44 protein-coding genes and 1 tRNA gene (2 of these 45 cut by a window edge) are annotated in these 57671 nt (G+C 33.2%); 6 read left to right on the forward strand and 39 right to left on the reverse strand.

Translation table 11 applies throughout. The features are described 5' to 3' along the window. On the forward strand, positions 1 to 653 hold the 3' portion of the coding sequence (locus tag HNP99_RS01555) for a mechanosensitive ion channel family protein (protein ID WP_254596806.1). The gene continues 163 nt to the left of window position 1, outside the view; 653 of the gene's 816 nt are visible here — the last part of the coding sequence; its start codon lies off the left edge, out of view; the stop codon is at positions 651 to 653. Positions 654 to 656: 3 nt separating this feature from the next. Here HNP99_RS01555 and tsaB read toward each other — a convergent pair whose 3' ends face one another. From tsaB to HNP99_RS01590, 7 genes are all read right to left on the reverse strand, one after another. After that, positions 657 to 1325, reverse strand: coding sequence for a tRNA (adenosine(37)-N6)-threonylcarbamoyltransferase complex dimerization subunit type 1 TsaB (gene tsaB, locus HNP99_RS01560; RefSeq protein WP_173850572.1), 669 nt, complete (start codon positions 1323 to 1325; stop codon positions 657 to 659). Between the two features lie 144 nt (positions 1326 to 1469). Next, positions 1470 to 2765 (reverse strand): efflux RND transporter periplasmic adaptor subunit, encoded by a 1296-nt coding sequence (locus tag HNP99_RS01565; protein ID WP_173850574.1) that lies wholly within the window; start codon positions 2763 to 2765, stop codon positions 1470 to 1472. A 6-nt stretch (positions 2766 to 2771) separates the two neighbouring features. Then, positions 2772 to 4208: a TolC family protein gene (locus tag HNP99_RS01570; protein ID WP_173850576.1), complete on the reverse strand. Its 1437-nt coding sequence runs from the start codon at positions 4206 to 4208 to the stop codon at positions 2772 to 2774. A gap of 79 nt (positions 4209 to 4287) precedes the next feature. After that, complete coding sequence (locus tag HNP99_RS01575; protein WP_173850578.1) at positions 4288 to 5403, reverse strand: efflux RND transporter periplasmic adaptor subunit; 1116 nt, start codon at positions 5401 to 5403, stop codon at positions 4288 to 4290. A 38-nt stretch (positions 5404 to 5441) separates the two neighbouring features. Continuing rightward, positions 5442 to 6710: an ABC transporter permease gene (locus HNP99_RS01580; protein WP_173850580.1), complete on the reverse strand. Its 1269-nt coding sequence runs from the start codon at positions 6708 to 6710 to the stop codon at positions 5442 to 5444. 2 nt (positions 6711 to 6712) lie between these two features. Further along, positions 6713 to 7957, reverse strand: a complete 1245-nt coding sequence (locus HNP99_RS01585; RefSeq protein WP_173850582.1) for an ABC transporter permease — start codon at positions 7955 to 7957, stop codon at positions 6713 to 6715. Next, positions 7950 to 8651 carry an ABC transporter ATP-binding protein gene (locus HNP99_RS01590; protein WP_173850584.1) on the reverse strand — a complete coding sequence of 234 codons (702 nt, stop codon included), beginning with the start codon at positions 8649 to 8651 and terminating at the stop codon, positions 7950 to 7952. The genes HNP99_RS01585 and HNP99_RS01590 overlap by 8 nt, the downstream gene beginning before the upstream one ends. A gap of 173 nt (positions 8652 to 8824) precedes the next feature. Here HNP99_RS01590 and HNP99_RS01595 point away from each other — a divergent pair, with 173 nt between their 5' ends. After that, on the forward strand, positions 8825 to 10228 hold the full coding sequence (locus HNP99_RS01595; protein WP_173850586.1) for a DUF4403 family protein: 1404 nt from the start codon (positions 8825 to 8827) through the stop codon (positions 10226 to 10228). A gap of 9 nt (positions 10229 to 10237) precedes the next feature. Here HNP99_RS01595 and HNP99_RS01600 read toward each other — a convergent pair whose 3' ends face one another. The 8 genes from HNP99_RS01600 to cyoE form a co-directional block, all read right to left on the reverse strand. Further along, positions 10238 to 10471 (reverse strand): hypothetical protein, encoded by a 234-nt coding sequence (locus tag HNP99_RS01600; protein ID WP_173850588.1) that lies wholly within the window; start codon positions 10469 to 10471, stop codon positions 10238 to 10240. Continuing rightward, entirely contained in the window at positions 10464 to 11003 is a 540-nt protein-coding gene (locus tag HNP99_RS01605) for a DUF420 domain-containing protein (protein WP_173850590.1), read from the reverse strand. The genes HNP99_RS01600 and HNP99_RS01605 overlap by 8 nt, the downstream gene beginning before the upstream one ends. A gap of 5 nt (positions 11004 to 11008) precedes the next feature. Further along, positions 11009 to 11695 carry an SCO family protein gene (locus HNP99_RS01610; RefSeq protein WP_173850592.1) on the reverse strand — a complete coding sequence of 229 codons (687 nt, stop codon included), beginning with the start codon at positions 11693 to 11695 and terminating at the stop codon, positions 11009 to 11011. A 1-nt stretch (position 11696) separates the two neighbouring features. Then, positions 11697 to 12347 (reverse strand): hypothetical protein, encoded by a 651-nt coding sequence (locus tag HNP99_RS01615; RefSeq protein ID WP_173850594.1) that lies wholly within the window; start codon positions 12345 to 12347, stop codon positions 11697 to 11699. Positions 12348 to 12422: 75 nt separating this feature from the next. Then, positions 12423 to 12773: a cytochrome C oxidase subunit IV family protein gene (locus HNP99_RS01620; protein ID WP_173850596.1), complete on the reverse strand. Its 351-nt coding sequence runs from the start codon at positions 12771 to 12773 to the stop codon at positions 12423 to 12425. Between the two features lie 18 nt (positions 12774 to 12791). Then, complete coding sequence (locus tag HNP99_RS01625; protein ID WP_173850598.1) at positions 12792 to 13820, reverse strand: cytochrome c oxidase subunit 3; 1029 nt, start codon at positions 13818 to 13820, stop codon at positions 12792 to 12794. A gap of 42 nt (positions 13821 to 13862) precedes the next feature. Further along, complete coding sequence (locus tag HNP99_RS01630) at positions 13863 to 14450, reverse strand: cytochrome c oxidase subunit 3 (protein ID WP_173850600.1); 588 nt, start codon at positions 14448 to 14450, stop codon at positions 13863 to 13865. A gap of 2 nt (positions 14451 to 14452) precedes the next feature. Further along, positions 14453 to 15355, reverse strand: coding sequence for a heme o synthase (cyoE, locus tag HNP99_RS01635; RefSeq protein ID WP_173850603.1), 903 nt, complete (start codon positions 15353 to 15355; stop codon positions 14453 to 14455). A 246-nt stretch (positions 15356 to 15601) separates the two neighbouring features. Between cyoE and HNP99_RS01640 the strand changes: the two genes are divergently transcribed. Next, complete coding sequence (locus HNP99_RS01640) at positions 15602 to 16900, forward strand: glycoside hydrolase family 99 protein (protein ID WP_173850605.1); 1299 nt, start codon at positions 15602 to 15604, stop codon at positions 16898 to 16900. A gap of 11 nt (positions 16901 to 16911) precedes the next feature. Here the strand turns inward: HNP99_RS01640 and HNP99_RS01645 are convergent, their stop codons facing one another. The 18 genes from HNP99_RS01645 to HNP99_RS01730 form a co-directional block, all read right to left on the reverse strand. Further along, positions 16912 to 19029, reverse strand: coding sequence for a gliding motility protein RemB (locus tag HNP99_RS01645; protein WP_173851016.1), 2118 nt, complete (start codon positions 19027 to 19029; stop codon positions 16912 to 16914). Positions 19030 to 19048: 19 nt separating this feature from the next. After that, positions 19049 to 19792, reverse strand: a complete 744-nt coding sequence (gene deoC / locus HNP99_RS01650) for a deoxyribose-phosphate aldolase (protein WP_173850607.1) — start codon at positions 19790 to 19792, stop codon at positions 19049 to 19051. A 153-nt stretch (positions 19793 to 19945) separates the two neighbouring features. Further along, positions 19946 to 20335 carry a VanZ family protein gene (locus tag HNP99_RS17665; RefSeq protein WP_371810392.1) on the reverse strand — a complete coding sequence of 130 codons (390 nt, stop codon included), beginning with the start codon at positions 20333 to 20335 and terminating at the stop codon, positions 19946 to 19948. Continuing rightward, complete coding sequence (gene gcvH / locus HNP99_RS01660) at positions 20328 to 20708, reverse strand: glycine cleavage system protein GcvH (RefSeq protein WP_173850612.1); 381 nt, start codon at positions 20706 to 20708, stop codon at positions 20328 to 20330. The genes HNP99_RS17665 and gcvH overlap by 8 nt, the downstream gene beginning before the upstream one ends. Before the next feature lie 84 nt (positions 20709 to 20792). After that, a complete protein-coding gene (sov, locus tag HNP99_RS01665; RefSeq protein WP_173850614.1) occupies positions 20793 to 27956 on the reverse strand; it encodes a T9SS outer membrane translocon Sov/SprA in 7164 nt (2387 codons plus the stop codon). 24 nt (positions 27957 to 27980) lie between these two features. Beyond that, positions 27981 to 28562 carry a Holliday junction branch migration protein RuvA gene (gene ruvA, locus HNP99_RS01670; protein WP_173850616.1) on the reverse strand — a complete coding sequence of 194 codons (582 nt, stop codon included), beginning with the start codon at positions 28560 to 28562 and terminating at the stop codon, positions 27981 to 27983. Positions 28563 to 28638: 76 nt separating this feature from the next. Continuing rightward, on the reverse strand, positions 28639 to 30924 hold the full coding sequence (locus HNP99_RS01675; RefSeq protein ID WP_173850619.1) for an NADP-dependent malic enzyme: 2286 nt from the start codon (positions 30922 to 30924) through the stop codon (positions 28639 to 28641). Positions 30925 to 31074: 150 nt separating this feature from the next. Next, positions 31075 to 31509 carry a CBS domain-containing protein gene (locus HNP99_RS01680; protein ID WP_173850621.1) on the reverse strand — a complete coding sequence of 145 codons (435 nt, stop codon included), beginning with the start codon at positions 31507 to 31509 and terminating at the stop codon, positions 31075 to 31077. 113 nt (positions 31510 to 31622) lie between these two features. Beyond that, on the reverse strand, positions 31623 to 32549 hold the full coding sequence (gene queG / locus HNP99_RS01685; protein WP_173851018.1) for a tRNA epoxyqueuosine(34) reductase QueG: 927 nt from the start codon (positions 32547 to 32549) through the stop codon (positions 31623 to 31625). Positions 32550 to 32655: 106 nt separating this feature from the next. Next, a complete protein-coding gene (ruvB, locus tag HNP99_RS01690) occupies positions 32656 to 33678 on the reverse strand; it encodes a Holliday junction branch migration DNA helicase RuvB (RefSeq protein WP_173850623.1) in 1023 nt (340 codons plus the stop codon). 80 nt (positions 33679 to 33758) lie between these two features. Continuing rightward, positions 33759 to 35555, reverse strand: coding sequence for a cytochrome c oxidase subunit I (locus HNP99_RS01695; RefSeq protein ID WP_173850625.1), 1797 nt, complete (start codon positions 35553 to 35555; stop codon positions 33759 to 33761). A gap of 28 nt (positions 35556 to 35583) precedes the next feature. Beyond that, positions 35584 to 36744 (reverse strand): cytochrome c oxidase subunit II, encoded by a 1161-nt coding sequence (locus HNP99_RS01700; protein ID WP_173850627.1) that lies wholly within the window; start codon positions 36742 to 36744, stop codon positions 35584 to 35586. Positions 36745 to 36763: 19 nt separating this feature from the next. Then, on the reverse strand, positions 36764 to 38134 hold the full coding sequence (locus HNP99_RS01705; RefSeq protein WP_173850629.1) for a quinol:cytochrome C oxidoreductase: 1371 nt from the start codon (positions 38132 to 38134) through the stop codon (positions 36764 to 36766). Between the two features lie 27 nt (positions 38135 to 38161). Next, positions 38162 to 38707, reverse strand: coding sequence for a c-type cytochrome (locus HNP99_RS01710; protein ID WP_173850631.1), 546 nt, complete (start codon positions 38705 to 38707; stop codon positions 38162 to 38164). A 7-nt stretch (positions 38708 to 38714) separates the two neighbouring features. Further along, the gene (locus tag HNP99_RS01715; protein ID WP_173850633.1) at positions 38715 to 39239 is read right to left on the reverse strand and encodes a DUF3341 domain-containing protein; all 525 of its coding nucleotides are present in this window, start codon (positions 39237 to 39239) and stop codon (positions 38715 to 38717) included. Beyond that, a complete protein-coding gene (nrfD, locus tag HNP99_RS01720) occupies positions 39232 to 40635 on the reverse strand; it encodes an NrfD/PsrC family molybdoenzyme membrane anchor subunit (protein ID WP_173850635.1) in 1404 nt (467 codons plus the stop codon). The genes HNP99_RS01715 and nrfD overlap by 8 nt, the downstream gene beginning before the upstream one ends. Before the next feature lie 37 nt (positions 40636 to 40672). Next, the gene (locus HNP99_RS01725) at positions 40673 to 43726 is read right to left on the reverse strand and encodes a TAT-variant-translocated molybdopterin oxidoreductase (RefSeq protein WP_173850637.1); all 3054 of its coding nucleotides are present in this window, start codon (positions 43724 to 43726) and stop codon (positions 40673 to 40675) included. A gap of 32 nt (positions 43727 to 43758) precedes the next feature. Continuing rightward, complete coding sequence (locus HNP99_RS01730; RefSeq protein WP_173850639.1) at positions 43759 to 45078, reverse strand: cytochrome c3 family protein; 1320 nt, start codon at positions 45076 to 45078, stop codon at positions 43759 to 43761. A 217-nt stretch (positions 45079 to 45295) separates the two neighbouring features. On the opposite strand from HNP99_RS01730, the gene HNP99_RS01735 reads away from it, so the two are divergent. Then, positions 45296 to 45685 (forward strand): SPOR domain-containing protein, encoded by a 390-nt coding sequence (locus HNP99_RS01735; protein ID WP_173850641.1) that lies wholly within the window; start codon positions 45296 to 45298, stop codon positions 45683 to 45685. A gap of 1872 nt (positions 45686 to 47557) precedes the next feature. Here HNP99_RS01735 and infB read toward each other — a convergent pair. From infB to HNP99_RS01755, 4 genes are all read right to left on the reverse strand, one after another. Continuing rightward, positions 47558 to 50494, reverse strand: a complete 2937-nt coding sequence (gene infB, locus HNP99_RS01740; RefSeq protein ID WP_173850643.1) for a translation initiation factor IF-2 — start codon at positions 50492 to 50494, stop codon at positions 47558 to 47560. Between the two features lie 48 nt (positions 50495 to 50542). Further along, complete coding sequence (gene nusA / locus HNP99_RS01745; protein WP_173850645.1) at positions 50543 to 51796, reverse strand: transcription termination factor NusA; 1254 nt, start codon at positions 51794 to 51796, stop codon at positions 50543 to 50545. A 13-nt stretch (positions 51797 to 51809) separates the two neighbouring features. After that, positions 51810 to 52274, reverse strand: coding sequence for a ribosome assembly cofactor RimP (gene rimP, locus HNP99_RS01750; RefSeq protein ID WP_173851020.1), 465 nt, complete (start codon positions 52272 to 52274; stop codon positions 51810 to 51812). Positions 52275 to 52600: 326 nt separating this feature from the next. Continuing rightward, positions 52601 to 52671, reverse strand: a tRNA-Gln gene (locus HNP99_RS01755). A gap of 261 nt (positions 52672 to 52932) precedes the next feature. Here HNP99_RS01755 and HNP99_RS01760 point away from each other — a divergent pair. Further along, the gene (locus HNP99_RS01760) at positions 52933 to 56214 is read left to right on the forward strand and encodes a glycosyltransferase family 117 protein (protein ID WP_173850647.1); all 3282 of its coding nucleotides are present in this window, start codon (positions 52933 to 52935) and stop codon (positions 56212 to 56214) included. 93 nt (positions 56215 to 56307) lie between these two features. Next, entirely contained in the window at positions 56308 to 56985 is a 678-nt protein-coding gene (locus HNP99_RS01765; protein WP_173850649.1) for a polysaccharide deacetylase family protein, read from the forward strand. On the opposite strand, the gene HNP99_RS01770 is transcribed toward HNP99_RS01765, so the two are convergent. Both HNP99_RS01770 and HNP99_RS01775 read right to left on the reverse strand, forming a co-directional pair. Continuing rightward, positions 56980 to 57276, reverse strand: a complete 297-nt coding sequence (locus HNP99_RS01770; RefSeq protein ID WP_173850651.1) for a thioredoxin family protein — start codon at positions 57274 to 57276, stop codon at positions 56980 to 56982. The two genes, HNP99_RS01765 and HNP99_RS01770, sit on opposite strands and share 6 nt — an antisense overlap. A gap of 73 nt (positions 57277 to 57349) precedes the next feature. Next, on the reverse strand, positions 57350 to 57671 hold the 3' portion of the coding sequence (locus HNP99_RS01775) for a metallophosphoesterase (RefSeq protein WP_173850653.1). Its footprint extends 911 nt past the window's final position; the window shows 322 of its 1233 coding nt (coding positions 912-1233); its start codon lies beyond the right edge, outside the window — the gene reads right to left on this strand; it ends in the stop codon at positions 57350 to 57352.

A 57671-nucleotide genomic window follows, 5' to 3' on the forward strand; every position in this document is an offset into this window, starting at 1 on the left:
CTAAGTTTCTAGCCGATATTTTATTATGGGGACTTAGAATATTACTATTCGTGACTTTTATAGCAAAGTTAGGTATTGAGACCTCTTCATTTGTAGCGATATTAGGAGCAATGGGACTTGCAATAGGCTTATCACTACAAGGATCATTGTCTAATTTTGCTGGAGGAATGCTTATAATACTATTTAAACCTTTTAAAGTAGGTCATACTATAGAAGCACAAGGAGTGATTGCAACGGTTAGCGAAATACAAATTTTTGTAACTAAATTAATTACGGCAAACAATCAAACCGTTTTTATTCCTAATGGGATTTTGTCTAATGGTACAATTACAAATTATTCACTACAAAAAAGCAGAAGAGCTGATTTGACCTTTTCAATATCTTATGATTCTGACATTAAAAAGGCAAAAGATCTCATTATGGAAATATTAAATAACAACCCAAAAGTATTGCAAACACCCAAACCAGATGTTTTTGTCAAAAACCTAACAGATAGCGCTATTCAGTTAGCGGTACGACCATGGGCAAACAACGAAGATTTTGGTGCTGTATTTACGGAGACGTTAGAAAATTGCAAAAATGCTTTTGACGCAGCCGGAATAATCATCCAACCTTTTGTTAAAGAAGTGTCGCAAAGTAATTCAGCAACATAGCAACTACTTTTTAGGTGCAGTAATCATAAAATCTTTTAAATAAAAAGGTTCAAAATAAGCGACATCTACAGTGTCGCTTTTTTTATACTTAGCATAACTAAGCGCGCACATTTCTCTTGCTGATGGGTATTTTAGCCCTTCTAAGAAATTAAAATTAGCTTTATTTAGTACCGTTTTAGCTTTATCGGCACAATCGCCCACAAAATAAATAGGCTGTTGTAAATCATTAAAAGAATCTTCAGTTAAAACCTCCGCCAGAGTTGTACGTTGAGACACTAAATCTTTAGTAAAAATTGCACTATAGACTTCCATTCTACGCGCATCAATCATAGGTACAATTAAACCCTCAGTAATTTTTACTTGCGCTGCTAATGCTTGCAAAGTATCTACAGCTATCAACGGAACCGATAACGCATAACAAAGCCCTTTTGCTGCAGAAACCCCTATTCGAAGCCCTGTATATGATCCTGGGCCTTGACTCACCGCTACAGCAGTTAAATCTTTATAAGTGATTCCTGCTTCTGCCAAGCTTTCTTCAATAAAAACATGCAAACGTTCTGCGTGTGAATATCCCTCTTCTGCAATTTCATTACAAATTAGCATTTCGCCATCTTTTGCAATAGCAACAGAACAGTTTTTTGTAGCCGTTTCAATATTTAAAATGTAAGCCATTATGGTTTAGTATATCTTTTATTTAGTGCAATTTATTATTGTACAAAGGACGTTAAAACGTAGTAAAAAAACAATCCTAATCTTAAAACAAAAAGTCGCTTAGTTTTACACTAAGCGACTTTGAGAACTATTTAATGTATTCTTTTACTTTTTAGCATCAACACCTTCTTTTTTGATGCTAATTTTATCTCCTGAATTTAATTCTTTTGTTACGGTAGTATAAGGTCCTGTAACCACTACATCTCCTTTTTTAAGTCCTGATAAAATTTCAATATTAGTATCATCTTGAATTCCTGTTTTGATAATACGAATTTTAGCTTTATCTCCTACTTTTACAAATACACATTCAAATTTTTTATCGCTTTTCACAACTGCTTCCTTGTCTTCTGCAGTTTCCACTAATTGGATTCCTTTAGTAGATGTTGTATCTGATTTGATTACGATTGAACTAATAGGCACATTCACCACATTAGCTTTTGTCTTAGTAATAATATCTACTGTAGCCGTCATTCCCGGTCTAAAAGGAGAGTAAGCTGCAGGTTTACCTTCTAATAAATCTTGGTATGATTCTTTTACAATTCTAACTTTTACTTTAAAATTAGTAACCTGATCAGATGTTAACGTACTACTCGCTGAGTTAGAAATACTCGTTACTACACCTTTAAATTTCTTTTTTAGATAAGCATCTACTTCAACATTTGCCTCATCGCCAACTTTGATTTTCACGATATCATTTTCATTAACATCAACCTCTACTTCCATGTTATTCAAGTTAGCTACTCTTAAGATTTCAGTTCCTGTCATTTGTTGCGTACCTAGCACACGTTCTCCAAGCTCAACATTTAACATAGATATTGTTCCATCTGCTGGTGCGTAAATAACTGTACGTCCTAAATTATCTTTAGCTTCACTCACAGATGCCGAAGCACTTTGCACATTAAAATAAGCCGTTTGTTTTGTTGCTTGAGCTACCTCAAATGACGCCACTGCTTTATCCCAATCAGATTTAGATATAATTCCTTTTTGAAAAAGCGTTTTGTTTCTATCATAGCTTGATTTCGCTTCTTTAAATTGCGCATCTGCTTGTGTTAAACCTGCTTTTGATCCTGATAATCCTGCAATAGTTCTATTTAAACTTGAAGTATATAAATCAGGGTTTATTTTTACCAATAAATCTCCTTTTTTAACGACTTGTCCTTCTTTAACAGGCAATGAAATAATTTCTCCAGAAACCATAGAAGCTATTTTTACCTCAATTTCTGGTTGAATTTTTCCTGTTGCCGAAACTGTTTCTACAATAGTAGCAGTATTTACCGTAGCAATTTCTACTTCGGTTCCGTTATCTTTATTTCCAATAACTCCTGCTTTAGAAAGTGCGATTAATACAACAATAAGAAGAACTGCTCCTCCAACAATATAATAAATTGTTTTCTTTGACATAATGAATTAGTTTTTAATGATAGGAATTCCAAAATAGAATTCTAATATTTTAATTTTGAATATATAATCGTATTTTGTTCTTAACACTTCTGATTCAGCATTAGCAAGCAAAGTTTGTGACTGGTTCAAGTCAAATGAATTCATCAAACCTACATCAAATTTTTCTTTAGCATAATCATACGATCCTTTTCTTGCTTCTAAAGCGCTTAGTGCTGAGTCATACGATTTCAAAGCACCTTTAGCATCTGCGAAAGCGGTATAAACATTTCTTTGTAAATCAAGACTTTCTTGTTCTAATGCTATTTTAGATTTCTCCAAAGTTACTTTAGATCGCTCAATATTATTTCTTGCAGAGAAACCATTAAAAATAGGAATACTTAATTGCACTCCAAAAGACTGTCCTTTATTATTACTAAACTGATCAAAAAACGGTAGTGGTCCTCCTAATGTTCTTGTAAAATTAGGTGTCAATACATTTTGATTTGTTCCTTCTACAAACCCAACACTTGTTGTAGGATTTAATGCATCAGGCACAACTCCAGTAACTCTATCGCTATAAGCTACCCTAGAACTAAAACTGTAGAAACCCTGTAAAGTAGGCATCAATCCTCCTTTAGCAATAGCAAGACTTTTTTGAGCAATTTCTAAGTTTGTTTGTGCTATTTTTAACCCGGTTCTTTCTTGTTTAGCCTTATCATAAATAACATTCACATCTTGTGCTAAGACATTATTATCATCCCCTAAAATAGTATTATCAACAACATCAAACTTTGTAAAATCATCTAATTGCAATAATTGCGCTAAACTTAATTTAGAAATCAACAAAGCATTTTCGGCAGCAATTACATTTTGATTATTAGTGGCAAGCGTTGCTTTAACATCTAATAAATCTCCACGAGGAATTGTTCCTGCGTTAACGAGTTCTTGCGAACGGGCCAACTGCTTTTCATTAATTCCCATTTGTTCGTGTTGTACTTTTAAGAATTCTTTATTAAAAAGCACTTGCAAAAAAGCATTAGCAACATTCAATGCAACATCTTCTTGCATTTTTGTCAATTTATATTGTGCTGCTATAATCGATAATTTTGCTCTTCTATAGGTGTTTTGGTTTTGTAAACCTTTATAAATATCAATACCCACATTAGCACCTGCAGAGGTAAATTGAGTGGTTTGATTTTGTAACAAACCCGTAGTAATGTCTTGGTTCAAACCAATGTTCCAAGAATGCGATGCCGAAGCATTTAATGAGGGTAAGAAACTACCAAGCGCTCCTTTTTTATCGATCTGAGCTGATTGCGTATCTAGAGCAGTTTGTTTTATCGAAATATTATGCTCTACAGCATATTTAACACATTCCTCAAGTGTCCATTTTTTATCTTGCGCGTTTGACGCTAAGCTAAAAGCAAAGAGTAAAACTAAGGGGATCCAACGATTCTTTTTCATATTTTTTGTATGGAAGTGTAACAAAGGTATTACACAAATTTAACATTTATCTCTAAACTAAAATTCTTTTAATAGGTTTTTATTCTTCTGAATCTGGTTCTTTAACTCCTTGATTCCAAATTTTTATTTTATCCGATGCTTTTATTCCGCTTTTTACTTCAACATAAATTCCGTCGCTAACGCCTAGAACAAGATCTTTTCTAGCAAACTTTTGCGATCCCGTTTCTATTTCTACATACGGTAATTGTGTTTTTTTATCAAATTGTACTAAACCTTCTTTTATAGCCAAAACTTTATCGGCTTTTTCTAATATAATAGAAGCATTGGCACTTAGACCAGCTCGAATAAAAGTATCCGCTTTATTTTCTAAAGAAGCTTTAATTTCGAATTGAATAGCCCCATTTTCTGCAACACCTTTAGGTGCGATATATTGTAAAACAGCATCAAATTTCTTGTTTTCGATAGCTCCAACAGTTATTTCGATAGGCAATTTCTCTTTTATCTTACCTACTTCCGACTCATCAATTTTACCCACAAAAATCATTCTGCCTACATCAGCAACACTCGCAATAGTTGTTCCTTCATTAAAATTATTACTTTCAATCACCTGATTCCCTACTTTCACAGGAACATCGAGCACCATTCCGTTTACAGTAGAACGTATTAATGTGTTTGCATAATTTCCTAAACCAGATGTTGTTCCTGTTTTAACAATATCTAAACCACGTCTAGCCGCATTATAATTTTGTTTAGCTGAATTGTAAGCTAACTGAGCAGCATCATAATCATTTGCTGAAATTACACCTTTATCAAACAATGTTTTTTGTCTTTTATGCAAAATCTCCTGATTATCAAGTTCAATTTTAGCTGATTGCAATTGGTTTTGAGAACTACTTAAATTAGATACATTTGCAACTACTTTAATCTTAGCAATTAAATCTCCAGCTTTAATATTTTGTCCTGCTTTGATGTAAACCGCTTCAATAATACCTGAAATATTTGGCTTGATCAACACCTCTTCGTCTGGAACGATATTTCCTGTGGCAATTGTGTTTTTTACAATTGTTTTAGTCTCCGCTTTATCCGTAGCGTAAACTATAGGCGACTCCTGATTTTTAGCGTATAAATAATACAAGGCGCCAAAGAAAGCGAAAGCTATAAAAATTAAAATAGTAATGGTTACTCCTTTTTTCATCGTGTTATGATTTAATCGATTATTTTTTGATTGATTATTTATTCGGCTCTTAAAGCGTCTACGGGTTTAACATTAATTGCTGTTTGCGCTGGGATATATCCTGCCAATAGACCAGAACCTACTAATATTAATAACGCTACAAAAACAACAGTAAGATCTACGCTTGGATTGGCAAACATCATTCCTTCGCTAGGCATGCTATCGAGGATTACATTAATAATAGCAACTACTCCCGTGGCCATTGCAATACCAAACATACCGGCGACAATGGTCAAAAAAATGGACTCTAACAATATTTGAGAACGTATTGCTCCTGGGGTTGCTCCTAAAGCCCTTCTTATTCCAATTTCTTTGGTTCGTTCTTTTACGACAATTAGCATAATATTAGAAATACCTATTACTCCAGAAAGTAAAACTAGCGTCCCTACAAAATAAGCGATGAATTTCAATATTAAAAACAGCCCTTGAATTTTACTGAACTCGGCATATAAATCAAAATTCCCAATCGCCCTATCATCCGTAGGGTTTATAGAATGTCGCGATTTCATAAATTCTAAAATCTGAGGTTTTAGCGTAGTGATTGATGCATTATCATTTGCTGTTAAAGCCATCCATCCTACTACATCTCCATAATTATAAGCTTGCTGAAATGTGGTAAAAGGAATAAATATCTTTTTCTGTTCTCTTTCAGCATTACCACCACCTCTAGATTTAGATTTGTAAATCCCTACGACTAAAAAATTAATCCCGCTTACTTTTACATAAGTTCCAATAACATCTTCTGTTCTACCGTATAAATCTGTAATTACACCGCTACCAATTATGGCTACTTTTCTTTTTAATTTGATATCTTGATAGTTAATAAAACGTCCATTAACAATTTCCATTTGTTCTTGTTTTACCAACTCAGGATAATCGCCAAAAATAGTGTACGACCCTGTTTTTGTCCCTCTAACCACATTACTAGATTCACTATCATTACCTCCTAGTTGATTACGAGGAGAAACATACAATAGATCCGGAAACTTTTCTTTTAAAGCCGTTATGTCTCCATTTTTAAAATCATACCTTCTTACTTTAGGAAGCCCTTTAAATGGCTTTGAAGTAGTTTGACTCCACATAAACATAGTATTTGTAGCTATCCCGTCAAATCCTTTCTTCACTCCGTTTTCCAGCCCTTTTCCAGCTGCTAGCAAAATCACCAGAATAAATATTCCCCAGAAAACCCCAAAAGCCGTCAAGATAGTTCGGAACGTATTTGCCGTTAGCGCCTCTAAAACTTCAATCCATTTATCTCTATCAAACATAATTATTCGTCTCTTAGTGCTACAATAGGTTTAATGCTGGCTGCTCTATATGCTGGAAAAAATCCAGCTATTGCCCCTGCTAATACTAGTAAAATTAATGTGCTCATAGCGACACTAAAATCTACTTCTGGATTTAAAAAATAATCACTTTTGACCATAGGCCCTACAATCTCTAGCAATAAAAGACTAGATAAAAGCCCTACAAAACCAGAAATTGTGGTTATAAAAATAGATTCATGCAATATCATTACTACAATAGAAAAAGGCGAAGCACCTAGAGCTTTTCTAATTCCAATTTCTTTAGTCCTTTCTTTCACAATAATCAGCATGATGTTACTCACACCAACTACTCCTGCAATTATAGTACAAATTCCAACCCACCAAAAAAACAATCGAATGTAAAGGTTTAAGTCATAAAATTGCTTGGCATCTTCAACCGTGTTACCTACCCCAATCGCTCCTTCATCATCAGGTGCAATACTATTTTTACTTCGCAATAGCTGCCCTAAGCCTTCTGTAAATTTCTCAGATTCTGCTAAAGCTTCCTCATAAGTTTCTTTTTTGGGTAAGGTAAAATCAAGATTACTTATTTTATCACCTACTCCATAAGCTTGCTGAGTGGTTGTAATGGGAATATATACACGTGTTTCCTCTCTTTCCCCTGCAGGATCAGTAAAAACACCTACTATTTTAAAATTAATACCGTTAATAACTAGCAATTCTCCTATCGGACTTTTGTCCTTGAACATGTCTAGTTTTACTTTTTGTCCAATAACAGTAACTTTCTCGCTATTGTTCAGGTCATTTTGATTGATGAACCTTCCTTCAACAATAGAGGCATTTTCAACTGCTAAATAGTCTGGATTTACTCCAATGAAACGATAGTTACCCGATTCTTTTCCGTGAGACATAATACCACTCCAAAAAATATAGTTCGCTGATTTTATCACTAATTGATCTCCATATTTTTGAAGAGCAACATCATAATCGCTGTTTCTAAATTGAATTTGCCTTCCTGGATTCAATCCTTTATATTCTTTAGTTGTTGTTCCGGACCAAAAGGAAATCAATCCCGAAGCATCATTCTCAAATTTCTTTTCTATTCCGTTTTGAAGTCCTTTCCCAACTCCTAACAATATCACTAAAATAAAAATACCCGAAGCCACAGAGATTCCGGTAAGAAACGTTCTCAGTTTGTTTTTGGCAATAGCCTCAAATATTTCCTGCCAACGTTCCGTATTAAACATATGCAGAAGCTCTTACTTGTTCTACCATTTTATCGTCTATGATTAGTCCATCTTTCAGCACTACGTTTCTCTTGCACATTGCCGCAATATCTGGCTCGTGCGTTACAATAAGTATTGTTTTTCCCTCATCATTAATTCCTTGTATCAGTTCCATTACTTCATATGAGGTCTTAGTATCTAATGCTCCCGTAGGCTCATCGGCTAATAAAACTTTAGGATTTGATGCCAATGCTCTTGCAATAGCTACACGTTGTTTTTGTCCTCCAGAAAGTTCTGATGGTAAATGATGAGAATGCGTTCCTAAACCTACTTTTTTCAAATAAGTCATCGCAATTTCATAACGCTCTTTTCTTTTCACACCTTGATAATATAAAGGCATAGCTACATTGTCTAAAGCACTTTTATAATTGATTAAATTAAATGATTGAAAAACAAAACCTAAAAATTTATTGCGATAACGTGAAGCAATCGTTTCATTTAATTTTTTAATAGGCACATTATCTAAAGTATAACTTCCTGTATCTGCCTCATCTAAAATTCCCAAAATATTTAGCAATGTAGATTTACCAGAACCTGAAGAACCCATTATAGCAACCAGCTCCCCTTCTTTGATACTAAAATTAATGCCTTTTAAGACATGTAATTCTGAGTTTCCCATTTTATAGGATTTATGTAAATCTTTAATTTCTATCATAAGTATCGTTTTGTAAACAATAGTTTTTATCTAATAAAAGAATTCCTAATGCTTATTATCTAAAAAGCGCTAATCAACATCTTAATTCATAAGACTTAATTATGATATAAATGTTACAGTTTTATCTTAAAATATATTTCTTTTAGTAATTTTACGACTTAAAAATTAAAATAATGCCGAAACATATCTTCGCTTTAAGTCTATTATGTCTATTAGCAATTAGTTGCTCAACAACTCAAAAAATAGACACATTAAAACCTGAACCAGATGACGCAACTCCGCTGGTATATGAAAACAAGACTTCCTTTATAAACATACCAATTAGCGTAAAACTCAAGGATATCGAGAATCAAACCAACGCATTGTTAAATGGATTGATTTATGAAGATAATGACATTACAGATGATGATATTGAAATGAAAATATGGAAACTTGCTCCAATTACGATACAAAATGAAAACGCATCCTCAGGAGAAAGAATTAAAACTATTTTACCCTTAAAAGCGACTGTAAAATATCGAATAGGTACAAAGACATTGGGCGTGTCCTTATACAACACTCAGGAATTTAATTTAAATGGTGTCATTACACTGAGTAGCGATGTAGCATTGAATAACTGGAAACTAATTACAAAAACACAATTGAAATCCTTAGAATGGAACGAAAGCCCAACGATGGTTGTTTTTGGGAAAAATGTCCCTGTAACCTATTTAATGAATCCTGCCGTACAAATTTTTAAATCAAAACTTGAAAAATCTATTGACTCAGCTATAGAAAAATCAATGGATTTTAAACCAAATGTTCTAGCAGCTTTAGAGAAAGTATGTACACCTTTTCAAATGAACGAAGCCTATGAGAGTTGGCTTCGCATAGTACCTGTCGAAATTTATAGTACAGCCGCTAAATTAAAAAATGATTCATTTCTCCTTCAAATGGGAATGAAATGTACTATGGAAACACTCATTGGCCAAAAGCCAGAAAGTAAATTTGATGCTAATAAAATAGTATTGAAACCCGTTATTAAAATCCCAAATCAAATCACCGCAAATATTGTTGCAGTATCTACATATCAAGATGCTTCTAAAATAATACGAAAGAATTTTTCAGGTCAAGAATTTGAATCTGGTTCAAAAAAAGTAAAAGTTCAAGATGTAGCTATCTGGCATAAAGATGGCAAAATGGTTATTGCCTTAGAAATGACAGGCTCTGTAAACGGAAAAATTTATCTTGCAGGTTATCCTCAATATGATAACAAAACAAGAGAGATTTATTTTGATCACTTGGACTATGTTTTGGATACTAAAAGTAAATTGATGCGTACCGCAAACTGGCTAGCACAAGGAATTGTATTAAGAAAAATTCAGCAAAGCTGCCGTTACTCTATTCAAGCAAATCTAGATGAAGGTAAAGAAACTATGATGACTTACTTAAAAAACTACTCGCCTATTCCGGGTGTTTATGTAAATGGTAAAATGGATGACATTGAGTTTGACAAAGTACAGTTAACTAAAAACGCAATTATTGCATTCATAAAAGTCAACGGACAAATAAACATAGCGGTAGACGGATTGAAATAATCGCTACTGCTAAGTTGTTTTTTTCTTTTTATATAACCTATAAACCGCATAACCTATACCTCCTACTAAAACATACGGTATAGCCATTAAATAAACGATTCCGTCATTGACGGCTTGTGCTTGAGCAACATTAGACTCACCTCCTAAAGCGGCTCTACACATTGCACATTGTGCTTGTACTGCTGCTGAAGAAAGGATTAAAAACGATAGAGCTATAAATTGAAATTTGATTTTTTTAAACATAATAAGGAGAAATCATTAAATAAACTACAACACCAGTTACCGCAACGTACAACCAAATAGGAAATGTGATTTTTGCAATTTTTTTATGTTTATCAAATACTTGAGCCAATGCTCTAACGTAAGTAATTAACACAAGCGGAATAATTATAACCGATAAAACGATGTGCGTAAATAAGATAAAATAATAAACATATTTAATGATTCCTTCTCCACCAAATTTAGTCGAATCAGAGGTCATGTGGTACGCAACGTACATTCCTAAAAAAGCAATTGAACAGCCAATTGCCCCTTTCATTAAATTTTCATGCAATTTTTTATTACCATTTTTAATGGCAACAACTGCAGAAACTAATAAAACTGCTGTAATTGCATTTATTGTAGCATAAATAGGTGGTAAAAACGTGAGCGGAGCCACATCAAAACCTAATTTCCTTAAATTCACACTAAAAAGCAACACAACAACTAACGGAATTGCCACTGATAAAAGGACAATCCACTTTTTATATTTTTGTTCTAAATTTTGCTCACTCATAATTTCTATTCTTCTAATAACATGCTAATGTCTTGTTGAATATCTCTAACTCCTTTTTTCTCTAAACCGTCGTAATAAAGAATCGGATTACCAAAATTGTCTTTTCTACAACGGATATTTCCTTCCTTATCAATCAAAGCAAACAATCCAGAATGCTCAAATCCACCAGCAACTTTATCATTGGCAGCAGCATAAAGATTAAATCCCTTATTCGCTAATCCAAATATATAATCACGATCACCCGTTAAAAAATTCCAATTAGCAGACTTTACACCTAATAGTTCAGCATGTTCTTTCAAAACTTTTGAAGTATCATGATTAGGATCTATGGTTATAGATGCGATTCCGAAATTAGGATTCCCAAAGAATTTCTTTTCGATAAGCAACATGCTTTGATTCATCTTAGGACAAATTGAAGGACATGTTGTAAAGAAAAATTCTAAAACGTAAACTTTTCCTTTATAAGACTCATTAGTAATCTTCTCGTTGTTTTGATTGACTAATTCAAATTTTGGCGCAGGCCCAATTTCGACTAGTTTCTCATCTTTTTTAGAAGCAGTAGCAACATTGTCTAAACGATCTGCTTGAACAACATCACCGTTTTGAATGCGACTAATAATTTTAGGAATTGCATAGATTCCAAATACCAAAATAATGAATGATATACCGATGTATGATTTATTCTTAAACATATTATTCTTTTAAAAGTTGTTTTGTAGCATTGTGATTTTTCTTAAGCGCAGCACGATATTCATAAAGAATAATTTTAAAATCATCAAGCATCTCATTACTCAATTCAGATGGATGAAAAGTATTGTAGCCCTCTTTATATTCTTCTTGATCTTTTCTACCTCTCAAGTTACGTTCTTTATCTACTATATAAACATTAGGCGTTCCAGTAAATTCATCTAGTTTCCCTTTTAAGTGCAATTGTTCGTAATAGGTTTTAATATTCTCTGGAGTGGTAAACACAAAATGCCATTGCGACACATCAGTAAACTCATCTAGAGCATCCATAATACTTTTAATATCATTCTCAGTTCCTAATGGACAAACCATCACAAATTGTAAATCCTTGAAGGTATGATAACGCTGGTAGATCTTTTCATTAAGATTAAAAAGGTTACCCCTGTTTTTTAAAACATCAGTTCCTGAAAAGCCTAAAATGGTAATTTTATTATCTAAAGATACTTTTTCTTTATCCAAAGACTCCCAATTTCCTAAATCAGGAATTTTAGGTGTAACGGTGGGTAATTTTGTAAAACTATTTACCCCAGATGCAAAAAAAAGATATGCAACGATTGGTAAAATAAAAAGAACGAAAAGGACAATATTTTTTTTCATTACGACACTACTATTTTAATTGCAAAAATAAAAAAAGGTACGCAATGCGTACCTCTTTTTTTGAATTAATATATGTTAAAAATTCCATTTAATGGTCGAATCTTTAAAAACCCCATAAATATAATGCCCTTCAGTTAAAAATATGAAAAGTATATATAAAATTAGAAAAACTGTAGGTATAACCACTGCCCATCTAAGACTACCTTTTTCACCACCTAAGTGCATGAATTCCCATACAATGTAATAGGCTTTAAAAACAGTCAGAATATAAAATACCCAGTTAAGCAAGTTCATTCCTAGGAAATGATTTAAGTGCAAGAAGTCTGGTTTAAGTATTCCTAAAAACACCTCTATAATAGTTACAGCAGATAATATTGCGAAAACCTTCCAGATTCCGCTGGTATTAGATACATGTTCGTGTGACATAATAATAATTTTTTAAAATTAAACTAGATAGAAAACGGTAAATACAAATACCCATACTAAATCGACAAAGTGCCAGTATAAACCAACTTTCTCTACCATTTCGTAGTTTTTTCTTTTTTCATAAGTACCTAAAAGTACATTAAAGAAAATAATGATATTAATAATAACACCTGAGAATACGTGAAATCCGTGAAATCCTGTAATGAAGAAAAAGAAATCAGCAAATAATTTATTACCGTATTCATTTCTAATCAAGTTAGCTCCTTCAACCACATAATGTGCTTGAGACAATCTTACTAAAGATTCTTCTCTAGTTAAAACTGTTTTGTGCTTAAATTTACTTAAATCATGATTTATCTTAGCATCTTTAACCGTTTCTGGTGTTGCTTCATAAATCGATTCTGTTCTTACTAAAAGATCAGGATGTGCTTCAAATCCAGCTTGTACTTCGGCAACAGAGTAAGTAGGTAAAGCGCCTTCGCTAACAAACCAACTTCCCGTATTTCCTGTATGCTGAACACGTTCTTCATGTAAATTAGCTGCAAAATCAGCTAAAGCAACACGATTCCCGTCTTTATCAACAAACTGAAGTAAACTACCTCCTTTTGTCTCAACAGCACCATACTCCCCTTTTATGAAATTTTTCCATTCCCAAGCTTGAGATCCTACGAAAATCAAACCACCAACAATGGTTAAAAACATATAAACAATGACTTTGTTTTTTTTCATTTGATGACCTGCATCAACGGCTAAAACCATTGTTACAGATGAAAAAATCAAAATAAAAGTCATTAATGCTACATAATACATAGGTGCAGATACACCATGCATAAATGGAAAGTGTGTAAACACTTCATCGGCCAATGGCCATGTCTCAATAAATTTAAATCTAGAAAAACCGTAAGCTGCTAAAAATCCAGAGAACGTTAAGGCATCAGACATGATAAAAAACCACATCATTAATTTACCATAACTTGCTCCCATTGGCTCATTGCCGCCTCCCCAAGTTTTTTCTTCACTATTTGCAGTAGTAACTGTCGCTTCCATAAAAGTTATTCGTTAAAAAGTTCCCAAATTTACGTTTTTTTCTTATTTAAAGAAATATAAAAATACAAATAAATAAATCCACAAGAAATCTAAAAAGTGCCAGTACATCGCACCTAGTTCTATTCCAAGAGTTTGACTCGAATTGTATTTTTGTTTAAAATGATTATAAATTATTATTAGTAGTGAAATCAACCCTCCCGCAAGGTGAATCAAGTGCACAACTGTCACTATATATAGAAATGTAGTCGTAATTGAACTCTCACTTCCTGTAAAATAATAACCGTTTTCTACTATTTGTCTGAATCCTGCAAACTGCAAAATAACAAATAATATTCCGAGCGCTAAAGTAGACAAAAGAAAGATAGTAGTCCTACTTTTATTGTCTTTTTGAATAGCTTTTTTTGCTAAATGGATCGTAACACTACTCGCTATTATCACAATCGTACTGTAATAAAACGCTGTAGGTAGCTCAAAGTCTTTCAACCAATCTACTCTTGCCTTACTAACTACAAAAGCACTAGTAAGTCCCGCAAACATCATAATCATACTGACCATAGCAAACAACAAAATCAACTTATAGGATCTTGCCGTTCTTAACTTATGCTCATCTTTTGTCATTGTCATTTCCATAACTATCTTAAAAATTTATCAAATATATACACTAATTGAAGTAAGGTAATGTAAGAAACACTAACTAACATTAATGTCCTAGCCGCTTTTGGAGTTCGTGTTTTATACAATTTAACCGCATAAAAAAGCATCCAAATCCCTAATAAAAACACTAAAACTGCCGCTACTGGAGTTAAATAAAGCTTTCCTGTAAAACCTAACGCAGGCAATAAAGAAGCTATAATCAACCAAACGGTATATAAAATAATCTGCAACGCAGTTCCTTTGTCTTTTTTCTTAGTAGGCAACATAAAGATCCCCGCTTTTTCATAGTCTTCATACAAAAACCAACCAATAGCCCAAAAATGAGGGAACTGCCAAAAAAACTGAATCAAAAATAAAGTACCCGCTTCTATACCAAAATTACCTGTAGCTGCTACCCATCCTAACATAAACGGAATCGCTCCTGGAAAAGCACCCACAAAAACAGACAATGAGGTCACCGTTTTTAAAGGTGTATAAACACTCGTATATAAAAATATAGAAATCGCACCAAACATGGCCGACTTAGGATTAATCATATAAAGTAATGTGATGCCGATAATAGTAAGTAAACTAGCTACAATTAAAGCGACTCTAGGCGACATTCTTCCCGCAGGAACGGGACGATTTTTAGTACGATCCATTAAAAGATCAATGTCTTTTTCAATAACCTGATTGTAAGCATTTGATGCTCCAACCATGCAGTAACCACCAAAAATAAGCATCAACAACACAGACCATTTAAAAGGATTTGCATCATCTACTCCTAAAAAATAACCAGCAATAGAAGAAAACAAGACACTAATTGCAAGACCTGCTTTAGTGATTTCTTTAAAATCTAAAAAAACCGTTTTAAGGGAAAATGTATTTTGTGTTGTACTCAATGGGATTTCATTAGGTTTTTTAAAACTTCTGCAAAGGTACAAATTAGATTGGTATTTAATAATAAGGCATCTTATTTTTTAAATCTAAAATACAAACTGGAATAAATCATTAATTTATCATTAAAAACGTATTACAACGACAAAAACAATCATTTCATCGGATAAAACTACTCAAATAGGCGAAAAAGAAAGAAAAACTAATGTTCATTGACTTAAATTTAACAGCAACTTGCAAAATCAAATAAAATGAAAATAATTACTCCTATCATTTGCTTAAGCATATTCTCACTTCTTGTAAGCTGCACAAATGAAACTACAGCTATAGAATTAGAAAAAACAGTTCATAATGACATTCTAGAACAGGCCTACCAAGAAATGTTAACTCAAAAAAACACCCCTAATCCTACCGAAGTAATAAAGAAAAATCCCAAAAAAATATATGTCCACTACATGCCTTGGTTCCATACTCTCGAACAAGATGGTTACTGGGGACAACATTGGACAATGACTAACAAAAACCCAAACAACATAAACGCTCAAGGCAAAAGAGAAATAGCATCACACTATTACCCGTTAATAGGCCCATATTCTTCTAATGATCGAAATTTACAGGAATATCATTTACTACTCATGAAATTATCAGGTATTGATGGAGTAATATTTGATTGGTACGGCAGTAGAGATGTTTACGATTACAATTCAATTAAAAAAAGCACCGAATCCTTTATAGAAAAAATTGAAGATGTGGGACTGCAGTTTTCTATTATGTATGAAGACAAAGTAGCCGAAAATTTAAAAACGCAAAGAATTCCAACCGTAAATCTTACTGCAGCAATAGCTGACTTACAATACATTGAAAACGCCTATTTTACAAGTGCAAATTACTTAAGAAAAGACAATACCGAGATGTTGTTTCTTTTTGGACCTAATTATATCAAAGATTCTTTAGACTGGGATCAAATAGACCTAAAATTACAATCGAAACCTAAACTCATAACTTTATGGAAAGCAAGCAATAGATTAGGAAGCCACTCCAGCGGAGAATTTAGCTGGATAGATAAAAATCACACCAATACTTTGTCTAATTATTATGATTATACAGTACAAAATAACATTGCGTCCATTGGCGGAATATATCCTGGCTTCAATGATTACTATTATGAAGGCGGATGGCGAACTGACACAATTTTAGACTGGAAAATCCCTCATAATAATAACCAAACATTACAAGAAACATTAGACCTAACAGATCGTTACCCCGTAGCCTTCATACAATTGATCACTTGGAACGATTTTGGCGAAGGAACAATGGTAGAACCCACATTAGAATTTGGTTTTACACCATTAGAAAAAATACAAATTTACACTGGGGTCTCTTTCACCAAAGAGGATTTAGAACTCCCCTATAAACTGTACAACTTAAGGCAAAAACATAAAAACAATCCTAGATTACAAATTATACTCAAAAGAGTTTATCAATTAATCTTTACTCTTAAATTAGAAAGAGCAAGAATAATATTAGCAATTATAGAGCAAGTATATTGAATCAACACGCACTAATAATCAAAATACCAGTTAAAAATATCAGCTCTTAATCCTAATGTAAACCAATTTGTACTTTGAGTAAAGGTAGTTGCTGTATTTTTGGAAGGATCATAACTTCTATAAATATAACTACCAAATAATTTTAGATTAGTTGCTGGATTTACCAAATATCCCATTTGTAAATCAGTTATAAAAATAGCAGTTTTATTCCCTTGACCTACTTTAACACCAGTATCATAAGGCCTATTGTCCTCATAATCTTTATAAATATTTCCACCGTAGTTAAAACTATCTTCGACAGTGTCAAAATCAAAACCTCGAGTTCCAATAGTAATTTTTGCATCAGCAAAATACCTTCCTTTATGATACCTAGCAATAGCAAGAAACTCTCTAAAGTTACCGCCCCATTGATGACCTAAACTCTGGTTATTATGCGCATAATTAGTAATAGGATTACTGTGCGAATACACATAAGGACGCGCTTGATTGTATTCTAATTGTAATAATAAATTATCTACATTAAAAGCATTATAATACTTCACACCTAGCTGGTAGGCAAATTTGTTTTTCCAACTGTTATCTGCACCACGTACATCACCAAGTGAAAACTCATCAATCAATAACTGCCCGTATAGATTAATCTGATTACTCCATTTGTATTTAAAAGTAAGTCCTAAAAGCGCATTTCCTGTTTTAGCTGAAGACTCAAATTCAACGGCACGATAAAAAATTATCGGGTTTATAAAACTAGCATCAAATCCCCTATCGTTTGTATTAGTCCAAACAACAGATTCAAAGAACCCTAAATTCAATCGGTTAGAAACATTCCAACTCAAATAATGGTTGGCAATAAATTTAGTAGCATAGGTTCTTTCAAGCGTAACCTCTGGGCGCACATCCTTGAGCCACATGTATGTATTTGTATATTTCAATTTCCAAAAAGTGGTGTTTATTTTAAAATAAGGATACGGACTCGCGCCATCACTTTCTAATAAAGAACGGTAACCATCCCCAATAAAATTCCTTCCATATCCTAATTGCAAGTCAATATGTTTGCTTGGCGCAAAAGTAATATTGGCCTCAGCCATAGGAAAATCATACGAATTTGTTTTAAATTCTTTTGCAATACCTATTCCAGGGATAATTGCAGGATCCCCTCCATCTGGTTTAATTGATTCAGCATAATTATTAAAATAACCGGCAAACCTACCTTGACTTTCAAATATTGTAGATGTAAATGTTAAGTTTTTACCTAAACCTCCTCTAACATTCACCGCACGCGTATTTACGTAAGTATAAGATGCATCAGAATCAGATGCTTTACCTAATTGCAAATCGACAATAGGATTAACCGTTAACCAATACCCTTCGCCTTGAATTTGAACCATGTTTTCATTCCAAAGTTTTCTTGCCCACCATCCTGACGCCTCTTTTTTCAATTTATTATTCGCTTCTTTAATATTATAATATTTAGAAACCTCTTGATAAGTATACGGCTTAGAAGCAGTGTGATTATTACTTCCCACTTTATTTAAAGCGCCATCAAACTGCGCATAGTAACTATGAGAAAAAGGAATACTCAAATGACTTTCTAGTTCAGGATTGGTGTATTTATAATAAACAATACTATCTAACTCCGTTAATTGTTTATTTTCTGCATCATGTAAAATAGCGGCATAAGCTATTTCCTCAGAAGCTATTTCTTTAGTACTTTTTAGCGGAATAGATAGCGTAATATTATATTTAGAATAGACTGGAATTCCGTTATGCGTAGGCGGAATAATTTTAGGAAACTTTGCAAAAACACGCTTCGATTCGGCTATTAGATTCTCATCAACCGCATTTACGTAAATCACTTTAAAAACACCATTTGCATCAACCTCAAAAAGCACTTTTATAATTCCCTTGAAATTATTTTTTACAAGATTTTCAGGTACAACAAAATTATCAAAAACAAAGTCTTGTACATTATCATAAAAACAACGCTCTAACTCCGTTCCTTCACTGTTTTTACAATTTGGAAAAACAGGAAAACGATCTACAGATAAATTAGACTCAGAAATAGTATTTTGAGAAAAAGTAAAAAAAGAAATGAATGATAGACAAAAAGTTAAGAACGCCTTTTTCATATTGGTTTTGGTTGTTTTTTTAGTATTCTTGTTGCGAATCTTCGCCATCTGCAATTGCTTTAGCACCTGAAGTTCCAATTCTTTTTACACCTAAACGAATCATATTGACCGCATCGTCGTAAGTACGCACTCCTCCTGCGGCTTTTATGGGCAATGGAGATGCGTTTTCTAACATCATAATAATAGTTTCAACGGTAGCTCCATTTGGCAAACCATCTTCTGTTTTATAGAAACCAGTTGATGATTTCACAAAGACGTTATTATACTCTTCTTCTTTAAAATTTGAAATCACGACATTTTTTATCAATGAAGACAACTGAATTATTTCTTTATCGTTTAAAGCCGCAACTTCAATAATCCATTTCACTACTTTATTATGATCTAATCCTAACTGAGTACATTGAAGCACTTCATTTTTCACCAAGTCAATATCACCTTCTTTAAAAGCTTCATAATTACACACAAAATCTAAATCATCGGCACCATCTTCAATCGCTTGTTTTGCTTCCTCAAGCTTATTTTCTACCGTTGAGCTTCCTTCTGGAAAATCAATTACCGTACCTACTAAAACAGTAGATTTAGCATCAGTAATCATCTTTTGCGCAAGCGCAACCATTTCAGGCCTAATCATTATTAACTTGAAATTTTCAGTAATAGCTTCGGCAATAAATTTGGTTACAACTTTATTATTTTCCTTTTCGTCAAGACCAGCTTGATGCGCTGTTTTCAAATAGGTTGAATCTAAGTAGTTCTTGATATTCATAATAAGAGATTTCTAAAATGGTTATTAAAGACTGCCACAAAAATACGTTTTAAATTCAAAAATAGTTAGATATACACAATTAGTTTTGACAAACGAGACACTAGATAAAATTAAAGAGAACATAAAAAAATCCCGTCGAAACGGGATTTAAATTTATTTATTATTTGTGTTTGACGACTTTACTTTATCATAAAACAACACTAAAAAAGTTGCGAGTGTAGCCCCAGCAATATTTGCTAGAACATCAAACTTATCAGCACTTCTCGTTGTAGTTAACTGCTGTTGTAAAAACTCGATTAAAACCCCAAAAAATACGGAAAGCATAAACGACACAAACAGCGGCTTGAATCTATTGGCATTGTTTATTTGGGTTCTAAAAAATAAAATCCACAATAACGTAAACACAAAATGAAAAAATGCATGAATATATTTATCTAGGTTTGCAATTGAAATTACAGGTAGATTATTTGCTTTAGTTAAACATAAAAACAAAACAATAACCGTCCATAATAGTGCAGAAAAAAGAAAAAATAGTTTACGCACCAATCAAATCTTTGTAAGCTTCGCTTGATAATAATGAGTCAAAATCTGCAGTATTTGCTACTTTAATTTTGATCATCCATCCTGCTCCGTATGGATCAGAATTTACTGTTTCTGGAGTGCTCTCTAAAGCGTCATTGAATTCGATGATTTCACCCGCAAGAGGAAGAAACAAATCCGAAACCGTTTTTACTGCTTCAACAGTACCAAAAACTTCGTCTTTTTCAAGAGTTTGATCTAAAGTTTCTACTTCAACATAAACGATGTCACCTAATTCTTTTTGAGCAAAATGTGTAATTCCTACTGTAGCTACATCGCCATCTAAACTAACCCATTCATGATCTTTAGTGTACTTTAAATTTGCTGGTATACTCATAATAATATGCTATTAATGATTGATTATTTATTTGTTACGCAAATGTAACAATCTTATGTTCAAATCTTGTTTAGATTTCCTAAATTAATTTCCAAAATTATAACGCAACGTAAATCCTGAACGAATATTAGTCAATGGGAAAGAGGTTGAAATTACAGCTTTAGAAAAAGAATGATCATAGTAAAATATTGCAGTTAAGTTCTTACTGAAAGAATAGTCAGCTGTTATTTTTAAAGACCATATATTTTGCCCACCTGCTAATTGATTGTTATCATAATCTAAATAACGCACGATTGTCTGGTTATTTCTATAAGAGAAATCAGCTTTCATGTTAATATCTCCTTTAATTATCCCAGTAGGACTATCAGCTAATTTTGATGAGAAAATCACATCTTTAAAACGGTATCCTAATCCTACAACATACTCTATCCCCTTAACCTCTGTCAATAGGTTATTATCAAAACTCATAGATAGCGCTCTGTCTTTCTTAATTTCTGTTAAAATTTTCAGAGAACTCTTCAATTCAAAATCCATGCGAATTAATGGACTAAATTGTTCTACTAAATTGATATTAGAAAGGATAGTTTTGTTATAAAAATTCCCATTATCATCAAAACCATTTGGATCATTATCATAATTAAAATTAGATCGGTATTGATTAATTGTATAAGATGCTCTATAACTATGCTGCAAAGAGAAACGTTTAAAATTACGTTTAAACATTTCATAACGCATCAATCCATTGTATTTCACAGACCAGTTAGGTATTGGAACACTTCTAAAAATTCCCGTAGAAGCCTTTGACGCATCACTTCCTGAGTAAGCAGCTAAGAAAGCGGGTAATAAAACTGCTTGATTACTTTTACCATATCCTTTTGGGTACCCATCTTCGTCTATATTAGCTGGGTTATTGATATCTATCCCTCTTTCAGTAGCTAATCTATTTGCTACAATTAACCTGTTTTCTCTAAAATCACTAAATGCTATTGAAGCATTTTCATCACTTGCAGAAAAAGCAGTTTTAATTAAAACAGTCGATATTGAAAACAAACCATAAGTGTAAGGTGAAAGCGAGTTGTAAGTTCCGTTTGCCGAAACATCGTACTGCTCAGAATAATTCTCAGAATACGATCTATCTGCATTCAAATCAATTTTTAGATCTGGGAACAAATCAACATTTGCTGTAGCTTTAAACTCTTTATTAGTTACCTGTGTATAATTTTGATTGAAATTATCATAGAATGTTAACCATCCTTTTTTTGCAGCTTCATAACGCACATCCTCTTGACTACCAAAAATAAATCCTAATGACGGTCTAGAAGAACCTAAGAAACCTACACTAGGTGTATACCCTGGTAATACCGTTCCACTGTTTTCAGTGTAATTTAACTGAATGTTTTTTACACTAGTTAGTATCCCTCTTAAACCATCAACAAATGGACTACTTGGCGCTGGCTGATTGTTAGTATTCACAATTTTCTCACCTGGCTTAGGTATTGCTACTTTAGGTTTGCTTCCTTGTTTTTTGTCACTTTTTGAAAGTCCGATATATTTATACAACATATCCATATTAAAAGTAGCATTCAAATTATTTGAACGTGCATTTTGAATCGTATTTCCCAAATCATAATCTACACCATCAATATTAATATCTGATAAAGCATTAGAAGTACGTTGCCAGCTATAATCACCTGTATAACTATAGTTTGCTTTTACAAAACTTAACAATGGAATTTTATTAATTGGAATTTCATAATTCAAAACCAACTGCTGCATGTGCTGATTAGGATCTCCAATATTCCAATAGCTATCCCAAATAGTAAAACTATCAATAGGCTCATTATCTTCGTTCAAATAATTTTTTACAATATTGCTTGAAGAAGCAGTGTAACCTAATTTAAGCGATTTAGTTAAGTTAAAATTAAATCCGTATTGGTAATTAAACGAGAAGTTTCTTCTATATAAAGGATCTAAACCGATTCCTTCAACATTTTCTACTTGTCTAAATTGTTGTTTATTAAACTGCCTATTAATATTTGAATTAAAAGTAATATTAGAAGGTAAATAGTTAAAATTAAAATCACTCAACATCTTCCAGTACGAACTTTTCTTCATGAATTTAGTATTCTTGAATGGCTCAACAGGTTTTGACTGAAAAGTATAAGCATAATCCACAGATGAATTTGTTTGTTGATCTTGATAGTTTTCAATTTCAAAATCATGGCGCTCTACTTCATTGTAAGATTGAGAGAAAGTAAAATTCTCTACATCATAAACATGAGGTTTTGCTTCAGGACTTCTTTGTTTTCTTACTCCAATAAAGTTAATACTACTTCTCTTTGTATAATCAATCGCCCTATTTTTAAAATTAGCTCTAGTATCAGCATCAGTAGTTTCATCTAATAATTGTTGCAGTTTAATATCTTGATTAAACGGATCATATTGCGGCGTAATTATCTCTTCACCTACAGCATAATTAAAAGGCAAGTTAACGCCCCATTTTACAGGTAATAGTTTACCAAGGTTAATATTTGTTACAATATTATATTGCTGAATATCCTCACGGCTTCTTTCATTAGGACCTTGCTCTAAAGCGCCAAAGCCAATAGTGCTTTTTCTTCCCGTAGCAGATACCGTTGCAAAATCAGCAAAATTGGTATCAACATTTAAAACGGCAGCCATACCACCTTGATTATCCATGTCAGCTAATCGAAGCTCATTAAACCAAACCTCTCCTTTAATTTTTTGAACATCATCAGCGTTTTTAACCCCAACCATTAATGTACGTACCATTCCAAAATTAGGATTTCCCTTAATCCCTATTCTCAATTTATTACTCTTACTAGATGCAGAACCGTCTAGTTGATCTTCATCTTGGTAGTAAATTCCGTCTAATGGCAAAGTACTTAAATCGATACTCATTGCCTGTATTTTTAACTGAGTCAATAAGGCTAATGATAAATCAATTTGATTGGCTTCTGGCCACACACTTTCTGCACTCAAAGGAGAACAATTAGCTGCACCTGATCTACTCGGAACAGTTACTTTTAATGGTATTTCGATTTGGTAAAAATTATCTGTAAAGTCATTTCCAAAACGAATAAAACCAACCATTTGATCATCACTTAAAGTTACTTCATTTTGCAATGATTCAGCATGTAAAAACATTTTCAGTTTTTTGAACTGACGCATATCAATACTTACGTTTTTAAACACCGCTCTAGAGTCATTTTTCTCTAGTCCATCACCAGAAACTCGCAACGAAAGTGATTGCTCATTTTGATTAATAATTGTATTGTTGTTGTACAATTGCTCTCTAACAACTCCTGGAGGCACAATGTAATTTACAGGACAACGCTCATTATTTTCTTGAACATTTACTGTTAAAACATCCAGATCCGTTCCATCATCAGCAATATTTGTATCGTTAAAGTCTAAAGTATTTGTGTACCTTCTCCAATCCCCTCTTACTAAATCTAATGAACCAAAACGAACAGTTACTTCATCAGTAAAACCAGTCATAAACATCCTCATGAATCTAATTGACCTAAAGTCAGATATGGTTCCGATGGTATTTTGCGGTTGCGATACTGGAATTTTAAACTGCAGCCATCGCGCATCAGTAACTTGACCGTTAGGCAAAGTAACTTGTGTATTCCTTATATCAGTAATATTATTTTGGCCAATAGCCATATTAGGCTGTACATCAATACTGTATTCATAATACGCATTAATTGTATTCATGGTATTGTCTTTATTAATATCTTCTACATCTGGAATAGTAGTTGCAGCTCTATTAGCATCATTAATATCTACAGCTGAATTTCCTTCAAGACCATTATAGTTTTTATATCTTTCAACAACTCCACCTGTTGTGTTTAAATAATAGGTATAATCATCTGCCGCAGGATCAAGTTCTGAGGCATAGTTAGTATACACTGCAGCTTCGGCATCATTATTCAATCCATCTAATCCTATATCTTGGTTTTTACGATTATCCACATTTGTATCAAAAGCATAAATTAAAGATTGTGATGCTGGAACATCTCCCCATAAAGGTCTTGGATTAACTAATATTTGATCTGGTCCTAATCCGTTTTCATATTGTTTCCTACCATCTTTTAAAATATCCTCAGAAACCTCTCCTAAATTGAAATAGATTTTTCCTGTATTAGTAGAGGGTGCATTTCCAGCACCTACATACGGATCTAATATCCAAAACTGAATATACTCAACATTAGATTGTTCAAAATTTGTAGAGTTAATTGCTCTAGTAATCCCTCCAAAATTATCTTGAGGGCTAGTTCCAAAACCAGCATTATTATTATAAGGTCCTCTATTAGAAGGATAGTAACTTAAATTCAATGTGCTCACAACCTGTGTTTGCCCTTGAGCAATATCTGTCAAAGGATACAGCTCTTCACTATAAATTCTTCTAGTTGTATTTAACGATAAATCATCGTTACTTATCCCCGAAGGTTTTGAAGTATAAAATATTGGATCAATAGAATACCAAGCTAACTTTGCTCTTTTAAAACCATAACTTAAGTCAGTCGCTGTAGCATTAAAATTATAACTACTTTTTACATTTCTATCAGGTGTAGAGGACAAACTCCACGCATAAGCTGAACGCATATCAATGGTAGATTGAGACCCTTCAAAATCATCTACATAAATTGTAGACTCCCCTTCAAAATCAGCTGCTTTAGGCGAATCTGGTTTCAAAAATGCTACTTCTCCTCTTATAGAAAGATTAGAAGGAACATCAGTATCAACATTTGGTAATTTATTTACTAATCGAGTAAAGAAAGGTACTTCAGTAGCAAAATTCGTATTGAAACCAAAAATAGTATTGTTTACTGATTCTTGACCATAAGACGATTTTTGGGTAAAAGGCTTCTCGGTCATTTTTAATAAAGTGGCCCCAATTAAAAATTTATCTGAAATTTTATGCTCAACATTCACTCCCATAAAACGTCGGGTTTGTTGTCCAAAAATTGAATTGTTTTCAAGCGAAATTTCAATTGGTGTATTTGAAGCTTGTAAAGAAGCATCAAGAATTTGCACACGCCCTAATTGATAGTTCACACTATAATCAACCCCTTCAATTAACACGCGACCCGCAGCGGTAACCACAACAGACCCTTGAGGCACATTAAAAGCACCAATAGGAATTCCGTCCCCTCCAGTAGATTTATACTTTCCTCTTAAAAGGAATTTATTTTTATCACTATCTTGCAAAGCGCCAGACTGTGTGTTGCTATACATACTTTTAAACACATATTTTTTCTGGTTAGTGTTGTAGGTAGAAGCATCATCGTAATTTTCTGTTGAACCCGAATTTGATAATTTCGAAAACAATAACTCTCCAAAAGGTTCTTTAGTTGTAAAAATAATTCGACCATTTTGCGAATCAATTGTAACTCCAGATAAAAAGTCAAAAAAACCATCACCACCTGTTTGTGGATCATTATTATAATTTAATTTATCTAAATTAAATACTTTTAATAATGGGGTTTCTTTTACTTTATTCTCAGCTGAAGGATTTGAAGGAAAACTATAAGGGTTACCAGCAATATCATTTGCCTCTTTGATATAATTTAATGGTGAAGGATCACTATAAAGAATATTAAATCTAAAATCCTCTTGTTTAATTTGATAGGCACCTGGAATTTGATAAATATTTTTCATCATTAAGTTCCAAACTGGATTCTTAACATTTGTTAAGTTACTTTTCAGCATTTTTAGGATCAAACTTTGCGTGACAATTGCTTGAGAAGAACTTGTTCCCGTCACCACTGTAGCATCAATCCCGTCATTACCAAACTCTCCTACTTGATAAACTTTATCACCCACAGTATATTCGTAAGCTACTGCAAGGATTTCATCGTTATTTAATCTTTGTTGCAAAGAGATGTAACCTAATTGTGCATTATAAGTAAACTCATTAGAGGTTAATTTTCTTGCATTTTCTAATTTCGAATAATCTTGACCTTCATTTACTGTTACATTAAATCCCGAACTTGCCGTAACAATTTCCCTAATATTAGTATTTAACAACCCTGTGCCGTTTGCAATTTGCGCAGGATCATAATCATTATTACTATTGTCAGTAGGTGAATTAAAAGGACTGTTAAAAATCCCAGTAGATGGGTCTATAACTACAACTTCATTATCTGCTAAACCAGTTAACTGACTTTCTCCTAAATCCTGTAATGCAATAACATTACGCAAATTATTAGAGTTAGTGCTAACTCTGGTTTGTTTATTTGTCACCCAAACTTCAATTCTAGTAATTTGTACTCTACTATCTATAAATGGATAATTTTTAAGCGACTCGTCATACTTGTTTCTGAAATATTGTGATAAGAAAAAGTGTCTATCATTATCATAATCCAAAGCGAAAATATCATAATTCTGAACCGTTCCACCACCTTCAGCAACTAAACTTTTTGTTTGTGATTTCTGTTCAGAGTACACTCCCGTAACTGTAGTTTTACCAAATTGTAATTGTGCTTTTACACCAAACAAACTTTGTGCACCTCTTATTAATGAACTATTCAAAGGCATACTAACATTACCTACTTCAATCTTTTGAATGATATCGTCTTCGGTTGGTGTATATTCTAATTTAATTAAATTTTGAAATGCAAATGTAGATTGGGTATCGTAATTAGCATTTACATTCAAACGCGTCCCAACTTTCCCTGTTAAGCTCATGCTAATTCTTTGATCAAAATCAAACGCTAAATTAGAACGGTTACGTGGGGAAAATGCAGGATTATCTTGTTTTGTAAAACGAGCACCTAAATCCATCTCTACAGACCCTGTAGGCTTTACATCAATAGTATTACTACCAAAAATAGATTCAAAAAGTCCGGAATTAATATAATATTTAGGTAATAAATCTTTTTTTGCTTCCTCACTACCTTCTTTCTTTCCTTCAATAGCGTCTGCTTTTTTCTTAAAATAATTACGCATAGACTCTTTCAAGACTAACCTTTCATATTCTTTAGGCGTCAACACTATAGGGTAATTAATAGAAAAACCGTCTACTGAATTAGTATAAATATACCTATCAGTAACGGGATCATAAGTGTAAGCAGCAACAATGCTCTGGGGATCTTTTATTTGGATTTTACCTTTAGAATAACCCGTTTTGGTTGTATCTTGAGCTTCATCTTTAACTTGGGATTTAGCTATGAAACTACTAAATAAAACCAACAAAAAAATACAAATTTTTTGCATATAAATATTCGTTTTGCAAACCTCTTACAAGGCTTTTAATGCTTTTTTAATAATTGACTCAACAGAAGCTTCCGGATCTTCTTTGACAATTCTTTCAATAATTTTTTCAGAAGCTTTGCGAACAAAACCTAAAACCTCTAGTGCTGATAACGCTTCATCTCTATTTGTATTGCTTTGAGACATAGAAACTTCATCTAAATCATACAGCTTTAACATTTTTTCTTTTAAATCTAGAATCACTCTTTGCGCTGTTTTACTTCCAATGCCTTTTATGGACTGAATTGTAACCACATCTGAAGAACCTATTGCATTTATAATTTGTTTTGGTTCTAAAGATGAAAGCATTGTTCTAGCGATACTCGCGCCAATCCCTGAAACTGATAAAAGCATTTTAAAAATCTCTCTTTCTGATTTTTCTACAAAACCAAACAAAGTATGCGCATCTTCCTTAATTTGAAGATGTGTAAAAAGTTTTATAAAATCAGTTGTAGGGAGTAAAGAGTACGTATGCAATGAAATATTCACCTCATAACCCACACCTCCACAATCAATTACTACTTGAGTTGGTGTTTTTTCTACTAATTTACCTTGCAAATGTCCAATCATAATCTTCTTAAATTTAAACCAAAAAAAATTGCTTACCACAATTAAAAAACCGTAGTAAGCAATATAGTATTTTATTTTATTTAATCGGTTTTTTCTTTTGTTTTTCTTGAGCATCAATAACAGCAATTGCCGTCATATTTACCATTTCCTCTACACTTGCTCCTAATTGAAGAATATGAATAGGCTTACTCATACCTAACATAATAGGCCCAATAGAATCTACTTTATTCAACTCTTTCAACAATTTATAAGTAATATTTGCTGAGTCAAGATTAGGAAAAATTAACGTATTTACTTTCTTTCCTGCAAGCTTAGAAAACGGGAATTTTTCTTTTAGCATTTCTTGATTTAGAGCAAAATCAGCTTGTACCTCTCCATCAATTATTAAATCTGGGTGGTGCTCATGCAAATAAGCAACTGCTTGCCTTACTTTTGTTGCATCTGGATCTTGTGATGAACCAAAATTAGAGAATGAAACCATTGCCATTACAGGCTCAACACCAAACATTCTAGCTGTCTTGGCAGTCATAATCGCAATTTTAGCTAAATCATCTGCCGAAGGATCGATGTTAATAGCGGTATCTGACAAAAACATTGGCCCACGAGCCGTCATCATCATATTTGTTGTTGCAATAATAGATGCTCCAGGCGCTTTATCTACCAATTGCAACATTGGTTTAACCACCGAAGAATAGCTTCTAGAGTGTCCAGTTACTAAACCGTCAGCATCCCCTTCATTCACCATCATGGCAGCAAAATAGTTTCTTTCGCGCATTAATTTTTGAGCATCATACAATGAAATCCCTTTCCTTTTTCTTGATTCCCAATACCTATTTGCAAATTTATTTCGTCTTGCATCTTCTTCTTTTATTTTAGGGTCAATAATTTCAAGATCAGCAAAGAAACCTAGTTCCTGTTTTAATTCTAAAATTATCTCTTTATTCCCTAATAAAATTGGATGGCAAATCCCTTCTTCTAAAGCAATTTGAGCTGCTTTTAAAACGTCTAAATGGTCTGCTTCCGCAAAAACAATTCGTTTCGGGTTTATTTTAGCTCTGTTGGTAATCAAACGAACCATTTTATTATCGTTTCCTAAACGATCTAAAAGTTCCTCTTCATATTTACCCCAGTCTGTTATCGGGTTTAAAGCCACTCCTGATTCCATTGCAGCTCTTGCTACAGCAGGCGCAACAATACTAATCAATCTAGGATCAAAAGGTTTAGGAATAATATACTCTCTACCAAAGTTTAATTTAACCTCTCCATATGCAATATTAACTTGCTCCGGAACAGATTCTTTTGCCAATGAAGCCAGCGCCTTAACAGCAGCCATCTTCATAGCTTCATTAATTTTAGTTGCTCTAACATCTAGTGCGCCTCTAAAAATATAAGGAAAACCAAGCACGTTATTCACTTGGTTAGGATAATCAGATCTTCCAGTAGCCATTATTAAGTCAGATCTTGTACCTATAGCTAGGTTATAATCAATCTCAGGATCAGGGTTTGCCATAGCAAAAACAATAGGATCATTTGCCATTCCTAACAACATTTCAGGAGTAAGAATATTTCCAGCTGAGACACCTAAAAACACATCGGCTCCTTTAAGAGCTTCTCCTAATTTTATCCCAGGTTTAGCTTTAGAATATTTTCTTTGCAAGGCTGACAAATCAGTTCTTTCACTAGAAAGGACACCATCTTTATCAAACATGATAATATTTTCTGGGTTTATACCCAATAAAACATATAAATTAGCACAAGCCAAAGCTGCCGATCCTGCACCTGAAACAACAATTTTAGCTGTTTCAATATGTTTTCCCGCAAGCTCAAGTGCATTTAAAAGTGCTGCTGACGAGATAATTGCCGTACCGTGTTGATCATCATGCATCACCGGGATGTTCAATTCTTCAACCAATCTACGTTCAATTTCAAAAGATTCTGGAGCTTTTATATCTTCTAAATTTATTCCTCCAAAAGTAGGAGCAATATTTTTAACCGTTTGAATGAACTCTTCAATATCTTTAGTACCAATTTCGATATCAAAAACATCAATGTCAGCAAAAATTTTGAATAACAATCCTTTTCCTTCCATTACTGGTTTTGAAGCTTCAGGTCCTATATCACCAAGTCCTAAAACTGCAGTACCATTTGTAATAACTGCTACTAAATTTCCTTTTGCTGTATACTTATAAACGTTATTTACATCTTTTGCGATTTCTAAACAAGGTTCAGCAACACCTGGCGAATAAGCCAATGATAAATCTCTTTGGGTTGCGTATTTTTTAGTAGGGACTACTTGAATCTTACCTGGAGTGGGTTTAGCATGATATAATAATGCTTCTCTTCTTTTACTATCTTTATTCATCTTAATTTAGATTTTTATCTAGCGTACAAAGATAGAAGACTTGGGTTAAAAAGTAAGGTTTAATCACATTGTTTTCTTAAAAGGCTCTTATTTAGAACCTAAAAAAGCTACTATAATAGTGGGTTGACAATTAATAGTATGATTCAAAACTTAAGAACTGCTGCCACTGATGTAGGAATCTAAATGCTGAATGGTTTCTTTTTGCACTTCGATAATCGATTTTACAACATCTCCTATAGAAATTACACCTAAAACAGCACCGTTTTCTACTACTGGAAGGTGTCGAATACGTTTTGTACTCATAAGCTCCATGCAATAATCAAGATCATCAGTTAATTTTACAGTAATTAGATTACGCTCCATAATTTCATGTACAAAAGTATCTTTAGAAGCTTTGTTTTTCAATACTATTTTTCTTGCATAATCTCTTTCAGATAAAATACCTTTGAGTAAATTATCTTCAATAACTAACACTGCACCTACATTTTTCTCCCCCAAAACTTTCAGCGCATCATACACTGTAATAGTTGAAATTATAGAATGTACGTCATTTCCTTTGATGCTTAATATTTGATTCACAGTCATATCCAAAAATTTAAGTTGACTATAAAGTTAAAAATATTTTTAATAAAAAGAAGTGTTTTTCAATAATTTTAAAATTTAACTGTTTAAAAATCAACACATAAAAGCGAGAAATATTATTTCAGGAAATCAATATTACGCATCAAACCCTTGAATTTAGTTCTTTTTATAGGGGAGTCTTTAAAAACAACTCTAAAAGTTTCTTCGGTGATTTCCTCCCAGTCTTTTTTAGACATAGACAACAACTCCGGATTAGGATTAAATAAAGGTTCGTTGTGCGATTTAGAAAAACGATTCCAAGGACAAACATCCTGACATACATCACAACCAAAAGCCCAGTCATCAAACTTTCCTTTCATTTCAAAAGGAATATTTTCCTTAAGCTCAATGGTATAATAAGAAATACACTTACTTCCATCAACCACATACGGTTCTGCAATTGCTTGTGTGGGACAAGCATCTATGCAAGCGGTACAACTACCACAATGATCCGTGGTAGCGTTATCATAATCTAAGTTTAAGTCTAAAATTAATTCGGCTATAAAATAAAAAGAGCCTACTTTTTGAGTAATTAAATTGCTATTCTTTCCTATCCACCCCAATCCACTTTTAGCAGCCCATGCTTTGTCTAAAACAGGAGCCGAATCAACAAAAGCGCGACCAGAAACGTCTCCAATGTTTTCTTGAATAGAAAATAAAAGTTCTTTTAGTTTTTCTTTGATTACAAAGTGGTAATCTTTACCGTAGGCGTATTTTGAAATTTTATAGGAATCCGAACTTTGCAAATCAGCTGGGTAATAATTCAGCAATAGAGACACCACGCTTTTAGCATCATCAACTAACAGGGTAGGATCTAATCGTTTGTCAAAATGGTTTTCCATGTAAGACATTTGACCGTTATGATTGTTATTCAACCAATTTTCTAATCTAGGCGCTTCTTCTTCTAGGAAACCAGCATTCGATATACCACAAGAAAGAAATCCGAGACGTTTTGCTTCGGATTTGATTAATTGTGAATATGTTGTGGCTGACGAATTTCGCATCGTTAGTTTGTCAGTTTTTAGCCCTGATGGGAACGGCATCCTTTTATGCTTACCCTTTTTTGGGGAAGTATAAAAGATATAGTGTACAGCAGGAAATAGCTCCTAATTAAAATAATCCGCCTTGAATATTTGCTTTTATCTTTCCGAGGTGACGATAAGCTTTATCAGTGACTTCTCTACCTCTTGGGGTTCTCATAAGGAAACCTTCTTGAATTAAGAAAGGTTCATAAACCTCTTCGATTGTTTCGCTACTTTCAGAAACTGCAGTCGCTAAAGTAGTCAAGCCCACAGGGCCTCCTTTGAATTTATCTATAATTGTATTCAGGATTTTATTGTCCATTTCATCTAAACCATGCGCATCAACATTAAGCGCTTTTAATGCATATCTTGCGATTTCAATATCGATGGTCCCGTTTCCTTTTATTTGAGCAAAATCACGCACACGACGTAATAAAGCATTAGCAATACGCGGAGTTCCTCGACTTCTACCAGCTATTTCTACTGCTGCTTCCATAGAAATGGGCATTTTAAAAATACTTGCGCTTCGCTCTACGATAGACGTTAATAACTCGGTGGTATAATATTGTAAACGAGATGCGATTCCAAAACGCGCCCTCATAGGAGCCGTTAATAAACCTGAACGCGTTGTTGCTCCAATTAATGTAAATGGATTTAAATTTATTTGTACCGTACGTGCATTAGGACCTGATTCTATCATGATATCGATTTTAAAATCTTCCATGGCAGAGTACAAATACTCTTCTACAATAGGGCTTAGTCTATGAATTTCATCAATAAACAAAACATCTCTTTCTTCAAGATTTGTCAAAAGTCCAGCTAAATCGCCAGGCTTATCTAAAACGGGACCCGAAGTTATCTTAATTCCTACATTTAATTCGTTAGCAAGAATATTAGCTAAAGTAGTCTTACCTAAACCTGGAGGACCATGAAAAAGGGTATGATCAAGCGCTTCATTTCTTTGATTTGCTGCGGCTACAAAAACTTTTAGATTTTCTAATATCTGATCTTGACCCGCAAAATCATCAAATGATAAGGGTCTTAGTTTTTTTTCAAGATCTAATTCTTCCGAATTGTACCCGTTTGTTGTAGGGTCTAAATTTTCATTCATATAACAAAGATACTATAAAGTTGTGTGCAAATAAAAATGCCTCTCTAAAATAGAGAGGCATTTTTAAATATATTTAAAATCTAGTGGTGCAATACTTCTTCACCAGGTTTCATTGGCACAGTTTGAGGAACAAAGTCTTCTTCATGTGCTGGATTACTGTAGTCATAAGGCCATCTGTGCACTTCTGGAATTTCTCCTGGCCAGTTACCATGAATATGTTCTACTGGAGTAGTCCACTCTAATGTATTTGATCTCCATGGATTTTGAACTGCTTTTTTACCGTAAAAAATACTGCTAAAGAAGTTGTACAAGAAAACCAGTTGGAACGCCCCACCAATTAAAGCAAATGTTGTAATTAATACATTTACATTTTGCAAATCATCAAATAATGGAAAGTTTGTATTTGTATAATAACGTCTTGGTAAACCAGCTAATCCAATAAAGTGCATTGGGAAGAAAACTCCATAAGCACATACTGCAGTTACCCAAAAGTGAACATAACCTAAGTTTTTATTCAACATTCTTCCAAACATTTTTGGGAACCAGTGGTAAATACCAGCAAACATTCCGTAAAGAGCAGATATACCCATTACTAAGTGGAAGTGAGCAACTACGAAATACGTATCGTGAACGTTAATATCTAGTGTACTATCTCCAAGAATAATTCCTGTTAAACCTCCAGTGATGAAAGTAGAAACTAAACCTATTGAAAACAACATAGCAGGATTTAACTGTAGGTTACCTTTCCATAATGTTGTGATATAATTAAATGCTTTTACTGCAGAAGGAATTGCAATTAATAATGTTGTGAATGTAAAAACAGAACCTAAAAATGGATTCATACCTGATACAAACATATGGTGACCCCAAACAATTGTAGATAAGAATGCAATTGCAAGAATTGACATAATCATCGCTCTGTAACCAAAAATTGGTTTACGAGAGTTTGTTGCGATAACTTCAGATGTTATACCTAATGCAGGTAATAATACAATATAAACTTCAGGATGTCCTAAGAACCAAAATAAGTGTTCAAACAAAACTGGAGAACCACCTTGGTAATGTAAAACTTCACCAGCAATATAGATATCAGAAAGGAAAAATGATGTTCCAAAACTTCTATCAAATATCAACAATAAAGCTGCAGATAATAAAACTGGAAAAGAAACAACACCAATAATCGCAGTAACGAAGAAAGCCCAAATTGTAAGAGGCAATCTTGTCATAGACATTCCTTTTGTTCTTAAGTTAATAACAGTAACAATATAATTTAATGATCCCATTAAAGAAGATGCAATAAAAATAGCTAATGAAACTAACCATAAAGTCATTCCTAATCCAGAACCAGAAATAGCTTGTGGTAATGCACTTAAAGGAGGATATATTGTCCAACCTGAATTTGCAGGTCCTGATTCAACGAACAAGGATGCAACCATGATTACACTTGATAAAAAGAATAACCAATAAGAAATCATGTTCATAAAACCAGATGCCATATCGCGTGCACCAATTTGAAGTGGAATAAGTAAGTTACTAAAAGTACCACTTAAACCGGCTGTTAACACAAAGAATACCATTATAGTACCATGTATTGTTACTAAAGATAAATAAATATCATTAGCCATAACTCCGTTAGGAGCCCATTTATCACCAAGTAAAATATTGAATATTTTAAAAGATTCCTCAGGCCATGCCAATTGCATTCTAAAAAGCATAGACATACCAACACCAATGATTCCCATAATAATACCTGTAATAAGGTACTGTTTTGCAATCATCTTATGATCAATACTAAAGATATACTTAGTAATGAACGTTTCTTTATGATGGTGTTCGTGTTCGTGATCGTGTCCGTGATCGTGAGCTTCTGCTGACATATATGTATACTTTAAATTTTCTTAATAATTATTTTTTTGCTATTACAGAAACAGCAATCGTATCTTTTATTTTCACAGAATCATTAGTTGCAACTACTGCTGCTATTGCAGGAGCTGGAGTATTAGATTCTTTAACTTGTTGAACTAAGATAGCTTGTTCAGCAACCCATTTTTTATAATCCTCTGGTGTATCAACAATAATCTTCATTTGCATGTTGTAATGAGAAGCCCCACATATTTTATTACAAAGAAGTAAATAATCAAAAGTATAAGGGTCTAAAGCAGTTCCACCTTTAGCAACTAAATCAATACTTTTCTTAGCTCTTAATTCATTAATGTGTGCTACTTTTTCAACCATATATGGCAACTCTCTATATTCAGAAGTTGTATAAGTAGGTTCAAAAGCAAATTCAGTAACCATTCCAGGAACACAGTTCATTTGAGCTCTAAAGTAAGGCATGTAAGCTGAATGCAAAACATCTTGAGATCTCATTTTGAAATGTATCTTTTTTCCTTTAGGTATGTGTAACTCAGAAACAACAATATCATCTTGAGCATAAGGATCAGATAAATCTACACCTAAAGTATTGATACCTTCAATGTACCTAACATTTGCTTTACCTAAAACATTGTCTTCGCCAGCATATCTTGCAGTCCATTTAAATTGTTGAGCATACAACTCAACAACAATTGTATCATCTTCTTCATCGATGAACATAATATTTGTCCAAGCATAAAGACCGTACAATATAAGACCCGCTAATACTACCGCTGGAATAATACTCCAAACAGCTTCTAACTTATTGTTGTCAGCAAAATATAAAGCTTTTTGACCCTTTTTACCTCTATATTTAAAAGCAAAATAGTGTAATAAAACTTGTGTTATTGCTTGAACAATAAATAAAAGAACCCAAGAGATATTCATTAAACTATCTACAAGTACACCATGTGCAGATGCAGGAGTATGTAAAACTAAACCTCCCCAAGCAAATAGACCATATATTGAGAAAATATAAATGAAAGCAAGAAAGCCAAACATTAAATATCCCTGAACATTATTATCATTATCATTCGCTACTTCTGAACTGTCCGAATGAGATCCTACCTGAGTAAGATCAAATATCTTCGTCAATTGCCATAATGCAACGGCTAATAAAACTAAAACTATAATTACCAACAAACTTGTCATCTGTTTTTTTCTTTAAATATTAATAATGAAAATGTTTACTCTCTTCTATAAATGGATTTCTTTTTGGCAACAAAGGAGCTTTAGTTAATGCAGTAAACACTGTAAAAATAAACAATCCAAGGAAGAAAAGAACTGATGCAATTTCTGGAACTCCAATAAACCATTTATCTCCTACTGTACCTGGCATAATCATATTGAAAAAATCAATATAATGTCCTGCCAAAATAACAACACCAGCCATCACAATTACCCAAGTAATTCTTTTGAAATCAGTATTTATTAAAATCAATAAAGGGAAAACAAAATTCATAACTACAGCTCCAAAGAAAGGTAAGTTATATAATTGAATTCTTGTAATAAAATAAGTAATCTCTTCAGGAATATTTGCATACCAAATTAACATGAATTGAGAGAACCATAAATAAGTCCAAAAAACACTAATACCAAACATAAATTTAGCTAAATCATGTATGTGACTTGTATTAACATATTCTAAGAAACCTCTCGATTTTAAATATACCGTTACCATAGCAATCATTGTGATTCCGCTTACGAAGAAGCTTGCAAATACATACCATCCAAAAAGTGTACTAAACCAGTGAGGATCTACAGACATAATCCAATCCCAAGACATTATTGATTCAGTTACAATAAAGAATACAAGAAAACCTGCAGACATTTTGAAATTCTTTTTGTAGTAAAGATCATCAGAAGCTGCATCTTGTGCTAAACAGTTTTTAGCTGAATAATACCTGTAAAGATTCCAACCAATTAAAAATATAGCTGCTCTAACTATCCAAAAAGGAAAATTTAAATAACCTGATTTTTGTGCAATAAGTTTATCATGAGCGACAACTTCAGGATCCAACCAAATAAATAAATGGTTAAAATGCAATCCACATAATATTAATAATATGAAGAACAATACAGAACCCCATGGCAAATAAGCCGTAATTCCTTGCATTACTCTAAACAATACAGGAGACCAACCAGCTTGCGCTACTTGTTGAATTGCATAAAATGCAAGTACACCCATTGCAATAAGCAAGAAGAAAATACAAGCAACATATAATGCAGCCCAAGGTTTATTTTGTAATTCGTGTAAAACGTGTGTTAAATGCTCCTCATGTTCTGCCGAAGCCTTAGCTTCAGTACCGCCATGAGTAGGTGTTTCCATGTGTGCTTCATCAGATGACTTAGCTTCTCCATGTGCTTCTGTTTCTCCATGAGCCTCTGCTTCTCCATGAGCACCATGACTCTCTGCTGCTAAAAGAATTTCCACTTCGTGAATATCTTTTGGCGAACTATAAAAACCATAACCTATACCTAATAGACCTACGGCCATTAAGATGAAAGAAAGAGTTTTTAATTTACTTGAAAATGTATACATATCTATTACGATCAGTTTGTTCAACAATTATAATTGGCTTTTTAGTTTAAGGACATAGTCAGCAACTAACCAACGCTCATGTGCACTTAATTGATTTGCATGTGAACCCATTGAGTTTAAACCATAAGTCACTACAAAGAAAACACTTCCTTCAGTAATTACCCTATCTTTATAACTAGGTACCCCAAGAAATTTTTCTCTTTCTACTAATTTTCCTTTTCCATTACCAGTTGCACCATGACAACTAATACAATAAATATCAAATAGCTCTTTTCCTTTATCAGAATTCCTATCTAATGAATCTAAAGGAGAAACAAGATTAGCTTTAGCTAACTCATAACCCGCAGTAGTGTTTTCATATTCGAAAGGTTCAAAACCTCTATTTATCGTACCTGGAGCAGGAAGTTGCCCTTCTTTTCCATTCTTAAATGCACTTGACTCTGAGTAGGTTTCGTAACCTACCGACTCATACATGTTAGGAAAGTATTGGTAATTTGGCGCTTTATTATTGTGGCATGATGCTACTAAAATAGTAATACCAAATAATAGTGTTATTTTATATACGGTTTTCATATCTAAATTAATTCTTTTCTATTACTTTAACTTCTACAGCTCCTGTATTTTGGAAAAAAGAAACTAACTCTTCTTCATTATTATTAATGGAAATTTCCATTAAAAAGTGATCATCTGTAGTTCTTACATCAGGATTTTCTGCTTGCTTAAATGGCCATAATTTACTTCTCATATAAAAAGTAAGCACCATTAAATGTGCTGCAAAAAATACAGTCATTTCAAACATAATTGGAACGAAAGCTGGCATATTTTGAATAAAACTGAAACTCGGCTTTCCGCCAATATCTTGTGGCCAGTCTTGAATCATAATAAAATTCATCATCAATGTAGCAAATGTAATTCCAATACATCCATAGATGAATGAACAAATAGCCAATCTAGAAGGAGCAAGTCCCATCGCTTTGTCCAACCCGTGAACTGGGAATGGTGTAAAAACTTCTTCAATATGATGATGAGCTGCTCTAGTTTTCTTAACCGCATCCATCAATATATCATCGTCATTATAAATGGCGTATATTACTTTATTATTCATGATGTCTATCTTTATTTGCTTCTCTTTCTCTTTTGTAATTATCTCCTGTTCCTTTCAAAATTGTTTTAACCTCTGCTTGAGCAATCACTGGGAAAGTTCTAGAGTATAACAAAAACAACACAAAGAAGAAACCAATTGTTCCAATAAAAATACCAATATCAACAAATGTTGGTGAAAACATTGTCCAAGAAGACGGTAAATAATCTCTATGTAATGAAGTAACAATAATTACAAAACGCTCAAACCACATTCCGATGTTTACCACAATAGATAATACAAAAGAAAAAATTATACTAGTTCTAAGTTTTTTGAACCACATAAATTGTGGAGACAAAACATTACATGACATCATTAATAAATATGCCCACCAGTATGGTCCAGTCGCTCTATTTAAGAAAGCATATTGCTCATATTCAACTCCAGAATACCATGCTACAAACAACTCAGTGATATAAGCAACTCCCACAATAGAACCTGTAATCATAATTACAATGTTCATTAGTTCAATATGCTGTACTGTAATATACGATTCAAGATTAGACACTTTTCTCATAATAATAAGTAAAGTATTTACCATTGCAAAACCAGAGAATACTGCACCAGCAACAAAGTATGGAGGGAAGATTGTTGTATGCCATCCTGGTATAACAGAAGTAGCAAAATCCATCGATACAATCGTATGTACAGAAAGTACAAGAGGTGTTGCTAAACCTGCAAGAACCAAAGAAACTTCTTCAAAACGTTGCCAATCTTTAGCTCTACCACTCCATCCAAAACTTAGTATAGAGTAAACTCTCTTATTAAAAGGGGTAATTGCTCTATCTCTAAGCATTGCAAAATCAGGTAATAATCCAGTCCACCAGAAAACTAATGATACCGATAAATACGTTGAAATTGCAAATACATCCCAAAGTAATGGGGAGTTAAAGTTAACCCAAAGGGATCCAAATTGATTTGGAATTGGGAGAACCCAATACGCTAACCATGGACGTCCCATGTGTATAATTGGGAATAAACCCGCTTGCACAACTGAGAAAATTGTCATTGCTTCTGCAGAACGGTTAATTGCCATTCTCCATCGCTGACGGAATAATAATAGAACGGCGGAAATTAGTGTTCCTGCGTGACCAATACCTACCCACCAAACAAAGTTAGTGATATCCCAGGCCCATCCAACAGTTTTATTTAATCCCCATGTTCCAATACCTGTAGATACTGTGTAAATAATACAACCTATTCCCCAAAGGAAAGCAGTTAGTGCAATTGAAAATACAATCCACCAATGTTTATTTGCTTTACCTTCAACAGGTGCAGCAATATCTACTGTTACGTCGTGATAAGTTTTATCACCTATAACTAAAGGTTTTCTAATGGTTGCTTCGTAGTGAGACGACATAATCCTTTATATTGTTTCTTATTAATAATTTTTTTTACTAGGTATTTCTAACTTTAACATGATAAATCACATTAGGCTTAGTTCCAACATGTTCCAACAAATGATACATTCTATCATCTGCAGCCAATTTTGTCACTTGACTTTTGGTATCATTAACATCTCCAAAAACCATTGCTCCAGTAGAACAAGCATTTGAACATGCAGTTTGAAATTCTCCATCAACAATTGATCTACCTTCTCTTTTAGCCTTAAGAATAGTTGCTTGTGTCATTTGAATACACATTGAACATTTTTCCATAACACCACGAGAACGAACGTTTACATCTGGATTTAATACCATACGTCCTAAATCATCATTCATGTGATAATCGAATTCACTGTTTTTGTTATACAAGAACCAGTTAAAACGACGCACTTTGTAAGGGCAGTTATTTGCACAGTAACGCGTACCAACACATCTATTGTACGCCATGTGGTTTTGACCTTGGCGACTATGAGATGTTGCTGCAACAGGACAAACAGTCTCACAAGGAGCATGATTACAATGTTGACACATTACTGGTTGAAAAGAAACTTGAGGATTATCTCCCGCTTTTTCCATTTCATTAAAAGTAGACAATGAACTAGACAATCCTTTAATATTCTCTTTTCTTTCATTATCTCCTGCAAAAGTGCTTTCAGAAGAGTAGTATCTATCAATACGCAACCAGTGCATATCGCGACTTCTCCTAATCTCTGACTTACCTACAACAGGCACATTATTTTCGGCGTGACAAGCGATAACACAAGCCCCACAACCTGTACAAGCATTTAAGTCAATTGAAAGATTAAAATGATGTCCTATTGAACGATCAAATGTATCCCATAAATCAACTGTAGTAGCTTCTACTTCTTCATGGTTCAAAGATACCATTGGAACTTCATTCCAAACTTTAGCATCTTTAGTATTAAATATCTCCAAAGTAGTTTCTTTGATGATATCTCCTCTACCCATTAATGTTTTTTGTCCTTGAACACAAGCAAATTCATGATCTCCAGAAGCTTTTTCTAAAGTAATCGCTTGTACATCATTGAAACCTTTATATAAAGAGTAAGCATTTATACCTACCATCATTTCTTCTTTAAGAGCAGCCTTGCGACCATACCCTAAAGCTAATCCAACAGTTCCTACCGCTTGTCCTGGTTGAACAATTACCGGAACGTTTTCTAACTTAATACCATCAGCAGTTGTTACTGTAGCATAACTACCATTCAAACCACCATTAGCAACAATTTCATTTGTCATTCCCATCTCTTTTGCATCAGCATTAGAAACAGTTATATAATTATCCCATGAAACTCTAGTAATTGGATCTGGAAACTCTTGCAACCAAGGATTGTTTGCTTGTTGACCATCACCCATTCCTGTTTTGGTATATAAAACTAATTCAAATCCTTGAGAAGCTTTTGATTTTGCTAAAGCATTTGCAGCAGTAGCATAATCAGCGTTTCCTCCAGATAAAACTTGAGATTCAGATACAAAAACACCATCATGTAATACTTTATTCCATGTAGTACCAGTAACCGTTCCTGAAGCATTTGCTTTTACATAGTCATAAAAAGTACCCGACATACCATTCAAAGACATTAAAACGTCTTGAAATTGTTTAGTATCGAATAATGGACGAATTGTAGGTTGTGTTAAACTATAAGTCCCTCTAGTAAGACTTAAATCACCCCACGATTCTAAATAATGTGGCACAGCTGCAGCAACTGTACTCATTAAAGCAGTTTCATCTTCTTTTAAAGAAAAAGCTACTGATGTTTTTACTTTTTTAAGCCCTGCAACAAATGATGCTGAATCAGCTAAAGTATATACAGGATTAACACCACTCATAATTAATGTATGAACGCTTCCGGCTTTCATATCATTTATCAATTGAGCCACTTTTTCGTTAGATCCTTTTCTAATTTGTCTTGTACCAGAAGTACTATAAGCAGTACTTCCTAATGCTTGATTAATAGCCAAAACTAATAATTGTGCATTTTTATCTTGAATACCTGAGACTAAAACTCCATTTGCACCAGCAGCTTTTAACTGTTGAGCCGCTTTTACAACTTCAGTTTTAAACTTAGCATCTAATGTTACTGGAACAGCTGCTCCAATAACTATATTATATATTTGAACTAAAGCTTGCTTTTGATTCGCAACAGACATCGCTAAACGTTTATCAGCAGCAGCTCCTGACAAAGTCATGTTTGCTTCTAACTGAAAATGACGTGACATCTTTCCGTTTTGTGGAATCCTACCCTTAGCATATCCTGAATCATATCCACCACCTTGCCAGTCTCCTAAGAAGTCAGCCCCAACAGAAACGATTAAAGAAGCTTTTGAAAAATCGTAATCAACTAAAGCTCTTTCACCGTAAACAGTTTCGAAAGCATCTAAAGCTTCAGAAGAAGAAACAGCATCATAAACTACATGTTTAGCTGTAGGATTCAAAGCTATAAATTCGCCAATTAATTTTTCAGTAGAAGGACTTGCTAATGTATTTGTTAATAACACAACTTGACCACCTTTTGACTTAGCATCTGCTAAACTTGATTTAACTTTAGCATCAACTGCTGACCAAGTTGCATTTTTCCCGTCAATTTTAGGTTCCTTCAAACGCATATTATCATATAATGATAATATAGACGCATGAATTCTTGCATTAGCTGCAAATTTCGCTCCTGAAATAGTATTATTATCTATTTTAATAGGACGCCCTTCACGTGTTTTAACAAGAAGATTTGCAAAATCAAAACCATCAAAAACAGAAGTAGCATAATAATCAGCTACTCCAGGAATGATTTGTTCTGGCTGTAATACATAAGGTATCGACTTGTTCACAGGACCTTCGCATGCTGCAAGTGTAGCTGCAGCAGTACTAAACCCTACGTACTTTAAAAAATCACGACGTGATGTTGAAGAAGATGACATAGCATCATCATTTCCTAAAAACTCATCAGTAGGAATTGCTTCAACAAATTCGTTATTTCTAAGCGCCTCAACAATAGAACCATTTTCAAGTTCCTCAACACTTTTCCAGTATTTTTTGTTTGATGACATTGTATATAAATATTAAAATCTTAATAATTTGATTAATAGTGGCATTTACCGCATTCTAAACCTCCCATTTGCGCTGCAGTCAATTTGTCTACACCGTATTTCTTAGAAAGCTCTTCGTGAATTTTAGTATAATATTCGTTTCCTTCCATTTTAACATCGGTTTTTCTATGGCAATTAATACACCATCCCATTGTTAAAGGAGCAAACTGTTTTTGAATCTCGTAAGTTTCAACAGGACCGTGACAAGTTTGACATTCAACTCCTGCAACAGTTACGTGTTGTGAGTGATTGAAATAAACAAAATCAGGCAAGTTATGAATACGAACCCATTTTACAGGTTGTGTTTTTCCAGTATAAGACTGTGTAGTTTTATCCCAACCTACAGCAGTATATAATTTTTGGATTTGTTCATCGTAAAAAGCTTTACTGTACTCAGGAGTAGCAGTTGTTTCAGCAACTTCAGCAATATTCTTATGACAATTCATACAAACATTTAAAGAAGGAATACCAGCGTTTTTACTAACTCTAGCCGCAGAGTGACAATACTTACAGTTGATTTCATTATCACCAGCATGAATCCTGTGAGAATAATGAATTGGCTGAATTGGCTCGTAGTTTTGATCTACACCTACTTGCATTAAGAAGCCATACACGAAGTACGCACTTGCAAGCAATAAGAAAATAGCAGTAACTAAAACCAAAAATTGATTTTTAGCAAAAGCTTTCCATATTGGTGTTGTTGGTGTTTTTGAAGTTACTTCAATTCCGTTTGATTTTGCTACTTTAGTTAAGACATTATTCACAAGGAATAACATAACAACTAACATCAACATAACAAGAGCTAAAGCACCTAAAATAATACTATTAGAAACACCACTTTGATCAGCAGTACCAGCAACAGCAGTTCCAGGTAGTGGAGCAGGAGCTTCAGCCTTTACTTCTGATGTGTAAGCAATAATATTATCTATATCGCCTTCTGATAATTGAGGAAATGGAGTCATTACTGCTTTATTGTTTTCTTCAAAAACCTTAACAGCAGCAGCATCACCTGACTTAATCATGTCAGAGCTATTATGAACCCACTTGTAGATCCATGCCATTTCATGTTTCTCTGCAATACCCCTAAGAGCCGGTCCAGTAGACTTAGCGTCTAACTTGTGACATGCAGCACAGTTTGAATTAAAAAGTTCCTTTCCTTTAACAGGGTCAGCACTTGGCGCAGCCGCAGGAGCCTCAGTTGCAGCTGCAGGAGCAGCATCTTGTGCAAATGAAGTAAAGGAAAATGCCAGCATTAAAGTAAAGCTGAACAATAGTTTCCTTGAGATCGAATTATGGTTACCCACCTTTTTCATAAAATATAATGATTATCTACTAAAAATTGGCACAGTTTTCTCTATAAATAATTACAGTTAGACCGTTCCTTTATTTTAAACTTCGACAAAAATACGACTTATGAACTATTCTCAAAACCTTAAAATAGTCTTAATTTCAATTTATATTAATTCTAAATAATAATTTGCTTTTAGATTCATTCATTAAATACTATTTTTGCTTAAAAACCATCACGTTATGAGAATCATACCCATTAAAACAACCTTATTTGTATCTTTTCTAATTTGTATTACCGCTGGAACATTACAAGCTCAGGTCCAAAATATTAACATTAAGCAAGATGCCCGCTTTGAACAATTATTAAGTGAAAAAAGAAAAATAAATTCCTCTGTTTCTATCAATGATCGCTATAAAATCCAAGTATTTAGCGGTGATAGTGAAAAGTCTAAAAGAGCTTTATATGATTGTAAACAGCAATTTAAAGAGCTAGACGGCACAATTGTTTTCAATACACCTAATTATAAAGTATGGATTGGTAACTTTAGAACTAGAATTGAAGCCGAAAGAAATCTAGAAGAAATTAAAGACAAATACTCTAATGCTTTTATAATTAAGCCACAAAAATAAATTTATAAATTAAATTCAAAAAAAAGCTACTTCATCATGATAGTGGCTTTTTTTTTAGTCTATAAATTATTTGAAATTTCTAAAATCAACAAAATATCGATTAATTATAACCTTTACTTACGACTAAAAGAAACAACATTAAAACTGAGATCTCGATTTTACTTTAAAAAAGAAAAAACTTACGAATGACATAGAAAGCACTGCTATTTGTAAAAACTAAACATTCTTCATTTAAATAAATAGCGTTACTTTAAATGATTTTCCCTTAAATATATCTTTTCGATTGGCTTTAAATTTATTTAAAAAACTAATTACAATTAAATCGAATTCACCAATAACAACTAATTCGTCACTGATATAAAAAGGGAGTATCTCTTGATCATAATTTCAACAGCCTCAATTAGGTAACTTACTTTCATATTCTCTAGCATTGAAAAAGCTCCCTATTTCATTAGAGCAATATTGAACTATTTCCTTTTGTGTTAATCCAAATCTAGAAAGTTGATTATCTTTAAACTAATCTTTTTATTTACAAAATCAATATAATAAATTTCAAAACTAACACTCTCATCAGGATATCGGAGCAATGAATAATCATTACTCTGAAGACACGCTAACTTATCATAAAAAAATTGAATAGGATTATTTCACACAAGAGTTAAGAAAACAAACTACTAAACACAGAAGCAAAATTCTAATTTTCACACATATCTACAGCTACAATAAAATAAATAAATTCCTGTATTTTCACCTACATCCTGAAAGTATATACAGAATCTAAATAATTATTTTAAATACAAAAGACACACCCAAAAACTATCTAGCTCTAATAACGGATTAAGAAAATATTCTTTAAAAAAACGTTATTAATTATATTTTATTTACAACAAAAGCAGCACAATCTTGGACAAACTAATGCTATAATATTTTGCCAGTCGATATCTGATAATAATTATCAAACATGCTCAAACTTACAATTGGACTCCTTTGTAGACAGCTTGCGTAGCAAATTTAAATTACCGCTACAATTGTATAGCGAACACTATTAAAAACGAATTAAATTAGTCCCTCACGACCTATTTTAGACATCAACATTGATTAAACAGAATACACTAACAAATGATTAATAATGTTTATGTGTTTTACAATTACATAATACCCCCATCACTACCTCCTAATATTATTTCGAAATAAACAAGTGCTTTTGTTATTCAATAATACCTTTTTAATCACATCGATATAATATTTAAAAAATATCATTTTTATTCTTTCCTATAAAAGCAGGGGAATCAATTTCTTTAAACAAATAAAAGATAAGTAACAGCAACCACAAGCAATAATAATTTGCACTCATATTCTAATTGAATAGAAACATATGATTGTCCGCATTGAGTAATAAAAGAACTTGCACACAGATTTGAAGATTTAAATAGATTGGTCATAACAATTCAGTTGAAATTTTTGAAGACTACGCGCCTTTTATACATACATAAACATAATACAGTCGATTTACAATAAAAACACTCTACTCCACTCAAACTGATAATTAGATTGTATTATAAATAGTCTATGCATGATAACCCAAACCATCTTAAATAGCAATATAGTTACATTAAGGACAATAGCAAGAACATTTTATAATTCTTACTTAAAAGCTATAAAAACTCAATTTAAAAAAACTAAGATAAACTGTCATACGTTATTAATGAGCATATTTATAAATTCATCTGCTGTTTTACTATTTTTTATTTATTACTGAAATACCAGCAATACGTCATAATCATTTAAAGGATAAAAAAGCTACAAATTACACTTTAAACGCAAAAAATCCCGACGAATCGGGATTTTTTCAAATATATAAAGAATTAAATTTTATTTCAATTTCTTTTTAATAGCAACTTCATGGTATGATTCAATAACATCTCTTTCTTCGATGTCGTTGTATCCTTTAATTTGGATACCACAATCATATCCTTTTGCAACTTCTTTCACATCGTCTTTGAAACGTTTTAATGCTACTAACTCACCTGCGTGAACAACAACACCGTCTCTAATAACTCTGATCTTAGCGTTACGAGTAATTTTACCATCAGTAACCATACAACCTGCGATAGAACCCACTTTAGAGATTTTGAATATCTCTCTAATTTCTGCAGTTCCAAGAATTTCTTCTTTCATTTCAGGAGCTAACATTCCTTCCATTGCATCTTTCAAGTCATCGATTGCTGCATAGATAATAGAATAGTAACGGATATCGATTTCTTCCTTGTCAGCAAGTTGTCTCGCATTTCCAGCAGGACGAACATTAAATCCAATAATAATAGCATCAGAAGCAGAAGCCAACATAACGTCAGTTTCAGTAATCGCTCCAACACCTTTATGAATGATGTTAATTTGGATTTCTTCAGTAGACAATTTAGAGAATGAATCAGATAATGCTTCAACAGAACCATCAACATCTCCTTTAAGGATCACATTTAATTCTTTAAACTGACCTAATGCAATACGACGACCAATTTCATCTAGCGTAATATGACGTTGTGTACGTACAGATTGTTCACGCATTAATTGAGAACGTTTAGCAGCAATTTGTTTAGCCTCTTTTTCGTCTTCAAAAATATTGAACTTATCACCTGCAGTAGCCGCACCATCAAGACCTAAAACTGATACTGGTGTAGATGGACCTGCAACTAGAACAGAATTCCCTCTTTCATCGTGCATTGCTTTAATCTTACCATGATGCTTACCTGCTAACATATAGTCACCAATTTTAAGCGTACCATGTTGTACTAATATTGTAGATACGTATCCTTTACCTTTATCAAGGAAAGCTTCAACTACAGTTCCTTGAGCAAATTTATCTGGATTAGATTTTAAATCTAAAACCTCTGCTTCAAGTAATACTTTTTCTAATAATTCTTTTACTCCAGTTCCAACTTTTGCAGAAATATCATGAGATTGGAATTTCCCACCCCAGTCTTCTACAAGTAAATTCATACTTGCTAACCTTTCTTTAATTTTCTCTGGATTTGCATTAGGTTTATCCACCTTATTGATTGCGAAAATAATAGGAACTCCAGCTGCTTGTGCATGACTGATAGCTTCTTTTGTTTGTGGCATGATGTCATCATCAGCTGCAATCACAATAATAGCGATATCTGTAACTTGAGCTCCACGAGCACGCATAGCGGTAAACGCCTCGTGACCAGGTGTATCAAGGAATGCAATTTTTTGTCCGTTATCTAAAGTTACTCCGTAGGCACCAATATGCTGTGTAATTCCTCCAGATTCCCCTGCAATAACATTTTCTTTACGAATGTAATCTAGTAAAGATGTTTTACCGTGATCAACGTGACCCATCACAGTAACAATAGGCGCTCTAAATACTAAATCTTCTTCTTTATCTTCAACAACAGTAATTGCTTCTTCAATGTCTACGGTAATGAATTCAACTTCATAACCAAACTCATCAGCAACAATTGTCAATGTTTCTGCATCAAGACGTTGGTTCATGGTAACCATGATTCCTAGAGACATACAAGTTCCAATAACTTTAGTAATTGGCACATCCATCATGATAGCTATTTCACCAACAGTAACAAACTCAGTAACCTTAATAGTTTTACTTCCTTCGTCTATTGCTCTTTGCTCCTCATCCGATTTTTGACGGTGCGTATCTCTTTTGTCTCTTCTGTATTTTGCCGCTTTAGATTTACCACCTTTTTTACCTTGTAATTTTTCTAAAGTCTCACGAATTTGGTTTTTAACTTCCTCTTCCGTTGGCTCTACTTTTGCAACAATAGCAGGTCTGTTTCCTTTAACGAATCCAGGTCTAGAACTTCTATTAGCATTATAACCACCACCTCCAGTATTAGGAGTAATCTTGTTAGGATTAGGTGCACCAGGAACTCCAGGAGGTCTTGGCGTGCCCGGTTTAGGAGCAATTCTTTTACGTTTATTTTTATTAGCATTATTAGCTCCTGCAGCACCTGGCTTATTAGGAGTAATTTTAGGCTCTTCTTTTTTCTTTTTAGGTTTATTAAACTGAGACAAGTCAATAGTTTGACCAGTAAGTTTAGTTCCTGATAATTTTTGATACTGTGTAGCAATTGCTTCTTCTGCAGGAGTTTCTTCACCTTTTGGCGTTGCATCTGCTGCTGGGGCTGCTACTACTTTTTCAGTTACCTCTGCTTTTGGAGTTGCTTTAACTTCAGGAGCTTCTTTTTTCACAGTCTCTTTTGCAACAGGGGCTGCTTTTGGAGTTGCTACTTTTTCCTCTTTCTTAGCTTCTTTAACTTCAACAGTAGGTTTTACTTCTTTTTTATCTGAAACAGGTTTGTCTTGTACTGGCTCTTTTGGAGCTGGTTTTTCAACAGGAGCTGGCGCTTTAGTAGCTTCTGCAGATTTCTCTACATTCGCTTTTACTGGCGCTGCTTTTTTTGGATTAAGATCAATCTTACCAACTTGAACAGGACCTGTTACTACCGCTCTCGCTTTGATAACTTCTTGTTGTTGTTTAAGAACCTCTTCATCATGCTTGCGTTTATCCTCTATCTCTTTTTCTCGCTCCACACGCAAAGCTTCTTTCTCTTTTCTTTTCTCTTCTCCTACTTCTTTTGAAGCTTCTTTTTTCCCTCTGTCACCTGCAAATTGACCGCACAGAACATTGTATACATCATCAGAAATTTTTGTGTTTGGATTTGCTTCAATAGCAATTCCTTTATCTTTTAGATAATCCACAGCTCTTTCCAAAGAAATATTCAATTCCCTTAAAACTTTGTTTATTCTAATAATTCTCTCTTCAGACATAAAACCTTTTTATTATTACCTTTTTCGTTGTGTTGTTAGAAGCATAGATTAACTATCAAATTCTTCCTTCAATATTCTCATTACATCTAGAATAGTTTCCTCTTCTAGGTCCGTTCTTCTTACTAAATCTTCTACATCTTGTTTTAGGATACTTTTTGCAGTATCTAAACCAATTTTTGCAAATTCATCTATAACCCATTCTTCTATCTCATCTGAAAATTCTGTCAACTCAACATCATCTTCATCTGCAGTAGCACCGGCAACATCACCTTCACGAATTACATCAAGTTCATAACCTGTCAATAGACCAGCTAATCTAATGTTGTGACCTCCTCTACCAATTGCTTTAGAAACCTCTTCTAATTTCAAGAAAACATCTGCTCTTTTTGCTTCTTCGTTAATTTTAATCGAAGAAACTTTTGCAGGGCTTAAAGCTCTTGTGATAAACAATTGAATGTTACTAGTATAATTAATAACATCTATATTTTCATTTCCTAATTCACGCACAATACCGTGAATACGTGATCCTTTCATACCTACACAAGCACCTACAGGATCAATTCTATCGTCATAAGTTTCTACAGCTACTTTTGCTTTTTCACCTGGAATTCTTACTACATTTTTAACCATAATTAAACCGTCAAAAACTTCAGGAATTTCTTGTTCAAATAATTTCTCTAAAAACTTCTCAGAAGTTCTAGACATAATAATTTGAGGTTTATTCCCTTTTAATTCAACGCTTTCAATAATTCCTCTAACATTATCTCCTTTACGGAAAAAGTCAGAAGGTATTTGTTTTTCTTTTGGTAAAACAATTTCATTTCCTTCGTCATCAACTAATATAACCACTCTTGGTCTTACGTGATGCACTTCGGCTGTATATATCTCTCCAATTAAATCTTTAAATTGTTTGTAAAGATTTGTATTATCATGTTCATGAATTTTAGAAATAAGGTTTTGGCGTAAAGCCAAAATTGCTCTTCTTCCTAAATCAATTAATTTAACTTCTTCAGAAACTTCTTCACCAATTTCAAAATCCGCTTCAATTTTTCTTGCCTCTGTTAACGTAATTTCTTCGTTTTCAAAATCTAAATCTTCGTCCGCAACAATTACTCTTCTTCTCCAAATCTCCATATCCCCTTTATCAGGATTGATAATGATATCGAAATTATCGTCTGAACCGTATTTTTTCTTCAATGCATTTCTAAATACATCTTCCAAAATTGCCATAAGCGTTACACGATCAATAAGTTTATCATCTTTAAACTCTGAGAATGAATCGATTAATGCTAAATTTTCCATGCGAATTCTTTAATTAAAATGTTACTGTAACAATTGCTTCTTTTATATCTGCGTAAGGAACTTCAAGTCTCTTTTGAACTGTTTCTTTTCCTTTACCAATCTTCTTCGGTTCTCTAGCTTTCCATGACAAAATTACAAAATCATCATTAGCTTCTACTAATTCTGCCTCTAAATTTTCTGTAGCTGTTTTCACAATCAGTGTTCTACCTACATTTTTCTTGTATTGTCTGACCAGTTTCAAGGGTGATCCTACTCCTACCGAAGCTACTTCTAGAGAAAAATCTTGCTCTTCTCTATCTAAATTATTCTCAACAACGCGACTAAGATCGATACAGTCCTGCAAGGCAACGCCATTATCTCCGTCTATTGTTACGATTACTTTAAAAGCCTCTGTTATAGTAAGATCTATCAAGAAAAGCGATGGCTTATCTGAAAGACCTTCTGTCAACAATGTATTTACTTTTTCTTTAAATGTCATATTTTTATAAAAAGAGGGGACAATTAGTCCCCTCATTATCTAGTTTTTAATAAATAACGGTGCAAATATAGTGTTTTTTTTATTAACGGAAATAATTGATTGTTGTTAAAATAATCCCTGAGCTATCTAAAACTACAAAACAAAGATTTTTCTTATAAAATAATCAAGAAAAATACAGCTCTATTTTGTTTTTATACCACTTTAACAACTCTTCAATGTCACTATTCTAAAAAAAATAGCATCAAAAGAGTTGCTTTCAAAAAAAATCAACTCCATCAAAAACTTTCGAACAAAAAAAAGCCTCTCAATTTCTTGAAAGGCTTTCGTTGGTCTACAAGGACTCGAACCTTGAACGACTGCACCAAAAACAGTTGTGTTACCATTACACCATAGACCAGCTTAATTACTGTAGCAGCTTAATTACTGTAGCAGCATTGTTGCTTAGCGAGTGCAAATTTATACTAAATTTTAGTTTGCGCAAACTTTTTTAGCACTTTTATTCAAAAAAAATGAAAAAAAATTTTCTGAAACTAGAAAAATACTAAGAACCAATAAGTTACTAAAACAAGATTGTTTGATAGAATTTTTTGTTAATGCACTTTGCATTAATAAAAAAAACATTTTCTTTGTATCTCAAAATAAAACTAAATTTTTATACATGAACAAGGAGACATTTAATTTCAATAAATGGAATACTATCCTCGGCTGGATTACATTTGGAATCGCATTAATAACTTACACACTCACCGTTGAACCTACAATGAGCTTCTGGGACTGTGGAGAATATATTGCAACCGCAGCTAAATTACAAGTAGGCCATCCTCCTGGAGCTCCTTTATTCCAAATGATTGGTGCTTTCTTTGCCATGTTTGCTACCGATAATCAGCATATCGCCTTAATGGTCAATATGACATCTGTTTTTTCGAGTGCCTTTACCATTTTGTTTTTATTTTGGTCTTCCTCAATGATATTAAGAAAACTAGCTGCTAGAATTTCTGAACCTAATAAAAATAACGAAATTGTTGTTTTAGGAAGTTCATTTGTTGGCGCACTAGCATTTACATATTCTGATAGCTTTTGGTTTAATGCTGTTGAAGCCGAAGTTTACGCTATGGCTTCTCTACTTATTGCTTTACTATTATGGCTGGGTCTTAGATGGGAACAAGAGATGAATACACCCAGAGGAGATCGCTGGTTACTAATCATTTCTTTAGTTGTAGGACTTTCATTTGGAGTTCACTTTATGGCATTACTTACTATTCCTGCTATTGGGTTTTTATATTTTTTCAAAAACTACAAAACAGTTACTGTAAAGAATTTTATCATCGCTAATGTGGTGGTTGTTTCTATATTACTATTTATATTCAAGCTATTACTACCTTTAACGATGGCCTTCTTTGGTAAGACAGAAATCTTTATGGTTAACAGCTTCGGAATGCCATTTAACTCTGGAACTATCTTTGTTACCATTGCAATAATTGCTTTCTTTTATTTTGGATTAAAGTATACTCGTAACAAGGGAATGATTCAATACAACACACTGTTACTTTGTGTTTTATTTATATTAATAGGATTTTCGACTTGGATGATGCTTCCTATTAGAGCCAATGCAAATACAGTAATTAACGAAAATAAACCATCAGATGCTGCCGAAGTTCTTGCGTATTATAACAGAGAGCAATATGGTGTAAATCCGCTTTTTTACGGACCACAATACACTGAAACATTTGCAGGCTTAGACAAAAACAACCCTTATTTAGACAAAGCACCTAATTACGAGAGAGATTACAAAACAGGTAAATATGTTATTGTAAACAACTTTAAAAATGCGGAGCAAAACAGTGACGATGACCAAAAAACAATTCTACCAAGGATGTGGAGTGCTGATCATATAGAAAACTATATGAATTTTACTAACGCACCTCTTTTTAGAATTGATCCTAATCATGACTACGAGAGTGATCTTGGACAATATGGAGTTGATGTTAATTCATTATCTGAAGAGGATTACAACAAAGCTATTGCGCAATTAAAAAACGAAGTCCTAAAAACGGTTAATGAATTTAGAACCGCTTACGCTCAAAAACAAATTGACAACGAAGGCTACATGAAGTTCCTAAAAAGCTATAATGAATATTTAATTATAGAAAAGCCTACTACTGCAGATAATTTAAGTTTTATGGTTGAATACCAATTTGGATACATGTATTGGAGGTATTTAATGTGGAACTTTGTTGGACGTCAAAATGACATTCAAGGAAGGTACAGCAACCAAGATGGAAACTGGCTTAGCGGAATCAACTATATAGATAATTTACATCTTGGATCTCAAGAAAACCTCCCTACTGATGTTTTGAACAACAAAGGGCGTAACGTCTATTTTTTCTTGCCTTTTATTCTTGGATTAATAGGAATAATGTTTCATGCAAGTAGAGATAGAAAAAGCTTTTATGTCTTATTATCCTTGTTTTTATTCACAGGTATTGCCTTAAAAATATACTTAAATGAAAGACCCTTTGAGCCTAGAGAAAGAGATTATGCACTAGTAGGTTCCTTTTATGTTTTTGCAATATGGATTGGTTTTGGTGTATATTCACTTTATGAAACCTTGAAAGAGTATTTAGCTCCTAAAATTGCCGGACCTGTCATTATAGCTGCTAGTTTACTTGCCGCACCCGTATTAATGGGGTATCAAAACTGGGATGACCACGACCGTTCTGGAAAATATACTGCAACTGCAATGGCAAAGGCATATTTAGAATCTTGCGACCCTAACGCAATCTTATTTACCATAGGTGACAATGACACCTTCCCTCTCTGGTATGCTCAAGAAATTGAAGGTGTACGTACAGATGTAAAACTGGTAAATACCAGCCTTTTCATGACCGACTGGTATATTGACCAAATGAAACGAAAAAGCTATCAATCAGAAGCCTTGCCTATTTCTTTTACACATGATGAATATGTAGGTGACAAATTAGACTACGTAGTTTATGTTCCTAAAACAGAAAGTAGATGGGATGCAAAAGACCTTATGGCCTTTATAAAAAATCCTAAATCAACGATAGGAATGCAAAACGGACAAACGGTACATTTTTTCCCGACAAATAAAATTAGAATTCCTGTTGATAAAAATGAAATAATTAAAAACAAAGTTGTTGCTGCAAAATACAATGATTCTATTGTTCCTTACATTGATATCGATATCAAAGGAAGAGCCTTGTATAAAAACAGAATAATGATGTTAGATATTGTTGCAAATAACAACTGGAAAAGACCTATTTATTTTAGCCCAGGCTCATTTGACGATGAAGATTACTTGTGGATGAAAAATTATTTACAACTTGAAGGATTAATTTACAAATTAGTTCCAGTAAAAACACCAATACCTAAAGACGGAAGTCCACTTGATTTGGGCGGAATTGATACTGACAAAATGCTACAGATTGTTAGAAAATGGGAATGGGGAAATAGTGATAGCGACCACATTTACCACGATCCTGAAACAAGAAGAGAGTCTATTAATTATAGAACTAATCTAGCACGATTAATGGAAAAATTAATCGAAGAAGGTAAAATTGATAAAGCGAAAGAAGTTATTAATATGGCGATGACTAAAATGCCAGTTGATAAATTTGACTATTATTCATTACTAGAGCCATTTGCTGATGGATATTACAAAGTAGGCGAAAAAGCAAAAGCGCACGAGTTACTTAATAAATTGACGCAAAAATACAAAGAGAATCTAAACTATTACAAAACTTTAGATGCATCTGATCAAAGTAGTCTTGCTATAGATATCATAACTGACATTGAACGCTATAGAGGACTGATTCAGGTAATGGGTAAAAATGGAGACTTAGATTATTACAATAAAAACAAAGCTACCTTTAATACATATATCGAAATGTTTCATCGTTTTGGTAGAGAAAAAGAATAAGCAAATATTCCAATTTAGACTATAAAAATGTAGCAATATCGCTTAGATATTGCTACATTTTTTTTAACTTTAAATCTCTAAATAAAGAAAAAAATGAGCTTTTACTGGGTAAAAACAAACGCAATTATTAGAAAACTATTCTCTAGTTACATTTGGCTATTGCCAAATAACGAGAAGAAAATCTATCTTACATTTGATGACGGCCCAATTCCAGAAGTAACCGAGTGGGTTTTAGCTGAATTAAAGAAAAACAATGCTAAAGCAAGTTTCTTTTGTATTGGGAAAAATATCGAAGCGAATCCTGATATATTTAAGAAAATTATATATGATGGACACAGCATAGGAAACCACACCTACAACCACTTAAACGGATGGAAAACATCCACTGAAAACTATCTAGCTGACATTGAGAAATGCGAAAATGCAATAATTAAATCCGCTTGTGATTTTAAAAGAAGTACTCCACAACTTTTCCGTCCGCCTTACGGCAAAATAAAAACGGGACAAACAAAAAGAATAAAAAGTTTGGGATATAAAATTATTATGTGGGATGTTTTAAGCGGCGATTTCGATCAAAAAATAGCAAAAGAAAAATGCTTAGATAATTTGATTCAAAATATTGAACCTGGAAGTATAATTGTCTTTCATGACAGCGTTAAAGCGTCTAAAAATCTTAAATATGCGTTACCAAAAGTATTGGATTATTTAAACAACAATAACTTTAGCTATGCAAGAATTACTGCTGAGAGTTTTACAAACAGTAAATTATAATTTCCCTTGAAGAATACTAATTAAAGTATTTGCATCTAACTCACCTGATTGCCTCCAGATCATCTCTCCCGCTTTATAAATCATTAAAGTAGGTAATCCTTTTATACGCAAAGCAATAGCAAGTTCATGGTTTTTATCCACGTCAATTTTTATTACTTTAGCCTTGTCACCAAGAGCCGCAGCTACGTCTTTCATAACAGGATCCATAGAAACTGAGGATTCGTTCCAATCTGTGTAAAAATCAATTAAGACAGGCACTTGTGCACTAATAAGTTCTCCGAATTTTGACATATAACCAAAAATTTAATATTTAAATCTACCTAATAAATAGCTATTAATTTACAAATGTAGCGATTTTAACGCATTATGCTACATTATCCCCTTTTTTTAGCTCAATCACTGTTATTTCAGGCATAATTCCTACCCTACCTGGGTACGCATGAAAACCAAAACCTCTATTTACATATACATAACGGCCAAGATTTTCATATAAACCTGCCCATTGGGCGTAAATATATTGTGCTAAACTCCATTTAAAATAACCTGGTATTTCAATACCAAATTGCATGCCATGTGTATGACCTGCTAGTGTTAAATGAAAGTGCTTTTCGTGATTTTTAATTTCGTAATCCCAATGGCTAGGATCGTGACTCATCAAGATTTTAAAATCTTCCTGATTCACTCCG

The organism is Flavobacterium gelidicaeli (assembly GCF_013294005.1).
Lineage (GTDB): Bacteria > Bacteroidota > Bacteroidia > Flavobacteriales > Flavobacteriaceae > Flavobacterium.

What these genes read in the sequence shown, in the direction of transcription:
- tsaB (WP_173850572.1), bottom strand. Translation starts at nt 1,325, where the DNA reads ATGGCTTACATTTTAAATATTGAAACGGCTACAAAAAACTGTTCTGTT.
- HNP99_RS01565 (WP_173850574.1), bottom strand. Translation starts at nt 2,765, where the DNA reads ATGTCAAAGAAAACAATTTATTATATTGTTGGAGGAGCAGTTCTTCTT.
- HNP99_RS01570 (WP_173850576.1), bottom strand. Translation starts at nt 4,208, where the DNA reads ATGAAAAAGAATCGTTGGATCCCCTTAGTTTTACTCTTTGCTTTTAGC.
- HNP99_RS01575 (WP_173850578.1), bottom strand. Translation starts at nt 5,403, where the DNA reads ATGAAAAAAGGAGTAACCATTACTATTTTAATTTTTATAGCTTTCGCT.
- HNP99_RS01580 (WP_173850580.1), bottom strand. Translation starts at nt 6,710, where the DNA reads ATGTTTGATAGAGATAAATGGATTGAAGTTTTAGAGGCGCTAACGGCA.
- HNP99_RS01585 (WP_173850582.1), bottom strand. Translation starts at nt 7,957, where the DNA reads ATGTTTAATACGGAACGTTGGCAGGAAATATTTGAGGCTATTGCCAAA.
- HNP99_RS01590 (WP_173850584.1), bottom strand. Translation starts at nt 8,651, where the DNA reads ATGATAGAAATTAAAGATTTACATAAATCCTATAAAATGGGAAACTCA.
- HNP99_RS01595 (WP_173850586.1), top strand. Translation starts at nt 8,825, where the DNA reads ATGCCGAAACATATCTTCGCTTTAAGTCTATTATGTCTATTAGCAATT.
- HNP99_RS01600 (WP_173850588.1), bottom strand. Translation starts at nt 10,471, where the DNA reads ATGTTTAAAAAAATCAAATTTCAATTTATAGCTCTATCGTTTTTAATC.
- HNP99_RS01605 (WP_173850590.1), bottom strand. Translation starts at nt 11,003, where the DNA reads ATGAGTGAGCAAAATTTAGAACAAAAATATAAAAAGTGGATTGTCCTT.
- HNP99_RS01610 (WP_173850592.1), bottom strand. Translation starts at nt 11,695, where the DNA reads ATGTTTAAGAATAAATCATACATCGGTATATCATTCATTATTTTGGTA.
- HNP99_RS01615 (WP_173850594.1), bottom strand. Translation starts at nt 12,347, where the DNA reads ATGAAAAAAAATATTGTCCTTTTCGTTCTTTTTATTTTACCAATCGTT.
- HNP99_RS01620 (WP_173850596.1), bottom strand. Translation starts at nt 12,773, where the DNA reads ATGTCACACGAACATGTATCTAATACCAGCGGAATCTGGAAGGTTTTC.
- HNP99_RS01625 (WP_173850598.1), bottom strand. Translation starts at nt 13,820, where the DNA reads ATGGAAGCGACAGTTACTACTGCAAATAGTGAAGAAAAAACTTGGGGA.
- HNP99_RS01630 (WP_173850600.1), bottom strand. Translation starts at nt 14,450, where the DNA reads ATGGAAATGACAATGACAAAAGATGAGCATAAGTTAAGAACGGCAAGA.
- HNP99_RS01640 (WP_173850605.1), top strand. Translation starts at nt 15,602, where the DNA reads ATGAAAATAATTACTCCTATCATTTGCTTAAGCATATTCTCACTTCTT.
- HNP99_RS01645 (WP_173851016.1), bottom strand. Translation starts at nt 19,029, where the DNA reads ATGAAAAAGGCGTTCTTAACTTTTTGTCTATCATTCATTTCTTTTTTT.
- deoC (WP_173850607.1), bottom strand. Translation starts at nt 19,792, where the DNA reads ATGAATATCAAGAACTACTTAGATTCAACCTATTTGAAAACAGCGCAT.
- gcvH (WP_173850612.1), bottom strand. Translation starts at nt 20,708, where the DNA reads ATGAGTATACCAGCAAATTTAAAGTACACTAAAGATCATGAATGGGTT.
- sov (WP_173850614.1), bottom strand. Translation starts at nt 27,956, where the DNA reads ATGCAAAAAATTTGTATTTTTTTGTTGGTTTTATTTAGTAGTTTCATA.
- ruvA (WP_173850616.1), bottom strand. Translation starts at nt 28,562, where the DNA reads ATGATTGGACATTTGCAAGGTAAATTAGTAGAAAAAACACCAACTCAA.
- HNP99_RS01675 (WP_173850619.1), bottom strand. Translation starts at nt 30,924, where the DNA reads ATGAATAAAGATAGTAAAAGAAGAGAAGCATTATTATATCATGCTAAA.
- HNP99_RS01680 (WP_173850621.1), bottom strand. Translation starts at nt 31,509, where the DNA reads ATGACTGTGAATCAAATATTAAGCATCAAAGGAAATGACGTACATTCT.
- queG (WP_173851018.1), bottom strand. Translation starts at nt 32,549, where the DNA reads ATGCGAAATTCGTCAGCCACAACATATTCACAATTAATCAAATCCGAA.
- ruvB (WP_173850623.1), bottom strand. Translation starts at nt 33,678, where the DNA reads ATGAATGAAAATTTAGACCCTACAACAAACGGGTACAATTCGGAAGAA.
- HNP99_RS01695 (WP_173850625.1), bottom strand. Translation starts at nt 35,555, where the DNA reads ATGTCAGCAGAAGCTCACGATCACGGACACGATCACGAACACGAACAC.
- HNP99_RS01700 (WP_173850627.1), bottom strand. Translation starts at nt 36,744, where the DNA reads ATGACAAGTTTGTTGGTAATTATAGTTTTAGTTTTATTAGCCGTTGCA.
- HNP99_RS01705 (WP_173850629.1), bottom strand. Translation starts at nt 38,134, where the DNA reads ATGTATACATTTTCAAGTAAATTAAAAACTCTTTCTTTCATCTTAATG.
- HNP99_RS01710 (WP_173850631.1), bottom strand. Translation starts at nt 38,707, where the DNA reads ATGAAAACCGTATATAAAATAACACTATTATTTGGTATTACTATTTTA.
- HNP99_RS01715 (WP_173850633.1), bottom strand. Translation starts at nt 39,239, where the DNA reads ATGAATAATAAAGTAATATACGCCATTTATAATGACGATGATATATTG.
- nrfD (WP_173850635.1), bottom strand. Translation starts at nt 40,635, where the DNA reads ATGTCGTCTCACTACGAAGCAACCATTAGAAAACCTTTAGTTATAGGT.
- HNP99_RS01725 (WP_173850637.1), bottom strand. Translation starts at nt 43,726, where the DNA reads ATGTCATCAAACAAAAAATACTGGAAAAGTGTTGAGGAACTTGAAAAT.
- HNP99_RS01730 (WP_173850639.1), bottom strand. Translation starts at nt 45,078, where the DNA reads ATGAAAAAGGTGGGTAACCATAATTCGATCTCAAGGAAACTATTGTTC.
- HNP99_RS01735 (WP_173850641.1), top strand. Translation starts at nt 45,296, where the DNA reads ATGAGAATCATACCCATTAAAACAACCTTATTTGTATCTTTTCTAATT.
- infB (WP_173850643.1), bottom strand. Translation starts at nt 50,494, where the DNA reads ATGTCTGAAGAGAGAATTATTAGAATAAACAAAGTTTTAAGGGAATTG.
- nusA (WP_173850645.1), bottom strand. Translation starts at nt 51,796, where the DNA reads ATGGAAAATTTAGCATTAATCGATTCATTCTCAGAGTTTAAAGATGAT.
- rimP (WP_173851020.1), bottom strand. Translation starts at nt 52,274, where the DNA reads ATGACATTTAAAGAAAAAGTAAATACATTGTTGACAGAAGGTCTTTCA.
- HNP99_RS01760 (WP_173850647.1), top strand. Translation starts at nt 52,933, where the DNA reads ATGAACAAGGAGACATTTAATTTCAATAAATGGAATACTATCCTCGGC.
- HNP99_RS01765 (WP_173850649.1), top strand. Translation starts at nt 56,308, where the DNA reads ATGAGCTTTTACTGGGTAAAAACAAACGCAATTATTAGAAAACTATTC.
- HNP99_RS01770 (WP_173850651.1), bottom strand. Translation starts at nt 57,276, where the DNA reads ATGTCAAAATTCGGAGAACTTATTAGTGCACAAGTGCCTGTCTTAATT.